This window comes from Niastella yeongjuensis, assembly GCF_900110245.1.
Classification (GTDB): Bacteria; Bacteroidota; Bacteroidia; order Chitinophagales; family Chitinophagaceae; genus Niastella; species Niastella yeongjuensis.
In genome coordinates, this window is the sequence record NZ_FOCZ01000003.1 from 576,714 (window position 1) to 634,384 (window position 57,671).

44 protein-coding genes (1 of these 44 only partly in view) are annotated in these 57,671 nt (G+C 45.4%); 18 read left to right on the forward strand and 26 right to left on the reverse strand.

The features are described from left to right. Nucleotides 1–52 precede the first annotated feature (52 nt). Nucleotides 53–811: a head GIN domain-containing protein gene (locus tag BMX95_RS10820; RefSeq protein ID WP_081204468.1), complete on the forward strand. Its 759-nt coding sequence runs from the start codon at nt 53–55 to the stop codon at nt 809–811. Nucleotides 812–895: 84 nt separating this feature from the next. Here the strand turns inward: BMX95_RS10820 and BMX95_RS10825 are convergent, their stop codons facing one another. Genes BMX95_RS10825 through BMX95_RS10835 form a run of 3 tightly spaced genes read right to left on the reverse strand, consistent with a single transcriptional unit; the run spans nt 896 to nt 2,471 of the window. After that, nucleotides 896–1,279: a hypothetical protein gene (locus BMX95_RS10825; RefSeq protein WP_081204469.1), complete on the reverse strand. Its 384-nt coding sequence runs from the start codon at nt 1,277–1,279 to the stop codon at nt 896–898. Nucleotides 1,280–1,286: 7 nt separating this feature from the next. After that, entirely contained in the window at nt 1,287–2,240 is a 954-nt protein-coding gene (locus BMX95_RS10830) for an RHS repeat domain-containing protein (RefSeq protein ID WP_207631726.1), read from the reverse strand. A gap of 12 nt (nt 2,241–2,252) precedes the next feature. Further along, entirely contained in the window at nt 2,253–2,471 is a 219-nt protein-coding gene (locus tag BMX95_RS10835) for a hypothetical protein (protein ID WP_081204470.1), read from the reverse strand. A 267-nt stretch (nt 2,472–2,738) separates the two neighbouring features. Here BMX95_RS10835 and BMX95_RS10840 point away from each other — a divergent pair, with 267 nt between their 5' ends. From BMX95_RS10840 to BMX95_RS10860, 5 genes are all read left to right on the forward strand, one after another. Next, a complete protein-coding gene (locus BMX95_RS10840; protein WP_133054087.1) occupies nt 2,739–3,023 on the forward strand; it encodes a CehA/McbA family metallohydrolase domain-containing protein in 285 nt (94 codons plus the stop codon). 222 nt (nt 3,024–3,245) lie between these two features. Beyond that, nucleotides 3,246–4,757, forward strand: coding sequence for an alpha-amylase family glycosyl hydrolase (locus tag BMX95_RS10845; RefSeq protein ID WP_081204472.1), 1,512 nt, complete (start codon nt 3,246–3,248; stop codon nt 4,755–4,757). A 67-nt stretch (nt 4,758–4,824) separates the two neighbouring features. After that, on the forward strand, nt 4,825–5,379 hold the full coding sequence (locus tag BMX95_RS10850) for a TetR/AcrR family transcriptional regulator (protein WP_081204473.1): 555 nt from the start codon (nt 4,825–4,827) through the stop codon (nt 5,377–5,379). A 19-nt stretch (nt 5,380–5,398) separates the two neighbouring features. After that, complete coding sequence (locus BMX95_RS10855; protein WP_081204474.1) at nt 5,399–6,247, forward strand: sialate O-acetylesterase; 849 nt, start codon at nt 5,399–5,401, stop codon at nt 6,245–6,247. A 92-nt stretch (nt 6,248–6,339) separates the two neighbouring features. Continuing rightward, nucleotides 6,340–6,732, forward strand: coding sequence for an acyl-CoA thioesterase (locus tag BMX95_RS10860; RefSeq protein ID WP_081204475.1), 393 nt, complete (start codon nt 6,340–6,342; stop codon nt 6,730–6,732). A 12-nt stretch (nt 6,733–6,744) separates the two neighbouring features. On the opposite strand, the gene BMX95_RS10865 is transcribed toward BMX95_RS10860, so the two are convergent. The 3 genes from BMX95_RS10865 to ku form a co-directional block, all read right to left on the reverse strand. Beyond that, entirely contained in the window at nt 6,745–9,144 is a 2,400-nt protein-coding gene (locus BMX95_RS10865; RefSeq protein WP_081204476.1) for an ABC transporter permease, read from the reverse strand. A gap of 150 nt (nt 9,145–9,294) precedes the next feature. Next, nucleotides 9,295–9,756, reverse strand: a complete 462-nt coding sequence (locus BMX95_RS10870; RefSeq protein ID WP_081204477.1) for an HRDC domain-containing protein — start codon at nt 9,754–9,756, stop codon at nt 9,295–9,297. Between the two features lie 480 nt (nt 9,757–10,236). Further along, the gene (ku, locus tag BMX95_RS10875) at nt 10,237–11,013 is read right to left on the reverse strand and encodes a non-homologous end joining protein Ku (protein WP_081204478.1); all 777 of its coding nucleotides are present in this window, start codon (nt 11,011–11,013) and stop codon (nt 10,237–10,239) included. Nucleotides 11,014–11,184: 171 nt separating this feature from the next. Here ku and BMX95_RS10880 point away from each other — a divergent pair, with 171 nt between their 5' ends. Both BMX95_RS10880 and BMX95_RS10885 read left to right on the forward strand, forming a co-directional pair. Continuing rightward, nucleotides 11,185–12,309 carry a metallophosphoesterase family protein gene (locus tag BMX95_RS10880; RefSeq protein WP_081204479.1) on the forward strand — a complete coding sequence of 375 codons (1,125 nt, stop codon included), beginning with the start codon at nt 11,185–11,187 and terminating at the stop codon, nt 12,307–12,309. A gap of 101 nt (nt 12,310–12,410) precedes the next feature. Continuing rightward, nucleotides 12,411–13,196, forward strand: a complete 786-nt coding sequence (locus BMX95_RS10885; protein ID WP_081204480.1) for a hypothetical protein — start codon at nt 12,411–12,413, stop codon at nt 13,194–13,196. A gap of 2 nt (nt 13,197–13,198) precedes the next feature. Here BMX95_RS10885 and BMX95_RS10890 read toward each other — a convergent pair whose 3' ends face one another. Next, the gene (locus tag BMX95_RS10890; RefSeq protein WP_081204481.1) at nt 13,199–13,813 is read right to left on the reverse strand and encodes an alpha-ketoglutarate-dependent dioxygenase AlkB family protein; all 615 of its coding nucleotides are present in this window, start codon (nt 13,811–13,813) and stop codon (nt 13,199–13,201) included. A 388-nt stretch (nt 13,814–14,201) separates the two neighbouring features. Here BMX95_RS10890 and BMX95_RS10895 point away from each other — a divergent pair, with 388 nt between their 5' ends. From BMX95_RS10895 to BMX95_RS10905, 3 genes are all read left to right on the forward strand, one after another. Beyond that, nucleotides 14,202–16,187, forward strand: coding sequence for a DUF8202 domain-containing protein (locus BMX95_RS10895; RefSeq protein ID WP_081204482.1), 1,986 nt, complete (start codon nt 14,202–14,204; stop codon nt 16,185–16,187). Between the two features lie 65 nt (nt 16,188–16,252). Beyond that, nucleotides 16,253–25,912, forward strand: coding sequence for a SpvB/TcaC N-terminal domain-containing protein (locus BMX95_RS10900; protein WP_081204483.1), 9,660 nt, complete (start codon nt 16,253–16,255; stop codon nt 25,910–25,912). A 6-nt stretch (nt 25,913–25,918) separates the two neighbouring features. Continuing rightward, on the forward strand, nt 25,919–26,347 hold the full coding sequence (locus BMX95_RS10905; protein WP_081204484.1) for a hypothetical protein: 429 nt from the start codon (nt 25,919–25,921) through the stop codon (nt 26,345–26,347). Nucleotides 26,348–26,706: 359 nt separating this feature from the next. Here BMX95_RS10905 and BMX95_RS10910 read toward each other — a convergent pair whose 3' ends face one another. From BMX95_RS10910 to BMX95_RS10920, 3 genes are all read right to left on the reverse strand, one after another. After that, nucleotides 26,707–27,675: a hypothetical protein gene (locus BMX95_RS10910; protein WP_081204485.1), complete on the reverse strand. Its 969-nt coding sequence runs from the start codon at nt 27,673–27,675 to the stop codon at nt 26,707–26,709. A gap of 82 nt (nt 27,676–27,757) precedes the next feature. Then, complete coding sequence (locus tag BMX95_RS10915; RefSeq protein WP_242673264.1) at nt 27,758–29,464, reverse strand: RagB/SusD family nutrient uptake outer membrane protein; 1,707 nt, start codon at nt 29,462–29,464, stop codon at nt 27,758–27,760. A 50-nt stretch (nt 29,465–29,514) separates the two neighbouring features. Continuing rightward, complete coding sequence (locus tag BMX95_RS10920) at nt 29,515–32,526, reverse strand: SusC/RagA family TonB-linked outer membrane protein (RefSeq protein WP_081204487.1); 3,012 nt, start codon at nt 32,524–32,526, stop codon at nt 29,515–29,517. 276 nt (nt 32,527–32,802) lie between these two features. Here BMX95_RS10920 and BMX95_RS10925 point away from each other — a divergent pair, with 276 nt between their 5' ends. From BMX95_RS10925 to BMX95_RS10935, 3 genes are all read left to right on the forward strand, one after another. Further along, nucleotides 32,803–34,416, forward strand: coding sequence for a DUF6377 domain-containing protein (locus BMX95_RS10925; protein WP_081204488.1), 1,614 nt, complete (start codon nt 32,803–32,805; stop codon nt 34,414–34,416). A gap of 250 nt (nt 34,417–34,666) precedes the next feature. After that, on the forward strand, nt 34,667–35,452 hold the full coding sequence (locus BMX95_RS10930) for a PI-PLC domain-containing protein (RefSeq protein ID WP_081204489.1): 786 nt from the start codon (nt 34,667–34,669) through the stop codon (nt 35,450–35,452). Nucleotides 35,453–35,599: 147 nt separating this feature from the next. After that, a complete protein-coding gene (locus BMX95_RS10935) occupies nt 35,600–36,760 on the forward strand; it encodes an alpha-hydroxy acid oxidase (RefSeq protein ID WP_081204490.1) in 1,161 nt (386 codons plus the stop codon). A 90-nt stretch (nt 36,761–36,850) separates the two neighbouring features. Here the strand turns inward: BMX95_RS10935 and BMX95_RS10940 are convergent, their stop codons facing one another. The 16 genes from BMX95_RS10940 to BMX95_RS11015 all read right to left on the reverse strand — a co-directional run bounded on the left by BMX95_RS10940 (nt 36,851) and on the right by BMX95_RS11015 (nt 52,713). Further along, complete coding sequence (locus BMX95_RS10940) at nt 36,851–37,471, reverse strand: HAD family hydrolase (RefSeq protein WP_081204491.1); 621 nt, start codon at nt 37,469–37,471, stop codon at nt 36,851–36,853. A gap of 9 nt (nt 37,472–37,480) precedes the next feature. Next, on the reverse strand, nt 37,481–38,416 hold the full coding sequence (locus BMX95_RS10945; protein ID WP_081204492.1) for a phosphatase PAP2 family protein: 936 nt from the start codon (nt 38,414–38,416) through the stop codon (nt 37,481–37,483). 1 nt (nt 38,417) lies between these two features. Next, nucleotides 38,418–39,044 carry a sterol desaturase family protein gene (locus tag BMX95_RS10950; RefSeq protein WP_081204493.1) on the reverse strand — a complete coding sequence of 209 codons (627 nt, stop codon included), beginning with the start codon at nt 39,042–39,044 and terminating at the stop codon, nt 38,418–38,420. 11 nt (nt 39,045–39,055) lie between these two features. Then, nucleotides 39,056–39,613: a DUF4833 domain-containing protein gene (locus tag BMX95_RS10955; RefSeq protein ID WP_081204494.1), complete on the reverse strand. Its 558-nt coding sequence runs from the start codon at nt 39,611–39,613 to the stop codon at nt 39,056–39,058. Next, on the reverse strand, nt 39,610–40,317 hold the full coding sequence (locus BMX95_RS10960; RefSeq protein WP_081204495.1) for a CDP-alcohol phosphatidyltransferase family protein: 708 nt from the start codon (nt 40,315–40,317) through the stop codon (nt 39,610–39,612). The genes BMX95_RS10955 and BMX95_RS10960 overlap by 4 nt, the downstream gene beginning before the upstream one ends. 14 nt (nt 40,318–40,331) lie before the next feature. Continuing rightward, nucleotides 40,332–42,875 carry a DUF5686 and carboxypeptidase-like regulatory domain-containing protein gene (locus tag BMX95_RS10965; protein WP_081204496.1) on the reverse strand — a complete coding sequence of 848 codons (2,544 nt, stop codon included), beginning with the start codon at nt 42,873–42,875 and terminating at the stop codon, nt 40,332–40,334. Nucleotides 42,876–42,878: 3 nt separating this feature from the next. Continuing rightward, nucleotides 42,879–43,259, reverse strand: coding sequence for a GtrA family protein (locus BMX95_RS10970; protein ID WP_081204497.1), 381 nt, complete (start codon nt 43,257–43,259; stop codon nt 42,879–42,881). A gap of 2 nt (nt 43,260–43,261) precedes the next feature. Then, nucleotides 43,262–43,708, reverse strand: coding sequence for a phosphatidylglycerophosphatase A family protein (locus BMX95_RS10975; protein ID WP_081204498.1), 447 nt, complete (start codon nt 43,706–43,708; stop codon nt 43,262–43,264). Next, on the reverse strand, nt 43,705–45,033 hold the full coding sequence (locus BMX95_RS10980; protein WP_081204499.1) for an inositol-3-phosphate synthase: 1,329 nt from the start codon (nt 45,031–45,033) through the stop codon (nt 43,705–43,707). Before BMX95_RS10980 ends, BMX95_RS10975 begins: the two co-directional genes overlap by 4 nt. Nucleotides 45,034–45,058: 25 nt before the next feature. Continuing rightward, nucleotides 45,059–46,054, reverse strand: coding sequence for an NAD-dependent epimerase/dehydratase family protein (locus tag BMX95_RS10985; RefSeq protein WP_081204500.1), 996 nt, complete (start codon nt 46,052–46,054; stop codon nt 45,059–45,061). Further along, nucleotides 46,051–47,172, reverse strand: coding sequence for a GNAT family N-acetyltransferase (locus tag BMX95_RS10990; protein WP_081204501.1), 1,122 nt, complete (start codon nt 47,170–47,172; stop codon nt 46,051–46,053). Before BMX95_RS10990 ends, BMX95_RS10985 begins: the two co-directional genes overlap by 4 nt. After that, complete coding sequence (spt, locus tag BMX95_RS10995) at nt 47,169–48,380, reverse strand: serine palmitoyltransferase (RefSeq protein WP_081204502.1); 1,212 nt, start codon at nt 48,378–48,380, stop codon at nt 47,169–47,171. The genes BMX95_RS10990 and spt overlap by 4 nt, the downstream gene beginning before the upstream one ends. 269 nt (nt 48,381–48,649) lie before the next feature. Further along, nucleotides 48,650–49,549: an AraC family transcriptional regulator gene (locus BMX95_RS11000; protein ID WP_081204503.1), complete on the reverse strand. Its 900-nt coding sequence runs from the start codon at nt 49,547–49,549 to the stop codon at nt 48,650–48,652. 227 nt (nt 49,550–49,776) lie between these two features. Further along, nucleotides 49,777–50,463: a LytR/AlgR family response regulator transcription factor gene (locus BMX95_RS11005; protein WP_081204504.1), complete on the reverse strand. Its 687-nt coding sequence runs from the start codon at nt 50,461–50,463 to the stop codon at nt 49,777–49,779. Then, the gene (locus BMX95_RS11010; RefSeq protein ID WP_081204505.1) at nt 50,453–51,472 is read right to left on the reverse strand and encodes a sensor histidine kinase; all 1,020 of its coding nucleotides are present in this window, start codon (nt 51,470–51,472) and stop codon (nt 50,453–50,455) included. The genes BMX95_RS11005 and BMX95_RS11010 overlap by 11 nt, the downstream gene beginning before the upstream one ends. Then, nucleotides 51,472–52,713 (reverse strand): serine hydrolase domain-containing protein, encoded by a 1,242-nt coding sequence (locus tag BMX95_RS11015; protein WP_081204506.1) that lies wholly within the window; start codon nt 52,711–52,713, stop codon nt 51,472–51,474. The genes BMX95_RS11010 and BMX95_RS11015 overlap by 1 nt, the downstream gene beginning before the upstream one ends. Before the next feature lie 166 nt (nt 52,714–52,879). Here BMX95_RS11015 and BMX95_RS11020 point away from each other — a divergent pair, with 166 nt between their 5' ends. The 4 genes from BMX95_RS11020 to BMX95_RS11035 form a co-directional block, all read left to right on the forward strand. After that, complete coding sequence (locus BMX95_RS11020; protein ID WP_133054088.1) at nt 52,880–54,031, forward strand: Gfo/Idh/MocA family protein; 1,152 nt, start codon at nt 52,880–52,882, stop codon at nt 54,029–54,031. A 90-nt stretch (nt 54,032–54,121) separates the two neighbouring features. Beyond that, nucleotides 54,122–54,712, forward strand: coding sequence for a phage tail protein (locus BMX95_RS11025; RefSeq protein ID WP_081204508.1), 591 nt, complete (start codon nt 54,122–54,124; stop codon nt 54,710–54,712). Nucleotides 54,713–54,745: 33 nt separating this feature from the next. Next, complete coding sequence (locus BMX95_RS11030; RefSeq protein WP_081204509.1) at nt 54,746–55,909, forward strand: ABC transporter substrate-binding protein; 1,164 nt, start codon at nt 54,746–54,748, stop codon at nt 55,907–55,909. A 10-nt stretch (nt 55,910–55,919) separates the two neighbouring features. Then, nucleotides 55,920–57,671: the beginning of an Ig-like domain-containing protein gene (locus BMX95_RS11035; protein ID WP_081204510.1), read on the forward strand. 3,645 nt of this gene lie beyond the right edge of the window; 1,752 of the gene's 5,397 nt are visible here — the first part of the coding sequence; its start codon is at nt 55,920–55,922; its stop codon lies beyond the right edge, outside the window.

Consider the following 57,671-nt stretch of genomic DNA (forward strand, 5'->3'; position numbering starts at 1 on the left):
ACCCGTTGAACCTGATTTTAACCTGAAAGGAAATAAACTTAAAATATAACGTATGAGAATTATATCAACCTTTTTGCTGTTGGGTTCATTATTGGTAGCCGGTGCAGTGTCTGCCCAGCAAACAGAAACAAGAAAAGTTTCTGACGTTACCAAACTTGACATTGGCGGCAGTTTCGACGCCGTGCTTCGACAGGGAAATGAAACATCGGTGAAAATTATTGCGGAGAATATTGATACCAAAAGAATTCTTACCGAAACAAACGGCAACAAGTTAAGGGTCTCACTTGAAAAAGGGTCTTATAAGAACATAAAGATCAAACTGGAGATCACCTATAAAAATCTGGATGCACTTAACAAATCCGGTTCCGGTAACCTCACCTGTGAATCTGATCTCGGTGGCACCGGCGACTTTGATCTTAGCTTAAGTGGCTCCGGAAATATGACCATTGCGGGAACCGTTAAAGGGGCCAGTATCTCTATTGCAAGAAGCGGCAGCGGTAATATGAAATTGGCCCGGCTGCAGTCCGACCGTTCAAAGATGTCTTTCTCGGGTTCCGGCAATTTTGAAGTCCGCGACGGGGCTACAAAAACGCAAACCATCCATCTGAGTGGTTCCGGTAACGTAAGCGCCTTTGGATTGAAAACTGAAACCTGCGACGCTGCCATATCCGGTTCAGGCGATATTGAAGTAAGCGTAAGTAATTCAATTGAAGCTTTCATCTCCGGCTCCGGTAATTTAGAATACCGTGGCAATGCCCAGGTCACTAAATTAGCTGTGCACGGCTCGGGCAAGATCAGCAAAAAAAGTTAACGGGGTTTAAAAAATTTAACACACGTACGTTAGAGTAGGAGGGCAGTAAGGGCATTAATTAATGCCTTTACTGCCCTCCCGATTTTAAAACAGTCGTTTGAAAAATAAGATTAAGAACAGCAGCACACTAATACAGACTTTCAAAACTGCTGATGATTGTGAGCCGTATACCCAGTTACTGATCAAAAATTCAATTGCAAATAGCCCAATAAAAAGCAGATAAAAAACAAATCTGTTACCTGCAGTTGATATTTTTTTAAGCCCGTAAAAAAGGGGAGGGCCTATTACAATCATTTCTATCAGAACAGGAATTCCAAACAGCCAAATAAAATAAAACCAATCTTCGCCACTTCTCAAATCAGAGGACTTTACAAACCTGGCATCTTTATTCGTAGCATAAACTACGGTCAAATAAAGAACGTATCGAAGAAAAATATATCCCGCAACTTTTGTTGTTAAGTTTCTCATGGATTATTTATTTATAGCGTTGATAAAAAGCCGGAGCAGGTCGTAGCCATCTGTAAACAGGGATTAAGCCGTCATTTGCCTTACTTATTGGCTCCCTGTATCCTGTTAATTCTCTGCCATGAGTTGCTTTAAAAGAAGGCTGATTATACTGGAATAACTGAACGTTATTGACAGATAATGTTGCCGATGGGAAAATATCGGTAGCTGCTGTGACCGAAAGGTTAGTGCCATTCAAACCTATTGTTAGTTTTTGAGCAACATTCACTTTTTCAAAGCCCATCATCAGCAATCCCGTTTCTTCAAAGCCATTCACTTTTGCATGCTGTTCAAAGGTGGCAAAACCACTTTTAGCTCCTTTGATATTTAATGCAACATTTTTTTGACCCGGGAAGTAGCCATCGCCCTGGATAATGCCGCCGGTCTTGTGAACGTCAACACTTGACTTAATATCTACTGAAAGCAAATTGTTATTAGCATCAGTGTTTGAAGTAACCGTAATAGTTGAAGTAAGTTTATCTCCTGCAGGAAAACTTCCCAAAGGTCCATCCCACAACTTGGCATCAATATAGCTGTTAAACTTAAACGTAAGGTCTTTACCTAAATAAGTTTCGCCTGCTTTAGTTGTAGCCTGAGACTTTGCATCCTTATCCCAATGTATTTGCCCGGTCTTATTATCCTTTACAAAATCTTCCGGAGCAGCTCCTGTGGGGTCGGCAAATCGTATTGGGTCATCAAAAGCAAAGCTATAAGGAGACCATCCGGGGAACTTGTGACTTAGTGGGTCAACACTCTGCCAGATACTTGTTCTGGGATCATAATACCCTGCTCCATAATAATACAGTCCGGTTTCTTCATCCAGCTCCTTACCATTGAACAGATAAGGCGTACGATTGGTGTTACTATGTTCTTCCACAAAAGTTTCACCAAAATGGGAAGTATTCCAGGTGCTGATACACTTCACCCGAAGCGTCGGTTATATAATTGATGCGTTGTGGCCCTGGCCGGTAACATCTTTCCAGAAGCCATTCAGGGTGCCGGTACTATCGGCCCGTAGCCAAACAACCGGATAATCTGCCTGAGTGAGCGTTTGGCCATATGAGCATATGCCCGCCAAAAGAAATAGGGTAAATAGCGAATGTTTGCAATAACGGTGCAGATGCACAGAAACTACTGCCAGATATCCACTGGTCATTAGGGTACGATTTATGTTAATATTCAGGGGTATGATTAGCAAGCGCGAATGTATGGTTGGAAAACTACATGTGCAAGTCAATTAACAAAATTTAATCATATGGCGCTAACGGCCACTAACGCCGAAAGCGCATAACCCTTTAAGTTTACGTGTGTTAGAATAAATAAAATACGGGCAGGATCAGCAAAAAAAGTTTACCCATTACCGGCATCAATCTATTTTTTTGTTGCTTGCGGCATAGGCAGTTGGCGACATCCCAAATTGTTTTTGAAAGGCACGGCCCAGTCATCCGGCGAATCAATCTCCCTCAACGGCAAACAAACAACAATTTCATTCAAACTTAAATGGACATTCCCCATGAACTATGCGGAGATCATTTCGGGAGATGGCAACAAGGTGTACCGTGAACGAATTTCCTTGCAATATACCCATCCTTTTGGTGAGCAAACCTTCAATGTACCTCTTGATCTCGCCGGCAGAAAATGGGTGCGGCTGGAAGCCTGGGATGTGGCTGCAAACGGTGCATTTACTCAAACCGTGTGGGTGAAGTAAGCTTTCGCCCTGAAAAAACGAGTTAAAGAGCAATCATATTCGGTAGCTACATTAAAGTATAGACGAAGTAAGAGAAATAGAATTCGTCTGCCGAATTTTGTGCAAGCCTGGGCACAAAATCGATTTCCAATGCATTTAAAGTGATCTTCGTCAGCCCAGCCCGATCAGTAACTGGTAGTTTTTTAAATTTAACTACCATTAATCACATCAAACTTGAGGCATATGACTAAGAACATCACACAGGACGATGTTATTTACTTTGTAATAACCGACCGTTTCTTTTCGCAGCACAAGACTTTTCCAGCAGTGGCCGATTCAAAGATCCACGGCGGCACGCTTGATGGGCTAATTGATAAGATCGATTATTTGCTGGAACTTGGTATAACCGCCGTGTGGATCACCCCGGTTTACGAAAACATCCGCAACTTTGGAACATCGGAACCCTATCACTACTACTGGCCTGCCAATTTTAACAAGATGGACCAGCGTCTTTTAGACGGAACGCGTTTACCGAATTCAACCAATATGAGTACCCTCGGCAGCTTCGTTGATGCATGTGAGGCAAAGGGATTGAAAGTGATACTTGATACGGTAGTTAATCATGCAGGGTATGGCGCTAAACCAAATTTTGACAGCAGTTGGTTCAATGTTAACGGGCATGATGAAACTACTGAGGAACTGGCCGATCTGCCCGACTTCAATCACGCAAATCCGGAAGTACTCGACTATTTCATTAACAATATCCGTGACTGGAAAGTGCAGGGTAAAGTGACCAATATTCGAATGGATACCGTAAAACATGTAAACCCCGTGTTCTGGCATTATTTTAAAACGGAACTGCGCGGCGCATTCCCTGATACGTTCTTAGTTGGTGAGGTATTGTTGGAGAGAAAGGAAGATATTCCACAGCTCCTGGAATACCAGAACTACCACGACTTTGATTCTATTTTTGATTTCCCGCTTTGCAATGCTTTACGCTCCACGCTTATATATGACCAAAGCCTGCGATATTCGCTCGCAAAACCCCGGCTTAATGACAACGAGCCAAACGGCGTTCTTGATGCGGACAACCCGCTGAAAGGCGGCTACCGGGACGCAAACCAACTGGTGACCCTGCTCGATAATCATGACCTGCAAAAACGCATCATGAGCCATGCACGCACAAAACATACCGGAGAAGACGAGGGACTGAAGTGGGCTGTCCGCGTAACCAAACTTTGCCTGGGAGCCCTCTTTACCATACGCGGAATACCTCAGTTGTACTATGGAACAGAAGTGGGATTGGAAGGATGGAAAAACGATAGAGATGATGCCGACCTGCGCCGGGATTTCCCCTGGCAATTGATCGGGGCAGACAACCGCCCAACGCAACTACAGCCCACCAGCTTCGAGATCTATCATTGGACGCGTGACCTCATCCGCTTAAGAAAGGGAAACAATGCGCTCAAATACGGCACTACCATTACTCTTTGGTCCGACGATTTCGTGTATGCCTTTCTGCGTGTGGCGCTTGATACAGTTGTTTTCGTAATTATCAACAACGGTTATTTGCAGATGCCGTTCCCGATACAAATTGCGCTGAATAAACTGGTAATTCCGGAAAGGGTGATAAACATGGTAAAAGGGTTGAAGCACTGGAAAACCGGTAGCCCGTTGCAGGTTCAGAACAATACGATCCTTATAACAGTTGATGGAAAATCAATTGATATTTTTTGTAGTTCACAGTTAACGTAAAATAATCTCTTCTATATAATCTTCTATTTATGTCACAATAATGTGACATATTTCCTACCTTTGCGTCATGGATACGAGGCAAAAGATAGTGGATGCTGCCATTACCGTCTTAAATGAGGATTTTTCTGCCCCTTTAGACCGGATAGCAGAAAAAACTGATTTAAGCCGCCGCACCTTACATCGTTACTTTCCAGACCGGACAGAACTGATCGAGGCTTGCCGGCAGGATATGATGCAAACCTGGCAAACAGCCATATTACAAGCCTGTAACAGCACCCAGGACCCATTGATTCAACTGGAGAGAATGCTATACGCCGGTATAGACTGTGGGGTGCGATATATCTTCCTGCATAAGTTATTAAGTCAGCCGGATGTAAACAAGCCAACGGGCGTCCCACAAAATGCTTCCTATGAAGCTGCCCGGGATAACTGGTTCCAGCTGGTCCCTGAACTACAACGCCGGGGACTGATCAGTGAACAGGTAAATGTCACCTGGATAAGGTTGTTATTTACCCAGATGGTCTCGGTTACCATACAGGCGTACCAGTCGGGCAACATTGCGCAGAATGATATAAAAAAGCTTGCCTGGTATTCCTTCCGCAGAAGTATCGGTATGGAGTAAAAACAACAAAGTAATACAAATGATAGCGTCTTTTTTATTGATTGGACAGTCGAATATGGCTGGACGTGGTTATAGTCATGAAGTACCGCCCATTATCAACGAGGGTATAAAAGTGCTTAGGAATGGCCGGTGGCAAATGATGGCAGAACCTTTACATAATGATCGCGCCAGTGCCGGAATAGGGCTGGCAGGTAGTTTTGGCGCTGCCTGGCGTATGCAACATCCGGATGAGGAAATCGGCTTTATACCCTGCGCTGAAGGTGGAACCAGTCTGGATGACTGGGCGATTGGTGGTCCGCTGTTTAATCATGCATTGTTGCAGGCGAAGCTGGCACAACGGAGCAGTACCTTAACAGGTATACTATGGCACCAGGGCGAAAGTGATTGTTTTCCTGAAAAGGTCGGTGAGTATGAAGGCAGGTTGAAGATCCTCATAGATGCTTTCCGAAAGGAATTGAATGCGGCCGATGTTCCGCTCGTTGTTGGCGGAATAGGCGACTTCCTGACCAGTGGTATTTATGGAAAGTATTTTGGTAATTATCCACTTATTAACGAGGCATTGATGCGTTATGCGCAATCGCAGGCGCTTTGTTATTTTGCCACTGCAGAAGGATTAACCAGTAATCCCGATGGCCTGCATTTCAATGCTGCCTCATTACGGACACTGGGTGTAAGGTATTATGAGGCATTCCGCACGCGGCAATTTATTACAAGACCTTTGGCGGAAGAAAGTAAGATCCTGGCTGAAATTTATAACCGGCCTCATACGCAGAAAGAGCTGATCTTTCAACTGGAGCATCGCTTTACAACAGCTAAAATAGGAGTGGAGCAGTTTCAAAGTGAATTAAGTAATATACAACAACGTTAGCATGGTTCTCCTGGTAATTCCCGGCACCAGTGGGGAATTATCAGGCTTTTTGGATAATATATTATCTTTGAGGTTCTTTAAAAGAACAGTGAATGAATTTTTATACGAGAAAATGGGTTAAACCGGAAGACCTGAATGCACATGGTACTTTGTTTGGAGGAAGTTTGTTGGCCTGGATCGATGAAGAAGCCGCTATCTACGCAATAATACAATTAGGCACCAATCACTGCGTAACCAAGTACATGAGTGAAATCAATTTTATTAGCTCCGCCAAACAGGGCGACATCATCGAGTTAGGGATCAAGGCCACGCATTTTGGCCGCACATCTTTAACACTTGAGTGCGAAGTGCGCAATAAGATTACCCGCAAAAGTATTTTAACTATTGAAAAGATCGTATTTGTGAGTGTTGACGAAAATGGCGTACCATGGCCTCATGGCAAAACACACATTACCTACACAGATGAAAGGTTAAGAGAACACTAATCTTTTTTAAAGTTATTCGCTTCTCAGGCTCCTTATAGGATTTGCCACAGCTGCTTTTATTGCATGAGCGCTAATGGTAAGCAATGCAAATGCAACAGCCGTTAAGCCTGCAATAACAAATGCCCAGATGCTAACCTGTATCCTGTAGGTGAATGACATCAGCCAGTTATTCATGAGATACCAGGCTATTGGCGAAGCAATCAGGATGGAAACGATCACCAGCTTAAGAAAATCGCCCGTTAATAATCTCGTGATGCCGGATACGGTGGCTCCCAGCACTTTGCGAATGCCTATTTCTTTTTTTCTTTGTTCAGCGATAAAAGCAGCCAATCCAAACAATCCTAAACAGGCTACGAATATGGCTAACATCGAAAACACGGTAGCGGTTCTTGCTGTATGGTGTTCAGAGATATACAGGTTCTGGATATGACTATCTAAAAATTCATAGTCAAAGCTTGCATTCGGCATATCGGCTTTAACCACATTTTGCATCTGCTCTATAAACCGGGGCAGCCGTTGGGCGTTGTACCGGATCAATAAGGTTCTCTTCGATTCAGGAGCTTTATTCATCTCATAATAAACATAGCCACCTATCTCGCTTTTGAGCGACTGGTAGTTGAAGTTTTTTACCACACCAACGATAATAGCCTTGTCAAGCATTTCTGTATGAATATATCTTCCTACGGCATCCTGTGGAGATTTGTAATCAAGGAATTTCAACACAGCTTCATTGATCAATACGTAACAATTGGTATCGCTCACCGCAAGGGTTGGCGGCAGCGAACTGCCCGCCAATAACTTTAGTTGCAAGGTCTTTACTATTGAACCATCTGTATTGCATGTTTTTACCGGCATGCTCTCTTTATCTGTCGATAGTTTTTTTATGCTTCTGCCGCTTTCCACATCGCCTGGAATGGATTGAACTGCCGAAATACTTTCAACGCCAGTCATTCCAGATAGATCATTCACCAGGGCTGCAACCTGTTGCTTGTTTTGTGCTGCTTTTATGTTAACAGTCACTACGCCATCCGGATTATACCCCAGGTTTTTGTTTCTGATATAATTGATCTGCTGAAGGATGACAATAACCGAGATAATGAGGATAATGGAAGATGCAAACTGAAATACCACCAACAGCCGGCGGACAAAGTCTGCGACACTGTGTTTTAATTTTAGCTTGTTCATTAAAACAAGCGGTGAAATGCGCGACATAGAATACGCCGGGTAGCTTCCTGCCATGATGGTTACAATTAACCATGTTGCCAATAAGCTTAGTATAAGGGGTGTGGTGAATAATGTCGAAGGATTAATTATAATGCCTGTAACGTTTTCGAATATTGGCCGGGCAGCAAAGGCCAGTACATAACCAATAACAATGGCAATAAATGAAAGCAAAGCCGTTTCGGCATATAGAAGTCCGAGTAAACGGCCCTTATCTGCACCTAGAACTTTGTTAACGCCTATCCCCATTGCGCGTTCCTGTGAACGTGCAGTAGCCATGTTCATGTAATTAATGCAGGCAATGATCAACACCAGCAACGATAAAAATAATAATGCTTTTACTGTGCTGATGTTGCCTATTCTGCCGGAATATCCTTCACGTATGTCTGCAGAATAGAGGTGAATATCCGAAAGCGCCTGGAATATGAAATTGCTGAAATACTTATTTTCCTTTTTTACATTTTTATCAATGAGTGCCGTAGCTTGTGCCTGTACCTGCTGTACATCTCCGCCAGGTTGCAACAGACAGTAGGTTTCATAACTGGAATTACTCCAATAGACATCTTTGCCGGCCCATGAATCCATGATGTTATAGATCATGTCGCAATCAATGGTGCTGTTAACCGGCAGGTCGGCATAAACACCCGATACATACAGGGTGTCGTGGTTATTTACGTAAATGATCTTTCCGAACGCCGGTTCTTTACCGTACAGCCTTTCCTTGGCTGATTGTGAAAGAACTATTGACTTAGGTTGTGCAAATGCCGATTGTGCGCTGCCCTCTGTAAATTTGATATCGAACATATTAAAAACCGCAGCGTCGGCCATGTACAATCGTTTTTCGGTGAAATTCCGGTCGTCGGTTTTTATGGAGACCCGGGCACCAAAATCATGCTTGATAAGCCGGGTCATGGATTTTACCTGCGGGATCGTTTGAACAATAGCAGGCCCAACTGAGTTGGGTAACTGTGCCCATACCTGGTAATTGTATTGGGCATCAGTCTGCATGTTTACCCGGTAAATGTTCTTTGAGTTTTTATACATGCGGTCAAAACTCAGTTCGTATGAAATGGAGGCAAACAAAGTAATACATACGCACATACCAATACTAAGCCCGGCAACATTAAGCGAAGTGAAAAGCTTATTGGCTGCCATGTTACGAAAGGCCATTTTCAGATAGTTCTTTATCATAACATCAATTCATTAGTTATTGGTTGCCAGGTAAATTCCAAATACTGTTCCTTTTTGTAAACTTTTGCTATTCAAATTATTATTGATGAATTAAATTCAGGTGTTGTCCGTTTTCGATACATCGGACGTTCATTTTCGTTAAAGTGCAGGTTATAAAACGTTAGTATTGTCTGCATTCAGTAAATAAATTATTTCCTCACCATACTTGCTGATCTTCTTTTCACCCATACCTTTTACTGTCTGAAGCTCTTCTACTGAAGTTGGATTAAGTCTTGCTATTGTGGCAAGTTCAGCGTTTGAGGCTAAGATATAGCCTGGTAATGCCTGTTGCCGTGCTGACTCGCTGCGCCAGGTGCGTAAGGCTTCATACCTTGCTTTTTCATCTTTTGTAAATGAGGAAATGTCAATTGCAGTTTTTTCCTGTTTATGTTTTCCAAACGATGTAACGACATTGTAGAAAACCAAAACTGACCAATACGGTGTTTGTCCCACCATAACAAGTTGTTGTATGGTTTTTTCAACAACAACCGTTTTCAAAAACTCATTTAAGTTGTCTTCATCGGCTTGAAGACAGTCGTTTGCCAGCCTTAGCTGGAAGTGTTTAATTTTCATATTAACGGTTATGATTAGTGTCTGTGAATTTACGAAAAAGTTATTGAAATATTATGAATATATTTTATAAGTTATTAACACTAACAATACTCCCTATGCGTGTGATACTACGGGTCACAATATAATTTGATTGACAGTGACTTATGAGATGTGTGAAGTCTTTATGAAGTAATAATGTATTGAAAATCATATATTTATTAGCTTTCAGGCTCGTTTTTGTTCGGGATTTCTTCGGGTCTTCCCTGGAGAAACACCCTGTTTTCTTCGGGAAAAGCAAAAGAAATCCCGAACATGACCAGGTGGAGACTGGGAGCTGAGTAAAGGACTAAGAAAGCCGGGATTGTGCCGGTATTACGCCGGGTATTGTTCGGACTTTGTTCGGACTCTCCCCGGGGATGTTCGGGCGTACACAGGGAAAACCCGAACAAAGTCCGAACAAAGCAGGGCGCAAACCCGGCTCAATACCAGTAATAACTGCCTTTACGACGCTTTCTTTGAAGATCGTTTGGTATTCAAACTTTCTTTCAGTTTCGCCATTAGATCAGTTGTAGTCGCGTTATGCACCACTTTAAGTGTTTTGGGAGCTTTGCCTTTAGATTTGGCTTCAATTACAGCCATAAGCTTCTCTGAATAGGTATCTTTGTAATCGTCAGGTTTAAATGGGCTGGTGAGTTGACTAATAAGCATGCTGGCCATTTTAAGTTCGTCTTTCTTCACGTCGGTATCAGGAATGGCCAGGCCTTTTTCGCTGCGAATTTCATCAGTAAACCGTAACCGGTGCATTACTAACACCTTTCTCATGGCCTTGATGAGGCACAGCCACTCTTTGTTGTGATAAACGAGCAGCCCCAGGCCAACCTTTCCCTCCAAAAGAAGCGCATCCCGAAGTAATGCATACGCCTTTATGCCCTGCTTTTCAGGTTCCAGGTAATACGGCTTTTCATAATACACCGCATCAATTTCCTTTTCATCCACAAACTGGAGGATTTCCAGATGGTCAATTTTTTCAGGCATCGCCTTCTCCAGGTCGCTGTCCTCTACGATTACTACCTGTCCATCAATTTCGTAACCTCTCACAATATCTTCCTGGTGCAGTTCTTTACCTGTATTTTCGTTTACTTTTTTGTAACGTATCCTGGCGTGATCTTTTGCATCCAGCTGCATAAATGAAATAGTCGATTCTTCTGTTGCCACGTACATTTTGACGGGGATGTTTACAAGGCCAAACCCCAGGCTGCCCTTCCACATTGACCGCATACCAAATAGTTTAAAAGTTTGCGAATAATGGATACGGGAGAATCGAAATCAATGGGTGGAAGTAGGTTTACAAAGGTACATGGAATTTTTATGCCATTAAATGTTGCGCGGTGATTTGAGGCAGGCACCATTAATTAACCTGTTCTTAATGGTTATTGGCTAACTTTGCGGATGCCTTTAGTAAGAAAAGTTACCTACCCGGTTTTCAAAAAGAATCAGCCGGACGATTCCTTCAAATTCAAACCACTGCCTGAACCTACAGGCAAATATCCTTTTCACCTGGATTTGCATTCCGTGATACCTAACATTGGTACTGAAAAAATGGTATTTCACATGGTGGGTGATACGGGCAGCCTATACGGCGGTAATTTTCAACGGATTGTCGCCGGTGAAATGAAGCGGCAATACCTGGAAGCGCCTGCTTTGAAAGATAAACCTCAGTTTTTATACCACCTGGGTGATGTAGTATACACTTATGGGGAAGCTGCGAATTATTATCCGCAGTTTTTTGAACCGTATCGTGATTATCCGGGACCGGTGTTTGCCATTCCCGGCAACCACGATGGTGATATTAATCCAAACGCCAAACCTTATAATAGCCTCGACGCCTTTATGAAGGTCTTTTGCGACGTTGAATCCCGCCCTGTCCCTTTCAGCGTTGATGTAAACAGGAAAAGTATGATACAGCCAAATGTTTACTGGACGTTGGAAACGCCGCTGGCCAACATCATCGGCCTCTATGGAAATACCACAAAGTTTGGAACGATCACAGACCAACAGCGGGACTGGTTTATTCGCGAACTTAAAATTGCCCGCTCGCAGGGACAGGGGAAAGCGTTGATTGTCTGTGTGCACCATGCCCCTTATTCGGCGGATTCCAACCACGGTGCAAGCGCTTACATGATTGAATTTCTGGAAAACGCTTTTATAGAATCAGGCGTGCTTCCTGATATTGTTTTCAGCGGACATGTGCACAATTATCAGCGATTTAGCCGCCAGTATGCCAATGGCTCAATGGTTCGTTATATTGTTGCAGGTGCCGGTGGTTACGATGACTTGCATAGTCTGGTTAAAGAGGGAGATAAAAATTTTGCTGCGGATGACACTTTAACCGATCAGGTTCGTCTGGAGCATTTCTGTGACGACAGACATGGTTTTTTGAAGATCTCGATTGAAAAAACCGATAAAGGCGTGCTGGTAACCGGGGAATACTTTTCCATACCGCATGAAGCCAGACCGGGTCAGGAAACAACATCGATACTGACGGATAAATTCGAAATGTCCTGTTCGGGGTAGGCGGCCGGCAACTGATTTAACATAGATAATTTCTTTCTGGTTTGGGAGTTGCCTAACTTCATAGAGAGATTGTGTTATTTCTGTCAGCCAAAACTACTGTTATGAAAATCATTGCTGCAATCTTCATCGGTTGTTTTTTGAATGTGGATGCTAACAGTCAGTCTTTTAAATTTTTAGGTAATTACAGCCTGGGTTTACCGCAACAACAAATGGCTAAGAACATTCAGGCAATTCATAGTTTTAATATTGGTGGCTTATACTCGTTGCCAAATCATTTAAAAAATCTCTCTGTAGGCCTGGAACTGGGGTGTGGCATCTATGCTTATAAAAAGATCGATCAAACTTTTTACTTCGACGCAAATCCCACCGTGGTACCGGTTAATTACAGCAGCAGCGTGTTTAATGCGAACATTCAGGCCAGGTATCAGTTTTTGGATGAAAACAACCATCTGATTGTGCCTTATATCAATGCAAAAGCAGGGTCCTATAATTTTTATAGTGATATTTCCATCGAGGACCCGAGTGATCCCATGGGTTGTCATCCACTCGAGAAAAAAAAGCTGATCAATGATAACACCTTTTATTGGGGTGCCGGTGTTGGCTTTCAGATCAATCCGTCTATACATTCAAAGCGCCAAAAGAAACTGCCTGTTCTGCTCGATGTCAGCATGAACACCATCCGTGGTGGCAACCTTGATTATATCAATACCAAACACCTGAAAGATGAGCAGGATTTCAATCCGGTAGATGGCAAACCAATGCTGGTGAAATTTATAAATGTAAGTACCCAGGATGTTCATGAGCATAAAGTAGCGCAGGTATATAATTCACCCCTGCGGATCCTGGAGATCAAAGCAGGAGTGATCCTGAAATTTGAGAAGTTGTAGGTTTAATTATTTGATTTTTTAAAATCGGAAATACGAAAGGTAAGATTGATACGTGGGCCTACCGGCCGGGCTGTTTTAGGAACGTGGTGTTCATAAAAGTCCTGCATGGTTTCACCCATTAACAGAAAGGACCCATGAGTAAGCGGAATTTCGAACTGCGTGATATCTTTTCTGAACTTATGTCGCACTTTAAATAAACGGGTATCGCCAAAAGTAACAGAGGCAATATGATGGTGTTTGCCGTCTGCAGGTAATGTATCACTGTGCCAGGATACGGAATCACTGCCATCCCGATAATAATTTAACAACACCCGGTTAAAGATATGACCGCATTCTGCTTCCACCTTTGCTTTAATGGCTAAAAGTTCCGGCGTCCACTCTAAACCATTTGGGCCGCCATAATAAGCCGTTAACCGGGGATCGAGGACGGTTTTATCATACATCTTTCTTTTCCTTTGTTGCCAGGGCGAATTAGCTAACAAATGCCCGAAATAATGGTCAGATTCCTCTTTAGAAAAAAACTGCTGCCACAGACGTAATTCGGTATCCGGTAATTCAAAGTCTTTATATTGCTTCCTGCCCGGATCAAAAAACGCCGCATCTCCAAACAAATTCATGTTGCAAATTTACGAATAAGTGTTAAGAGTTGCTAATTAATTTAGTATTTTTAATATTTGTAACATTACGCTGCTGATAACCGTATGGATGTTGGCAGCAATAGAAAAATAGGGTAGTAACCACTTTATCGTGTTCACTAATACTGGTTATTAGCACTGCTTAATGCTTCCCGGTTTTCTCAGGTACAAATGGTGGCCATTCATCAAAAAGTGACTTACTAAAATTTATAACTAACAAACGTATACTGAAAGGGTTATGCGAATATCTTCCTGTACTCTAACGGCCCATATGATTATTTTTTGTTAATCAACTTGCACATGTAGATTTCACACCATACATTCGCGGCTGGTAATCATACCGTAGAATATTAACCTAAATCGTACCCTGATGACCAGTGAAAACCTGGCAGTGAAATCGGTTTTTCCAAACCGTTATTTCATTCACCTGCTCTTTGCCCTGCTTTTATTGACGAGCATAGGCTCGTTTGGCCAAAACCTCAGTTCCGCAGACTATCCGGTCGTGTGGCTGCGTGCCGATAATACCGGTACCCTCAATGGCTTCTGGAAAGATGCCACCGGCCAGGGCCACAATGCATCGATCTTTGGACAACCGGTGCGTGTGAACAGCTCGCTCAATTACAATCCCGCTTTTCGTTTTAATGGTTTTAGTGATTCCTTAAGTATTCCCTGTAATGTAGATAGTATGGCTGAAGTTACGGTTATAGCCGTGATTCAGCCGGCAGATACCGTTGAAACGGGCGTGTGGGGCGCAGGTAATGCCGCGGCACATAAAATGATGATGACCACCCACCGCGTTATGGGGCCTGATAGCAGCGTAAATGACATCGGTATTAATGGTGGGTTTGCTTTGTTAAGCACCGTTATTCAAAACTGGCCGTCCACTGCCGCCATAAGCGAAAACGCCTACCTGTTGTTTGGTGTAACTCAAAACAATACCCGGCCATTTAAAGGCACTATAGCAGAGCTGTTGGTTTTTGACAGAAGCCTGGATGTTCTTACGCAAATTCAATACGAAACTTATTTGGCGATTAAATATGGTATTCCCCTTGCAAAAGGAAACTATGTAAGCGCCGGTGAAACCGTACTTTGGAATGCCGATAAAAATAAAGATTTCGCTTATCGTACAACGGGGCTTGGGCGGGAAGATTTCTTTTCCCTTCATCAAAAGCAATCGATCAGTGCCATTGACCCCGATGGCTTGCTGGCCATCAGTAATGGCCGGTTTATGGCCACCAACGCCGCCAATACCGACACCCTTGCCAATGGCAATTACCTGGTATGGGGCGATAACAATAAATCATTTGGTAAATCGACTACAGCTGATGGTCAGTTGCAACTGGTGAACAGGCAATGGCTGATGAATGCCAGTGGTCCAGGTGCCCATACTTTGAATACAACCATTCAATTAAACCAGCAATTGCTGGGCACGGGTAAATACTGGCTTGTTGTAAACCCCGGTGCTTACAAAGGTTTTCCGGTTGACAGCCTGAATTATTATTTCCCCGACAGTGTTACTGCCGACGGCCAGGTCATCTATCGCAATGTGAGGTGGGATACTGACCAGTCGGGCAACGATCTGTTTGGTTTTGCCGTGGCCAAAGACCTGTTGGTAAAAATGAACGTGGTAGATACGCCTTCCTGTGTATCTGCAGATGCAGGTAGTGTACGGTTACAGGCAATTGGCGGCCAGGCGCCCTACGTCTACCTGGTAACAAATGCGCAAGGTGATGTGGTATCGAACGGTACCTTCTATAACAAAACCTTGGTAGATGTTAGCAACCTGCGTGTTGGCACCTACCGCGTGGTTGTCAAAGACAGTAAAGGCCATCAGGATATTCGCACCCTGCAAATGCCGGCGCCGGTTGCGCAACGCCTGCAGATGGGCTTGGAACCCAACCAGGCATTGCCGGCAACAGGAGAGTTGTTACTGGATGCGGCACAGCATATAACGCCCGGTGATGCCACCAGTTATCAATGGACATGTCAGAACGGGTTCAATGCAGCTACACCGCAAATAACCGTAAAACAACCAGGCACCTATGTAGTAAAGGCTACCAGCAAAGCGGGTTGTGTGTTCAGCGATACGGTGAATGTGACCGGCAAAGCACTGCAACATGTTTCGGTTTATCCATCACCTTCCATAGACGGTAACTTCACCATCAGTGTGTCATTCCCACAGGCCACCGATGTAAAGGTGGGCATCTATGACATGAAAGGCAATAAGATGCAGGAAATGACTGGTAAGAACAATACAGAATACCGTTTCCCTGGTCATCTTATGACCGCAGGCAACTATACAATTACGGTGGTTACCAAAGATGGCGTTGATTCCCGTAGCCTACAGGTGCTTTAATAGTCTCTGCAACTCAAATTCATAATCCCAATCCGGTAAACCTATCCTTATCTAACCCCTATCTCATGAAATTGAATGCTGTTCGAAATATTTCCTATGCACTGATCGTACTATCCGTTGGTGCATTCAGTTATGGTAAGTTACCTGTTGGTAAAGGCCATTATATACCAACTGAGCGGTACTTCTCCCGCCAGCAGGAAGGAGTCATTGGCCGTTCCACCAATAATGGAGCTGATAATCCTTCCGACAACCTTTTTCACGTATACCTGAAAGCTCCCTTACAGGAGAATGAGCGGGTATACCTTTCTTATGACCTGGACGGTGTACAGGACTTCACAGCAGTTAGCCGGAGTGTCAACGATCAGTTGTCGGCAGGCGGCTACCTGGTAAAGAAGCGGCAGGGCTGGGCCCGACAGAGAGAGCAGCTGAGTGCTGCCTGGCTAAAGCAGGGCGACAATGTGATCCGGTTTTCTGTGCCCGAGGGAGCGGATTATAACTATAAGGTGCGCAACCTGGCCGTTGAAGTGGAAGTGGGTAACACAACAGCTGCGATCGTTATTGACCATCCCTCCCTGACCTATTATGACAATAAAGGGTATATCAAAGGGTTCATCACCGGTGCAGGTAAAGACAAAGCCATTGTTAAGATTGCAGGCAGGCAGGCCCGGTATTGGAAAGGGGCATTCGAAGCGATCGTTGACCGGCCAGCGAGTGCCGGTTCAACCTGGGCTGCCACCATCGAAGTGCTGTACGCCGATGGCAGCAGGCAGCAGCAGACGGTGCAATTTGCCAAAGAACAAAAGGCAGACTATCATTTTGAATTAACCAACAATATTGCACACTCGCAAAAATTAATTCTGCAAAACGAGGCGGCGGCATTGTCCGTGGCTGGAGCGGCCATCACGATCCCCAAAGGGGCATTGCGGTCCACAGCCACCGTGTCAGTGACTGCGTTGCGTTTTATCGATATCCCCGCTCTCGATGCCGGTATGGTGAATGTGACTCGTGGTGTGGGCGGTTACCGCTTCTTACCCCATGGAACTATTTTTAGCAAAGAAGCGCGGCTGGCATTGGATTATGAGGAAGGGAAAATACCTGATGGCTATACGACCAGGGATATCCGTACCTATTATTTTGACGAAAAGAAGGGGCATTGGATTGCCCTGCCGGTAGACAGCGTTTCGACTGCAACAGGTAAATTGTATGCGCGTACCGGACATTTTACCGATATGATCAATGCGGTGCTCAAGGTACCGGAATCTCCGCAGGTGGAAGGTTACAGTTCTACCTCAATGAAAGGCATTAAGGCGGCTGATCCCTCAGCCGGGGTCAACCTGATCAGCGTACCACAGGCAAACAACATGGGCCATGCTTCGCTGGGTTATCCCATCGAACTGCCAGCTGGCCGTGCTGGTATGCAGCCGCAACTGGCGATCAGCTACAAAAGCTCGGGCGGCGATGGCTTGCTCGGGGTGGGCTGGGACCTTTCGATACCTTCCATTGGCATCGATACCCGTTGGGGTGTACCGCGTTTTGACACTCAGAATGAAACAGAAACATATTCCCTGAATGGAGAGCAGCTTAGCCCGGTGGCACACAGGGGCACCCTGCAAACCCGTACTGGTGAAAAACAATTTTTCCCCCGCATCGAAGGGGCTTTCAATAAGATCATCCGCCATGGCAACAGTCCACAGAACTATTGGTGGGAAGTGACCGATAAACAAGGCACGCGGCATTTTTATGGCGGTGATCCATCAACCGGAGCAGACCCCGCGAGCACGCTCAGCGATGGCGCAGGCAATATTGCCCATTGGGCGTTGCGGGAAACGCGCGATCTCCATGGCAACTTCGTTCGTTATTCCTACACCAAAGTGAGCGATGCCGGCGTAGCAGGCAGCACTGTTATGGGCGTGCAGCTGTACATCAGTAAGATCAGCTATACGGGCTTTAACGGAACGGAAGGAAAATATGCGGTCTTGTTTAAACGCGACAGAGACCTCGATGGACATACAGGCCGCAAAGACGTGACCATCACGGCCAGCAACGGCTTTAAAGAAGTAACGGCCGATCTGTTGAAACGCATCGACGTACTATATGCGGGCAATGCGGTACGGCACTATGAACTCACTTATAAAGAAGGCGCCTTTTATAAAACCCTGCTGGCGAAAATCAGTCAGTACGATGCCGCAGGGAAATTTTTCAATCAACACACCTTTGACTATTATAACGACATTGGGTCGGGTAATGCATTGGTGCCACTGGCCACGCCGCTAAACTGGCAGGCCGGATCTGATAATGTGCATGGCAGCATGCTCACCCATCTCAATGGTTTTACTGACGAGGCCTCCGCGCTGAGCGGTACTTCTCATACCGATATCAGTGCCGGGGTGGGCATTGCTGTGGGATTTGATGCGAACGTGATGTCAAAAGAAAATTCTGTGGGCGCTTCCTTTGGGTATTCCCAATCTACCAGTAAAGGCATGCTGGCGATGGTCGATATCAATGGCGATGGTCTTCCCGATAAACTCTTCCTGGATGGGGGCAGCAATAGCCTGTACTACCGGGCCAACCTGTCGGGAACGACAGGCAAAACCGGCTTTGGCGGCAAGATCGCGATCAATGGCATTAATGTTTTCCAGAAGGACAAGACCACCGGTTATACCGTAGGGTTGGAAGCTGATGCGCCCGGTTCCTTCGGACTAATGGCCGGCGCCAATAAGGGCTGGTCCACTACTACTACCACCATTTATTTTACGGAAGCCAATGGCGACCAGTTGCCCGATATCGTCAAGGACGGTCAGATATATTTTAACCACTTCGATTCTGCCAGCGGACAGATCACTTTTACCCCCACCAGTGTGGGGACGCCCAGTGCCATCTTTGCCGGGGTTAAAATCAGCTCAAACCTGGTTGACCAGACACAGCTGGAAGCCGAGCGGCAGCAGGCTATTGACAATAATCCCCTGCAGGATATTGTGCGGATGTGGCAGGCTCCTTATAGCGGAACGATCAATATAACAGGGCCTGTGCAATTATTGCCGAGCAATGACCCGGAGCGGGCTGCCGCACCGGCCGATGGGGTCAGGGTCGCCATTCAGTTGAAAGGAACTGAACGCTGGAGCCAGGTCATTGCTCCCGATGATTATTCCGTGCATCAGCCAACCGGAGTGGCCGGTTTGACAATACAGAAGGGCGACCGGATTTATTTTAGGGTCGGTTCTATCGATAACGGTTCTTATGACTCAGTGAGCTGGGCGCCGGTAATTGAATATACTAACCAGGACCTGCAGGTGACCGATGCCAATAGCAAACCATTGTATCAATTCGACGTAGCAAAAGACTTTAAGCTCGGCTCCACGCAAACACTTACACCACCCATCAACGGAACGGTACATATAGGTGGAGCTTTTGTTAAACCGGTCACCACAGACGATGTAACGTTGATGGTGGTGCATTCGGGGGCAGGCGGCATCAATACCATCTGGCAGCAAACCTATGCCCGTAATCAGGCCGTGAATACCACCATTTCATTGGATGATATTTCGGTGACCAATACCGATCAATATAGTTTTAAGGTGATGTCGCCCACTAATATCGATTGGGCAGCGGTAACCTGGCAGCCGGTGATGACGTTCACCAGTGCTGCAGACCCGAACATCGACCTGGCGAAGACGCAGGTACAGGCTACCGCTGTTCCGCAGTATACGATACTGGCCAATGGTTTGCAGCCGAGCCTTCCATATAAAGTAGTGTTGGGCGATACGGCCTTGCATCAGGTAACGGTTACGCCGCAGGTACCCATCAATCAACTGCAGCTCCTGGGCGGTGGTGGCAACGGTACCATTATGTTTTCAGTAAAGGCGAAAGGGCTTTTGTTGGGTGAGGTGAGCATGCCGGTGTTAAATGGCGTTGTGCAGGGTGGAAACTATGCATTGAATGTGGGTGTACACAATAATGATCAGTTATACGTAGAATACCATGTGACCAATAATACGCTGGCCGCGGCCATCACAACGGCTACGGCCATACTGAGTGGTGCGCTTAACGGGACTGTAACCGCAGGACTGTGGTCTACAGTGCCAAAGAACGGGAAGGAAGAAGATATTATTTTCGGCAGCTTTTACCGGGGCTGGGGCCAGTTTGCCTGGAATGGGAACCGCGACTTTGCTACCCAACCCATTGACGAAACCTGGCTGAAGCCCAGCGACCAGATCGCGGCGAAGTTGAACGTTGATGTAAATTCACTTTCGCAGCAAAACGGGGACCAGCTAACATCTTCGCAAACCTATGATCCTAAAACGGACCGCTTTATCATTCTCATTGCAGATGGCAACCAGCAGCGCTGGGGTGGTTATGATCCCCTGATCTTCGTGAAGGGTATAATAATGAGCAGCAGCAGGATGGGGCAGAAGGACCTGAACCCACTCACCATCAATACGGGTGATGGTACCGGTTCGCCGGGGATCGACAAGGTGAGCAAGGTAACAAGCGTATCCTTTACAGCCGGCGCCGGCATTGGCCCAATAGGGGCCAGCGGCAGTGTTTCCAATTCAACGAGCAAGACACTGACCGATTTTATCGACATGAATGGCGACCGGTATCCGGATGTGGTAAGTCAAAACATTATACAATATACAGATGCCCGCGGTGGCTTGTCTGCAAGGACTACCTCCAATAGCGGACAGGTTGATGAATCGACCGCTAACACAACGGGTGTAAGTCTCACAGGTTCGGGAAGTATACCTACGGCTGTTTTCGGGAAAACGCCCAACGGTGCGCAGCATACCGATGCCGGTAATGCGCAAACCAATGCCGGTTCAGCCAGCATTAGTGTAAGCGGCAACCTGGGAGTAGTGAATGGAAGCAACCAGTCTGGTTTTGCTTACCTCGATATGAATGGCGATGGATTGCCCGACCGTGTAAGCAATAACGGTTTAAAAGTAGCCATGAACCTGGGTTATGGTTTTGGCCCTGAGGAAGACTGGGGTGTTGAGCAGATCCATTCAGGCAGCAGCCATTCCTTCAGTGGGGGTGCGGGCCTGGGCCTGGTAACGGGCCATAAGAGTTTTGCCGTCGGCTTCAGTTTATCGCGTTCTGAGAACAGCAGCGATATTATGCTGCAGGATATGAACGGGGATGGATTGCCCGACCTGGTAATGGTAGCTCCAAGGCCAGGCGGAACTCAGGGAGTACAGGTGCGGCTCAATACCGGTAATGGTTTTAGTACCGAGGTGCTCAACTGGAAAGGAGCATTTGCGCTAAATAGTAATAGCAGTACTACAGAGTCAGGCAACCTGGCTTTTACAGCAGGCTTTCCCATATTTAGTTTAAAATTTATCATCAACGCCAGTGCGGATGTGGGTGATGGCATGAGCCGGGAACTGGTGAAAATGGTAGATATGAACGGCGACGGTTATCCGGATTTTGTAAGTTCTGCCACCGACGATAAACTCACAGTGTCCCTGTCCTCCATTGGCCGCACCAACCTGCTGCAAACGGTACACCGCCCGATGGGAGGCGCGTTCACGTTGGATTATCAACGGCAGGGCAATACCTACAGCATGCCCAATAGTGTGTGGACGCTGGCAAGCGTCAAAGTCTTCGACGGCTTTACTGGCGACGGGCCCGATACCCTGCTGGCGACCTTTGATTACCAGGGCGGGCATTTTGACCGTGATGAACGCGAGTTCTACGGATTCGGCACCGTGCAAACCCACAGCCATGATGCTGCTCATAACAACACCGTTTATACAACGGCCACTGAAACTTACAACAATGATAATTACTATACCAAAGGCCTGGTAATGACACAGCTTACGCAGAGCGGGGATGGTAAGAAATATACCGAGCAGATCAATGCTTATGAACTGAGGGATGTAACCACAGGTGCAGTGCTGCCAGACCTCTATAAAACCAATAATGCCGGAGCAGCCTTTGTGGCCCTGAGCCGCACAGATCACCGGTTTTACGAGGGACAGCCACAACCGGGCAAAACAACCTACATGACCTATGGGTATGATGCCAAAGGAAATATTACCCGGTATACAGATTTTGGCGACGATGGGCCGGCTGATGACATCAGTGCCACCATCACCTACCACAACGTGACGGATAAATATATCTTAAGCGAACCCAGTTCCATTCTCGTAACGGGCGCTGGTAAAACCTATCGCAAACGGGAGAGCAGGATCAACCGGCAAACCGGGGACGTTACTCAAATAAAACAATACCTGGAGAACGGGAATGCAGCAGCTAGTGACATGGGTTATGATGCCTATGGCAATCTGATCAACATCACCGGTGCTTCCAATGCCAAAGGGCAGCGCTTCCGGTTGGACTATACTTTCGATGATCAGGTTCATAGTCATGTTGTAAAAGCGGCCAATAGCTATGGTTATAGTTCTACAGCCACTTTTGACTATCGGTTTAACGAACTGCTCAGCAGCAAAGACCTCAATGGGAACGTCATTACCTACGTGCTGGATGACCTGGGAAGAATAATTCAGATCACGGGCCCTTATGAGCAGATTTCAGGAGCACCCTATACGCTGCGCTTTGCCTACCATCCTGAAGCCCAGGTGCCTTGGGCGCAGACCCTTCATTACGACCCTGCCCATACCGGCAATGACCTGGAAACGGTGACCTTTATGGATGGAATGGGCCGGCTGCTGCAAACCAAAAAAGATGGCTCCCTATACCGCGGCAGTGGAAAAGCAGACCAGGAGCAAATGATTGTTTCGGGACGGATACTCTTTGACGGTCTTGGTCGCCAGGTAGCTGATTATTATCCGACGGTGGAAGACAAAGGGACAGATAGTGTATTTAACAAGGGCTTTGATAAGGTCACTCCCACACGCTCAACCCTTGATGTGCTGAACCGCGTGCTGAGTGAAACCCTACCGGATGGCTCGGTGACCCAGACCGCCTATAGCTTTGGGAACGATCGGCAACAGCAGCAGCAATTCAGCACCAAAACTACGGATGCCAATGGCAGGGTGACGGAACAATTTACCAATGTGCGGGGATTGATGATGGCGCACAAAAGCACCACCGGCAAGGGAGATGTTTGGACAAGCTTCACCTACGACGCCATCAATGAACAGTTGTCGGCCACCGATGATATCGGTGCTACCACCACCTGGACATATGACCTGTTTGGTCGGAAGCTCAGTCGCTCGCATCCTGATGAAGGGCTGAGCCAATACAGTTATGACCTGGTGGGCAATATGACCCGGCTGGTTACGGCCAACCTACAAAAGGATACTATGGCAATTACGTATAACTATGATTTTGGCCGCGTGACCGATATCACTTACCCGCATAACTCAGAGAACAATGTGCATTATACCTACGGCACAGCTGGCGCTGCGTTTAACCGGGCAGGAAAGGTAGTGACACAGGAAGACGCATCGGGTGCACAGGAATTCTTTTATGGCCCATTAGGAGAGACAATAAAAAATGTTCGCACCATTGTGATCCCTAAATTCGGTACACAGACCTATGTAACGCAATGGACTTATGATACCTGGAACCGCCTTACATCAATGATCTATCCGGATAGCGAAGTGATTAAATATACTTACAACCTGGGTGGGCTGCTGAACGCCATGAGCGGCAACCGGCAGGGACAAGATTACTCTTACGTGCAGCAGTTAGGGTACGACCAGTTTGAATCGCGGGTATTTCTGAATTATGGTAATGGAACACAAACCACCTATACCTATGAACCAGATCGTCGCCGACTGCAGAACATGCTGGCTACAACAGGCAAAGGCCGCCGCATTATGGACTATACCTACGGATATGACAAAGAGGATAACATGCTTAGTCTGACAAACAACGCACCCGTTCCGGCAAGCAACCTGATGGGAGGTTCTTCCCAATACAGTTATACCTATGACGACCTTTACCGGCTTACTACCGCAAGCGGTACGTATAAGGGGCCAAATGAGCAGGACCGTTATAGTATGACCATGGAATACAACACGGTGGGGGGTATCACCCGCAAAACGCAGACCAGTGACAAAATCAATGGGCCAGGCGGAAATAAATGGATCCCGCAAAAGAAGCTAACTTATGACCAAACCTATACTTACGGTTCAAGACAACCGCATGCGGCCACACACATTGGTAACCAAACCTATACCTATGACGCAAACGGCAACCAAACCGGCTGGACGAGCGATCTCACCGGGCAACGCCAAAGCTTAGTCTGGGACGAAGAAAACCGGCTCCGCAGTGTGGCGGTGAACGGACAACTCAACAGTTATGTTTATGATGCATCTGGCGAACGGGTATTGAAGGGACAGGGCGCTGGTCAGTCGGTGTTTGTAAACGGAGAACTTAAAGCAGGCTCGGGTGGGGTAGGCAACTTCACTGTCTATGTCAATCCATTCCTGGTGGTACAGAGCGGTCAATACTCGAAACATTACTTTATCGAGAGCCAGCGGATCACTACCCGGCTGGAGCTGGGCTGGCAGCAGCAGGTATCTACCAATGTAGATACAACCGGCTATTCGAAAAAAGAACAGAAAATATTACAGGGAATTGTGAGGGACCAACAGGCCGTGCAGGGAAAAGGTCAGCAACAAGTAAACACGGTTACCGGTACAAACCCGCGGGGTGTTATCAGCAGCAATGGCCAGGCCGGTGGAAATGGGAATGGGAACGGAACCACTGGTGGCAGTGCAGACACTACCAACAACGGGAATCATTATGCCTATGGTCACAACAAAGGGCACAACAGCACTACCAACCAAAGTTTCCTGTATTTTTACCACACAGATCATTTGGGCAGCACGAGTTATGTTACAGATGATGCCGGTGAAGTATATGAGCACATGGAGTACTTTGCCTATGGCGAGATCTTTGTGCAGGAACACAGCAATACCAATCGCGTACCTTATCTGTTCAACGGGAAGGAACTGGACGAAGAAACAGGCCTTTATTATTATGGTGCAAGGTATTTTGATCCCAGAACGAGTGTATGGCAGAGTGTGGACCCGAAAGCGGATGAGATGCCGGCCTGGTCGCCTTATAATTATGCCCTGGGTAATCCGGTTAAAATGGTAGATCCCGATGGTATGAAGCCAACAGGGGATTACTATAATGAGCGTGGGCAGCTTATTGGAAACGATAAAAAACCTGATAATAAGAATTATGTAATAAAGACTACGAAGTCAACAAATACGTTATATGGCAGTGGTAAAAAAAACGAAAAAGGAAATTCTAATCCCATCAGTGCAAAAGATGCAGCGGATACAGAAAAGAAAATAAAAGTAGGTCAATTTGATAATTCAGTTATGGCGAATGTGGTGGAGATAGAACCAATGGCGACACTGAAGCAAATGAAAACGGAGGTATCTAAAGATAATGGCAGAGGTGGAACATCTGCGGCCAATAACACAGAATATGGCGGGCTTGTTTTTAAACATACCGTAATAGCTGCAAAACCGGGTCCGGTGTCTGATCCAACAAAGAAAAAGAATGCAAGTATTTCAAGTACATTTCTTGAATTAACATTTCATAGCCATCCCAGCGGTGCCGTGAAAGTGAATCTGGGCGGGGGAAAAACAGGAACTGCAGCGTGGGTACAGCCTCCTTCACTTACCGACATTTCCAGTGCCAGGGGAACGCAGTATGTATTTGGTATGCAGGATAAAAGGTTGTATATATACAATAAATCAGGGGTCATTGCCACTGTACCTCAATCAATCATCAAATAATTATTTATGAGAGTCAAATCTATCTGGTTAATAATCGCTTTGATCGTAAGTGTCTCCTTTAAAAATAGGGAAAAAGGAGCCGACAGTGTGTATGCAATGGCTATTATGCAACATATGGAGAAATTTCCGACCGAAACACTTTATGTGTGGAAATGTGACGATATTGAACTGCCATCAAAATTGGGTCAGCATAAGATCATAAACATTGAAAATTTTGACGCAGTTATGAAAGGAAGAAAAAGCCTGAGTGTTTTGAAACTATTTCCTATAGAACTAAATAAGGGTAACTTTGATGTAGGCATTATTGATTACCAGGTTGAGAAAAAGTCTACAGGAATTAATTTGCTCAATGGTGGAAGTGAGGTGTTTACTTTTTCTTACAATGCAGATCAGGATAAATATCAAATAATAGATAGAAAAAAATTTAGTATGTAGTTTTCAATGAAGGCACAAAATTAAAGCAGGTCGAAAGGCCTGCTTTTTTATTGGGTTATACTCAATTCCAACTTTATTGTATTCAAACAGAATTAATCAGAAAATGACGATTACCATCCACGTCCAGCACCAGACACCGGCACGTGGATAGCAGATTATTCCATGTCCGGTTAAGATAGTCCTGCGATAGAGGGTGTATTGAGACTGCTCAATCAATGCCTGAGACTTCGTGAACGGCTGTACGCTCCATAAGTATAGCCGTAGATATTGAGCACCATCAAATTTGCACGAAATCAGAAGCGAGATTGGAAAAAGCATATTGATAATCGTTAGAAAATGGGAGTTTCAGGAAGTGTAGTTTATAGCTGCTCCACCCGTTCCCAATTATTTTGATGTAATTTGTCTGCCAACATATACTCAGTCTCAACTTTATTGTATTCAAACAAATTAGAAAATTGTTTCTCACTATATTGGTGAATTGTTTTGGGTAACGCAATTCTGTATTTCAAATAAACCCTGGCAGCTTTCCAGTAATCAATAATTTGCCCGACTTCAATGTATCTGATGGGCCGGGTAGAATTAGCTGCCAGTTGTTTTAAGTCTTTTTGTGTATAAAAGCAAAATAAAATTCCTGTAGTGTCAATTTTGATATTTGCAGGATCTAAAGTTTCAATAAGCGAATTATTATTATACCTGTCCAGGGAAATTCGTAGCGTGTCACCATCGAGTATCAGGTCTTTCGTTTGAAGGAAATTTTTAATTGCTGTTGAAATTAATCCATATTGTCCTTTTGGCTCCACTCTGTAAATACTATTTGAGTCAATGTAAAACAGCTGCCGGGGAGGAAAGCCGTTTTTTAATTTGCCTGTTTCCCTGTTATAATCCACCCCGCCTAATTGTATTCCATTTGCAGATTTGGTTAACTTGTATTTTTCAATTTTTGCAACAGGATACATAAAACCTGTTGCTGAGTCAAATTTAACTTCGTGGCCGCAATAATCGCAATTGTTCATGGTCAGGTTAACAACTGTGCCAGTGTCTGTATGCTGTATTGCTCCGTAATAATAATAAAATGCGCCGTCCGCCGCTGAATAATTTTTTTGGTTGTTAACTATTTTGAGTGGCACCTTGTACATAAAGATACTGTCATTATCTATAAGCAATAAGTTCTCGTGGTACCATTTTCTGGGTGCATCATAATAATGGACCTTACCCGCTTCATCAGTCCAACATATTCTTTCAAGCCCTTTATATAAACCATTTTCAAATTGACAATATAAGTTGGAAGTAAGGGTAAGAAAAAACAGAAGGGTACAGAGTTGTTTCATGGCATTAATTGGCGCACAATATAATAATTTACCAGGACGATAGCTATAGGTTGACCTAAACCATACGGGACGTAATAAATCTTTAATAACCAGGATTCTGCTCAAATTGCGGATTGGCACCCATGATGTCCCGGCCTATAGGGAAGATGGCCGTGTGGTCATCGGCGTCAGGTTGTTTATCCCACCAGGTACCCGTGTTAAATAAGCCCCAGCGGATAAGGTCTGTGCGGCGGCGGTTCTCACCAAAAAATTCACGTCCCCATTCATCCAGCATTTCCTGATCGTTCAACTGGCTGCCATCAGCCGCATACAGGCTGGGCGAGCCCACGGGATAATTGCGCTGGCGAACGGCATTCAACAACACGGCTGCGCCAGCCTTGTCGCCAGCCCGGTATTTACATTCTGCCAGTGAATAATAGATCTCCGACAACCGTACTTCTGCATACGCCGATGTAATACGATTAGGATCGGGAGTAGGGTACAAGGGATACTTGAGAAAGAAAACACCCGAGTTGTGGTCGGCATGGTTCATGTCGGATTCTTTATCAGTGATCCGCTGCCCGGGTTTGGCATCCAGGAACCAGCCTACCTGATCACGAATGAACAATGGATAATTGCCTTTATTACCCCGTACCGTATCCGTAACTGTATTCCCATTTACCACATGCTGGTACGGCAGGTAACCGAACAGGAACATGCCTTCCCGTTTGCTGCCGCCCAGGTTTTTATACAGCTTCAGGCGATAGTCGTCTGGATAATGCTGGAATTTTATAAAGGGCTTACCTAGTTTAAAGGGGTATTCAATGCTATCTACATCCCGGCCGGGCTGAAGGGCATAGCGGGGATTAGCCTGGTTAAAATCTGTAAAGCCACAATACAGCGGCGCGGCGTCGTAGGTCATTGCCCAGAAAAACATCCCGCCGTCGTATTGCCAGTGCGTACGGGAAAGACTACACGGAAAGCCATAGATCGTTTCTGAGTTGATCGTATTATTGGTATAGTCGAACGGCGCATCCCAGCGGTTATCTAATTTATAGTTACCGTATTTGCCGTCTATGATATCCTGGCAAACGACAGCACAATCAGCATAACCGTCTTTGCCGATGTAAGCCTTTGCATTCAAATACAAGCGTGCCAGCAAGGCGGCTGCACCGGCCTGTGTCCACCGGCCAATACCTTTATCACCCAGCGTTTCCCGTTTGGGAAGGTCTGGCAGCGCCGCTTTCAGCTCCGACTCTATGTAGTTGAATGTTTCCTGTGGGGGCGATTGTTTGTTGCCTGTAGTGGTATGTTTTACATCCGTTATAATTTCAATGTTCCGGTAAAAATCAAATGCCCTTAAATAGAACCAGGCCCTGAGTGTTCTGAGTTCGGCTTTAAAATCGGCCAGCTCGGTTACTGAAACATTTAGTTTGCCCGGGTCCGTTATGCTTTCCATATCCTGCAGGGAGTTGGTGGCCAGTACAATGCCCTGGTAAAAGGCGGTCCAGGCGCCACTGGTGAAATTGTCCTGGATAGTCCAGCTATGCTGGTGCATCCGCTGGTAATAGTTTCCATCCTGCCAGTCGCCCTGGCGATTAAAGGTGCCTATTTCATCGGTGCTGTTCTCGCTGGCAGCATAAATATCATTTCCCTGAATGCTCCAGTAGGCATGTTCAAATGGCCGTAAAAAATCCCTGACCACATCGTCGCGCCGGGTGAGGAATTGCGACACTTCCACTTTATCATACACATGCTCGTCCAATTTTGTACAGCCGCCGGCAATCAGTACCAGAATGAATGCGGCCATTACACTATATTTTTTATAATTGTTTTGCATTACTTAAACCGGTTAATTGTTTATAATGTTACCTGCACGCCTGCCAGCACCTGTATGGTAGCGGGATAAAAGTTCAGCCCATAGGTATTGTTACGCGGATTCCCCTGCACGCCGGGTGTTAAGTCGTTAACCGGGTACAGGTCGGGGTCTCCGCCTTTGAATTTGGTAAACGTATGCAGGTTGTTGGCCGCCGCATAAATTCGGACGGCACTCAGGTACCTGGATTTAACCGAACAGTTGTAACCCAGGGTTACATTGTCGATCTTAACAAAGGAGCCCGATTCCAGGAAATAATCGGAAGCAAGCGAGGTGGTAGCTGGGTTGGTGAGCTGTGAATATTTGCTTTTGGGATCATAGGCGGATTTTAGGGTATTCGCATCCGTTTGTGTGGCGGGCGTACCTATGTAAAATGCCTGCATGTTGAATAACTGATAGCCGAAGTTCCCTCTCAAAAAGAGGTTAAGGTCCCAGTTTTTATAGCTGAATACATTGCCCAGCGAACCGGTAAATTTGGGCAGGCCATTGCCGACAAATTGTTTGTCGTCTGCATTCGATTGGTTGGCAGGTACCACGGAACCATCCTTTTTATAAACCTGCAGTGCCCCATTTCTATCCACGCCTGCCGATCGCAACATATAAAACTCACCGATGCGATGCCCTTCCTGCAAACGCTGGATGGGACCGGGGCTGCCGGGTGCAGGCAAACCGGCCATATCCTGGTAAGGCGCGCCCTGGTACAGTTTGTTGGAAAAGGAAACAAATTTATTATTGTTGTAAGCGGTTGTAAACGATACGTTGTAACTAAATGGCCTGCGTTGTATAATGGCTGCGCTCAGTTGCACCTCGATGCCGGAGTTCTTCATGGTGCCCACATTCGTAAACGTTTGTGATTGCGGGTTAGGCGGAAGCGGTACATTATAATTACCCAACAGGTCTTTATTGGTGCGTGAATAATAGTTCAGTGAACCTGATAAACGGTTGTTCAGCAGTTCAAAGTCGATACCCGCATTAAAGTTGATGGCTTTTTCCCAACCCAGGTCGGGATTAATGTTTTGCGATGGGCCATAAACCTGGTAGGTGGTGCCATTGAAAGGAAAATAACCGTAACCTCCGTATAAAAGCAATGATTTGTAGTTGTCAAAATCCTGGTTGCCGGTCACACCGTAATCGGCCCTTAGCTTCAGGTCGTTCAACCAGGGTAGCTTATCTTTCAAAAAGCCTTCATCGGAAATACGCCAGGCAACAGACAGGGCAGGGAAATCGCCCCACTTGTTGTCGGTGCCGAATTTTGAGGAGCCCTCATGGCGCAGACTTGCTGTAAGGATGTATTTATTATCGAAATCATAATTTATTCTGCCGTAGAAAGCTGCCAGGCGCGAATCATTCTGGGTAGATGACACGGCTCCCTGCCCGTTACCCTGGCCACCGCCATTCCAGGTACCGGAGCCCAGGTTGTTCCATGAGAAGGAATTAAACGGAAAATCGTAGTTATTGGCGCTGAACTGCTGATAATTGAAATAACTGTACGAATACCCGCCCAACACTTTGAAGTGGTTTTGCCTCACGGTGAGCGCGTAATTGACTGTCCATTCCAGGTTGCGCTGGTCGTTGTCTATCTGCTCCTGCGAAGCATAGTTGGTTTTAGTGGTTTGCCCGGAATGTACAATAGTGGTTAGGGTAGAAGGGCGGAAGTTCAGGTTTTTGTAGGAGGATTTGATGTTGGAGATGGTGATGGTTGAATACAGATTTTTCAGGAGATTCACCTTTAAGGAACCGCGCATATCCAGCTCCTTTATTTCGGCCTCGCTTTTAATAAGCCGGGCGTTTTCAACCGGGTTGTTGGAGAAAAAGCCGGTATTGAGATAGTGGTACCCTGAGCTGTCGTAAACAGGCTGGGTTGGGTTCAACGTAATGGCGTTGTTAAAGTTCCCCTGGTCCGCGTTGCTTGTATGCATGTACCGGGGCGCCACTTCCAACGACACGGTATACACATTGCTTTTGGAAGTATGGTTCAGGTTCACCCGGCCGCCATATTCTTTTTTATAGGCGCGCAGGTCTATCCCATTTGCATTCCGGTAGTCGGCCGAAGCAAAGTAGTTATCGTTCCCATTTCCCCCGGAGATCTGCAGCGTGTGTTTTTGAGCGTATGATTCGGGGCGGGTAACTGCTTTCACCCAGTCGGTGCCGGCTCCATAGTCAATACCGCGGGCGGGGTTGGCATTCACCCGGTGTTCGCGAAATTCACTGGCGGTAAGCACTTCTGGTACCATCGTTAATTTATCCATGGTAACATAGCCGTTGTACACCATTTTCGATTCGCCGCTGCCTTTTTTGGTGGTGATGAGAATAACGCCATTACTACCACGCGTACCATATATAGCCGATGCCGCACCACCTTTGAGCACGTCGATGGATTCAATATCGTTTTGATTGATGTTATCGATGTTACCACCCGGAACGCCGTTCACCACATACAGGGGCCCTAAACCGGCGCTGCGCGATGATACGCCGCGCAACTGCACACTTGGGGAGGAGTTAGGGTCGGCCGTGGCCGTATTGGAAATGGTTAAACCTGCCACTTTACCCTGTAAGGCCATTAAAGGGTTGTTGCCCGCAACCGTTTTCAATTCTTTGGCGCTCACGTGCGTGATCGCACTCGATACTTCTTTTTTATTCAGGGTGCCGTATCCCACACTTACTACCTCAACCCCTTTCAGTTCCTGGGCCGCCGGCGCCAGCCTGATCAGCAGATTGCTTTCATCGGTTATGGGAACTGTTTGCATTGCATAGTTGACCGAAGAAAAAATAAGTGTACCCCCCGTAGCCGGCAGGCTTACCTTAAAGGAGCCGCTTACATCGGTACTGGTACCGGTTTGGGTACCACTAACCCTTACAGTTACGCCGGGTACCGGGCTGGAAGTGATGGAATCGACTACTTTCCCGGTTATCACCCTGTTTTGCGAGAAAACGGGATGAACCTGGACGAATAACAAAAGGAAACAACTTAATAATGGCAGCAATTTTCTTGACATAAGCAATCAGATTAATGGATATTAATGCAGAAATTTCGTCGCCGGCCGGTATTGGCCAGGAGGTTTTAAGCGGCTATTCAAAGTAAAATACTAATCCCGCGTATTAGGCCGCAAACACGCGTTGCCGGTAAAAAATCAAACCGGTTTAAAAATTATTTCCCTGATTTGCAATTGTTTAATCACCGGTTGGTTGCGAAAAATCTAAATGATAATCGGGCTGTTCCCGGCAGAATTACCTGCTAAACTGCCTACATTTAATAGCGTATGAGGTGCCATATGAATAAAATAGTATTTGTTTTGCTTTTTTTGATGGGATGGTTTACAGGGTATTCGCAAAGCTTACGATCAGATAGTCTTTTACAGGTGTTGAAATCAGCGTTGAAGCAGCAACATTTATATGTTCAGGAAAAAGAAAAAAGGATAGGGGAGCTCCGGTTCGCATTGCGTACTGCCAATAGTGCCGGTTTTAATGCGCAGTTCAACCTTTGCTCAAAGCTCTTCGAGGAGTATCGTTCCTATAAGTTCGACTCGGCTTTTGTATATGTGAGAAAGCTGATCGCGCTTGCTGAACGATTTCAGCAAAAAGACAACCTGATCAGGAGTACCATTAAGCTGGGAAGCATCTTGTTGAATTCCGGCTTGTATAAAGAAGCTTTTGATATTATTCAGAAAATTGATACAGCCAATTTGCCGAACGCCCTTCAATCCGATTTCCTGGTATTACGGGCAAGATTGAATGGCGGTATTGGCGAATATGATAATGATGCTTTTTTTACAGAGAATTACTACAGGCAGGCTGACAAAGATTTTAAACTGGCCGATAGCCTTACACCGCCCAGCGATTTTGAAGACACCATCAATATGGCTTTCATTCCCGATTCAGTAAAGCACAAACAGTTAACGCCTGCTTTCTACTATCAGTTAATCACCCGGCGCCCAATGCCGGCCCATAACCTGGCAATGGTAGCTACGAGGCTAAGTTTTGCTTTTACCGGTGAAGACCGGCTTTTTTTCATTATCCTGGGTGCCATCAATGACATTCGCTCTGCCACCAAAGAAACGCTGGCCATTTTTTTACTGGGGCAGGAGCTGTTTAAAAGAAATCAAACAACCGATGCTTTTGCCTGTATGCAGGAAGCTGACCGCAACGCCGTTTTTTATGGCACCAGGAACCGGGCTTTACAAATTGAATCGATGTTGCCATTGATCTCGGCAAAGCTGATCGATGAAAAGCAGCATCAAAAAGATAAGCTGTTGATAGGGCTGCTGACATTTTTGATCGTTGCTGTTATCTTGTTCTTTTTACTGGTTATTTACCGCAGGCAAATATTGAGGATCAAAACCAGTGAAGGGATGATAAGGGAAAAAAATGCGGAGCTGGAAAGCGTAAATGATAAGTTGTGGGAATCTTCTAAAATAAAGGAAGAGTTGATCGGGTTGTTTTTTAAGACCTGTTCGTTATATATCGAAAAGCTGGATACCCTAAAACGGGAAACCCAGCATTATATAAAGCTGGGGAAAACCAATGAGGTGCACCAGCTTTTAAAGAACATGCATATCGACAAAGAGAAGGGGAATTTGTATAAAATGCTTGACTCCATTTTTTTAACGATGTTCCCTAATTTCATTGCATCTTTCAATGCGCTTTTACAGCAGGAAGATCAGTTCTGGCCAAAATCGGGCGAAACCCTGAATGCTACAGTCAGGATATTCGCCCTGATGCGATTGGGAATAACCGAGAATGAGGCCATCGCCAAAATACTGGACTACAGTGTAAGCACCATTTACACCTACAAAGCGCGCATCAAGTCGCGGGCATTGGTTCCGGCCAATGATTTCGACCGGAAAATAATGGAAATAGAATTTATTGATAAACCGGGGGAGGGGTAGTTGCACTTTTAAATTATTTAATGTACATTAGGGATAAATATTGTTGATTATCAATAATTTAATTTGCAGGACTTTTAGAATTTAAATAGGTCTCCTGATTATAATTGTCAAACAAACCTTTATGTTTGCATTGTAAAATATAATTTATATCTTGTTGGGTATACATTATACTCACCACGATTGCAGGAAGATGATCCGAATTGCCAGATGATAATTTTTAAAACCTGCAAAAAAATTTATCTCTTTCATTATGAAGAACCTGGTATTCGTTTTTCTTTTACTGAGTACTGCCTGTGCAGTGGCCCAAACATCCGTTTACACAACAGCTAATGCGCACGCGCACAATGACTATCAGCACGAGCCGCCGCTGGTATCTGCTTATAATAATAAGTTTGGTTCCATTGAGGCAGATGTATATTTCAGCGAAAATGAATTATATGTAGCTCACACGGAAAGAGATGTTAATAGTCAGAAAAAGTTTGAAGATGTATACGTTAAACCGTTGGTTGATTATATTACCGCCAACAAAGGTTATGTATATGAAGATACCACGCTGCGTCTGATCCTGATGATAGATGTAAAATCTGAAGCCGGCCCTGCTATCACAAAACTGATTAGAATAATTTCAAAGTATCCTGAAATTACCAAGTGCAAATCACTGATGGTACTGGTAAGTGGTAACAAGCCAGATCCCACGTCTTTTGTTAACTACCCTGATTTTATCTGGTTCGACGGGTTGTTGAGCAATAGATACAAAAAAGAGGAGCTCGATCGTATTGCCATCCTGAGCGATAACTTCATTAACTATACCAGCTGGAAAGGTGCCGGCGATCCTCCGGCGAAAGATTGGGCCGATTTACAAAAAGCAGTTGCCAAAGGACATGAATTAGGAAAAAAAGTAAGGTTTTGGAACACGCCTGACAACGAAGAAGGCTGGCAAAAAGTGCTTGGACTGGGGGTTGATTATTTAGACACGTACAGTATTAAAGCCCTGGCTGAGTTTTTGAAAAAGAACCAGATCGCCAAAGCAAAATAGGTATAAACCTGTATATATAATTACAGAGCCCCGACGGTACCGTCGGGGCTCTGTCGTTTTAATCTATTTTCCCGTGACATTGCCTATGGAACAGGATGCCGGCTTCCACAAAAGAACTATTTTTACACATTCGAAATTAAACAGTCAATGAGTAAACCAGTTGCCGTTAAGTATAACACCAGTTATCCTTCGATTGAAGACCTGAGAAACAAAGCCAGGAAAAAGATCCCAAAATTTGCCTTTGAATACCTCGATGGAGGATGTAATGAAGATGTAAACCTGCATAAAAACACGGCCGAGATCAGAGATGTGGAATTAGCTCCTTATTATCTGAGCAAACACAAAGGGTCGAACCTGCAAACCGAATTGTTCGGTCATGTATACGATGCGCCCTTTGGTATTGCACCGGTTGGGTTACAGGGGCTCATCTGGCCCAATTCGCCGCAGATCCTTGCCAAAGCCGCAAAGGAACATAATATCCCCTTTATACTGAGTACGGTTACCACGGCCGATATTGAAACCATCAGCCAGATAACGGAAGGCAAGGCCTGGTACCAGTTGTACCATCCTGCCGAGAACGATGTACGCGACGATATTTTAAAACGGCTCGAAGCCGCCCAATACCCCGTGCTGGTGTTGCTGAGCGATGTACCTTCCTTCGGGTTCAGACCCAGAGACATTCGCAATGGACTGGCCATGCCGCCCCGGATGACCCTGAAAAATATTCTTCAGATCATGACGCGGCCTGAGTGGGCATTAAAGACCTTAGTGCACGGTACGCCTAATTTTGCCACGCTGAAGCCTTATATGCCAAAGGGTTTGAATATGAAACAGCTGGGGCTGTTCATGAATCGTACGTTCGCAGGCAGGCTGAATGCAGATAAAATTGCACCCATCCGCGACAAATGGAAAGGGAAGATCGTAGTTAAAGGCATTGCCACCGAAGCTGATACCGAAATGTGCATCAAGCTGGGTGTAGATGGTATTATCGTTTCCAACCACGGCGGCAGACAGCTGGATGCCGGTCAGTCGGCCATAAAATCCATGAACCCGATCATCGATAACTATAAAGGGAAAATAAAGATCATGATGGACAGTGGGCTGCGCTCAGGCCCGGATGTAGCGCGGGTAATGGCGAGTGGCGCCGATTTTACTTTTATGGGCCGTTCGTTTATGTACAGCGTGGCTGCGCTGGGCAACGAAGGCGGCGATCATGTGATCGCTATGCTGAAAACACAATTACAGCAGGTAATGGACCAGGTTTGTTGCGAACAGATCGCTGACCTGCCGAAGCATCTCATCAAATAAAGCATTTACGCGGATATATATATTCCAAAAAGCCTTCAGAATCATTGATTTTGAAGGCTTTTCCTTTTATTGATCACGATGTTGTCCCGCCTACACCTGGTCTATCCGTATCCACCGCATCCCAGCTGCTACTGCGGCCTGTACACCCGGGTTCCCGTCTTCAAAAACGAGGCACCTGGTTGGGTCAACGCCTAATTGTTCTGCTGCAGATAAAAAAGGATCAGGGTAGGGTTTGCCCCGAACCGTATCACCGGCGCATACCAATACTTCAACAAGCGAAGTAACACCAATTTGTTGAAGTGTTCTGGACACCGAAACCCGGCCGCCGCCCGATACCACACCGATCCGTACTTTGCCGGCATGCGCTTTCAGATGTGCTACCACAAAATCAATGGGTTTTGTTTCCTGGATAAAAGTATCTTCATACAACATGTTCTTTAGCTGCGCAAAAACTTCCGGGTTAAAATTAACGCCATATTGTTTCCTGATCTCATCAGCCACTTGTATAATTGGCCAGCCAGCCAGTTCATCGATAATGGTATCATCCAGTTCAAACCCATACATAAGCGCTGCCGCGCGGTAAGAGGCTTTGTGCCCTTCCATGTTATCGGCAAGCGTACCATCACAATCATATAAGAACGCATCAAAATCACCTTTGCTCAACTCGGTAAGGACCTTTTGTTTATTTCTTACAACAGAAGCACCATTCATACAAATCGCTTAAATAATTTTATAAAGATACGAATCAAAGAACCGGGAGAACCAGCCTGCCCGCGAAACACCCCGCTCCACCAGGGTAATGCCTGTAATGGCACAACAAATGCCCGCCAGTACATCCAGCACATAGTGATGACTGGTATATACAGCCGAACACCAGATGCCGATCATGATCACGGCAAAAATAACAGCCGCATTCCGGTAACGCCCTTTTAAACCATAAAACAATACGATCACCGGATAGGAGGAATGCAACGAAGGCATTGCTGCAAATACATTCGACCCCTTAGCATACAAAGATTGAAAAACCGGAACACCCACCAATTCATCGAACCGTATCAGCCCGCCCGTATTGCCGGGTGTAGCAGCGATAAAATTAAATTGATGTTCCTGTACATACCAAGGCGGGGCAGCCGGGTAAATATAATACACCACAAATCCAATCATATTCACCACAAAGAATGCAAGCGCAAACCGCAGGAATAAAGACCGGTTCCTGAAAAACAAATAAGAAGCAAACAACAAAGGTACCGGTACCCAGCACAAATAAAAAAGGCCGCTTAACAGATCACCGACCATAAAATGATGCTGCCGGAAAAATTCATTGGGCGTAACCACGCCGGTTGAAGTAGTGATGCCGAACAGATGTTTTTCAGCCTGGTACAATTGGCTTATATGCACCTCCCTGAATATATAATTAGGAAAGGCTTTCATGTAATCAAAAATGATCCAATACACGATAAAGATCGAAAACCCGGTTATAAACTTCCGGGTAGTACCGGAGGCATAGTACATTCCGTTAAAAATGGCTATCAATACCAGTTGATCGGTTTTGAAGCCAACCAGCAACCCCGACAATAACAGGTATGCTACGGATATAAGCGTAGTCACCATTACAGTTCTGGGTGCCACGAAAACAACAGGAGCGGATTTAATCATATTACTTTTTCTTCTTTGGAAAACCAGATTGGAAAATAACATCCCACAAAGAGGAACTTACACCATACCCTTTGGTAGGGTCATCATAATGATGAAGCATGTGGTGTTGTTTGATCCGCTTCATCAGGTTGCTTTTGAAATTATAATGGTGCATGGCATAATGCAGCATATCATACACCAGGTAGCCTGCTATAAAACCGGCAAAGAATGGATACAAAAGCGTTTTATTCGTAAATACCAGCGAAAACAAAAAATAGAAAAGGATGGCAATGGGAATGCTGGCCGAAGGCGGCATCACCAATCGTTTGGTATCTTTAGGATAATCGTGGTGTACCCCATGAAATATAAAATGGATCCGTTTGCCCCATTCGGAAGCAGGTTCAAAATGGAAAACAAAACGGTGTAGTATATATTCTGTAACCGTCCATATCAACACGCCGGCTCCCAGTAACAAAAAATAGCTTTCTATTGAAATGTTCCTGTCAAATGCCAGCCAGGTCATGACGGCAATAACGGGAACATAGATAAAAAGCGGTATGGAGAAATGCACCTTCGACAAAGCTTCCATCCAGTTGCTTTTGAACATCCGCACCGAGTCGGTGGAATTTGAAACATACAACTTTTTCATTGCAGAAAAATTTAATGACCATCACTCTCTTTTATTTCATTCGTCAGTACCTTCTTACGCTCGGCCACAGGTTTGCCGCTGGCGGGATCTGTGCCACTCACTTCGAAATATTCAATATCGGGCGACCACATAGAGCCGCCTGTGATCTTTACAAAAATGCGGTTGAGGATCATCTGCCTGCCGTTAATGGGTGCATACAGGTGGTATTTTTTATCTGCCCCTTTTTTCAGGTACATGGAATAGCCGGCATAAGAAACCAATCGTATCCGGTAACTGCTATCGGACAGTAACTTGACTTTTACCCCGTAAGCAAACACGCGCTGGATCCAGCTCAATTCTGCCCTTTGTCCTTTTTCAGCATACCTGATCCAGAAAACATGAACCGGGTTATCCTCGTCCAGGATCCCTTTTTTGTAATTCAGCTCGTATACGATCGTATTGGTATTTGAGGTTCGTTGTAAATAGAACAACTGGCTGGCATTACCTACAGGAACAGGAAATCCTTCCTGTGCTGTCACATACAAAGACACCAGACTACACCATACCACCAGGAAAATGCTTCGTATCATACGTTATTGTCGAGCGCTTTTTTAGCGTCTATCAATCTTTTAATAGCGGTAATATTTGTTAACACAGCCATTACCGTGATCGGAATGGTAAAAACCGACATGGTTTCAAATACATGGAAAGGAATACCCGATATGGTCAGCTTATAATTACCACCGATAATCGAAGCTGTAATGCCGCAGGCTATGGCCGACAAGGCAGTTAACACCACTCTTTCCGGCCGTTGCATCAATCCACCTTTATTTTGAATGCCGAGTCCTTCACTACGGGCGCGGGTGTAACTCACCATCATAGAACCGATGAGCGCAATAAAAGCAAACAGGGAGCTTAAAAAATAATGGTGGGCCACCAGGTAATAACAAATGCCAAGGAACATAAACAACTCACTATAGCGGTCTAATACAGAATCATACAAGGCACCAAAACGAGAGCTCATATTCCCGATCCGCGCCACCTGTCCGTCGAGCATATCGAACAGACCTGCAAAGAGAATGAGGCCGCCCGCCCAGCCAACATAAGAAAGATCGCCGCGGTTGCCTTCTTCAGCACCAATGATGAACACTACGGCTACTCCTATATTCAACACAAGACCGGTGGTGGTAATAAAATTCGGCGTTACGCCTGCTTTTACCAATCCATGTACCACAGGATCTATTACACTGTAAATATTTTTTTGCAAACGGTCACGCATAGCTATCTGACTCATAAAAAATAGTTTAATCAAAATTCAAACCTCGCCCTGGCGCGAATGCCCCAGTTGGGTACATCAGGATTCTCCAGGTAGGTAAGCCGTTTTATCAGGTCTACCCGAAGTATTTTGAAGATATTACTGATGCCAACACTGGCTTCCATATAGGGTTTGCCCGCCAGCGAAAAAGTGGTGGTCTGGCCCTTTTCATCTGTAGGGAATAAAAACGTTTCTTTATTATAGTTGGGATCATTTTCCTGTCGTACCCCGCCATAGACCATTTTGAAGCCGGCCACCTCACGCAGCTTCAGGTTTTTGATGAGGGGCAGTTTATTAAAAATAAATCCGTTGAAATAGTAATCCGTACTTACCGATGCATAATGGTCGCTTACAAATTCCATGAAGTTCATCATGTTGAACGAATTAAGCTGGTAGGCATACGTTTGGTTGGCCCGGTGAATGGTTAACAAAGGGTAGGGGACCTGGCCGAAGATATTGCCGCCTTCAGCCACCACATCCGCATAACCGAATTGCGAGAAATAAAACCGCTTGAAAACATTAAGGGTCAGCTGCTGGTAATTATAATCGCCATTCGCGAGCCCTTTGATACCGGCAATATAACGAAGCCTGAAAATCGGGTATTTGTTAAAGACAGGAATGCGGTATACTTTCCCCTGGTAAAACTGTTCATGGGGCGCCCAGCGCAGTTCAGCCGACAGTTCGGTAGTGGTGATCTCTGGTATGGTAGACGTACCGGTAGCGTCGAATTTTTGATAGATGATGCTGCCGGCAGGTTGTTGTTTCCAGTTTTTGAATCCCAGTGTATAACTGATGTTCTTGCCAAACTCCCGTACGTACTCTGCTGTGAAAATATCGTTGTACAACCACTTGTTGTTGTTACCCCGTTTAAACGAAAGCAGGAAATTATCTTCCTGCACAAACTGCAGTTCCTGTCCCGGTATCTTGGTGTCATGCTGATAGCTAACCTTCAAATAATTCAACGGAAATGAATAGATCGATTTTCCATTGAAGGAGTAAGCCCCGGATAAAAAATATTTCCATTTTTCGTCTTTAAAACCATACGCCGCATATGTTTCAAAGTAGAGCCGCTTACTGAACTTAGGGGTGGTACGACCTCCCAACCGTAATCGGAAACCTTCTACCGGATTGAAACTGTAAAAGGCATTCACTGGTCCCACCTCAAACGGTCCGGCAGATTTATAACCTGCCAGTAAAAAAGTAGCCCAGTCCATCAGCCGCTTGTACGACTTCATGTTCTTAAGGCTGTCCATATTGGTATACGCTTTCTCTTCGGTAGCAGAAAGGGCGGTGTGCCTGTTGGCTGTCCAAAAACTATCGGCGCCGCCTGTTGCATCAACGATCACTTCAGGTTTGCCATCATATACTGAATCGGGTGCACGTTGATTAATGACATAGTTCTTATAAGAAACGGTTCGTTCGCCTACCAGTCCGCCGGTAGCTTTTTTTGACAAGGCAAATTCTGACATTATATTGCTCATCACTACATGGTAGCGGCCATCGGCACCACGTTCAAAATCCTGGTTAATGCGCAGTTCTTTTGTCCAGTTAATGTTGGCATGTTTGGCCAGCCCCATCTGGATCTTTTGAACGGCATAGTTGCTATCGAGTGTTACGTACATGGAACCCCTGAACAAAAGGTCGTTGGGATTACGGGGCGCAAAACTCAGCTTCACCAGTTTGATGCCATCCAGCTCAACGGTATCGCCCAGGTAAAAGCGGTAAAAGGTAGGAGCGAGGTCTGAAATAGGGCTGAGCAACTGGTTCGACAACAACATCAGGTTGGGTTCATAAATATCGATGGGCGTGTACATACTGTTCAGGTAACGCGTAATGCCATCGTTGTCTACAAACTCACCGAGGTTTACCTTCTTCTTTGCCAGCACATATGTTTTTTCTTTTTGCGGGCTTTTTCTGAAAAATTTATTGGAGATGGTTTCCTCGATGTAAACAGGTACCAGGGCTTTCCCTTCAATCTTTGTAGTATCCTGGTTCTCTACCAAAAACCGGTAATTTTTCAACAGCCTGTTGTGCATTAGTTTTTCAGGCTTATTGGTAAGCGACAATTCCATCTTCTCATATTGCTGGTATTGCACATACTCAAAAGCCTTCATCCGGTTGTGTTCCCGGTTATCTACCACTTTTCTTATCAGGTCTACTGCCGGGTTATTCTTGTTGCTGTATTTTGTTCGTCTTCTTGAATTCACTGTTACGGAAGCCATTTCGGCCACTTCCAGATTGGCATCGATGTCCTGTGTGATGCCAACCGTTATTTTTTTTCGCAGCACCTTATATCCATTGAAGGAAAACTCCAGTGTGGTGTTTTTCGGGTTGCTGGTGGATATGGAATAACTGCCGTCTTCACCGCTTACAACACCTTTGCTGCCCTTGAAATATGCGCTTACAAAGGCCAGCGGTGCATGTGTTTGGGCATCTTTTACAAATCCCCTGACTACTGTTTGCGCCTGCGTGCAAACAAAACAGGTAATAAAGAGGAATAAGGTGAAGCCTTTTTTACTATCTATCAAACTAATCATCGTCTACCAATTATTGCTGAACACGAAATTCTTTTGCAGGGGATAATTATACAGGAAAGCAACCAGTACAGATGTCAACACTTTCGATACGGTGTAATGCAGCCCCGCCTGGGAGGTAAATACATATACACCACCTGTATTCAGGAACAAATTGCCGGTCCATACCAATGCATACTTCCACAATTGCCTTACTGCCTTTTCATCACCTGCCTGGAAAACCCAATGCCTGCCTATCAAAAAATTTATAATCCCTCCTGTTACGGTACCTGCTGCCGCAGCTGTTACCACGGCTAGCCGGCACCATTGCACCAGCAGCACCGTCATCAAAAAATCACTTAATGAAGCTGCGAGCGATGCTATATTGGCTTTCAGAAAAGTGATCATCCTTACAAAAATTTACCCATCACTATTGCCCGCAGGATTAACTGGGCATAAACGCCTGCCAACACATCATCGGCCATTACCCCTATACCGCGAGGCAATGATTCTGCCCGTTTAATGCCCAGCGGTTTCACTATGTCAAAAAAGCGGAAGAGCACACAGCCGGTAATTATATACACGCTTTGCTGAGGTAGAAAGAGTAATGTTATCATCATGCCGGCTACCTCATCTATCACGATCCTGTTGCTGTCGTGTTCCCATACGGTTTCCATTTTGGTGGCGCTCCAGGTGCCTACTGCCAGTATCGCCACCAGCAACAAGGCCTGGTAAACAAATCCTATTGGAAAAAAATACCAGGCTATACAAAAAACAACTGCAGCGGCTGTGCCTCCACCCTTAACAAGGAAGCCAATTCCGCCTGCAGTCGCTATAATGGTGGCAATTTTTCTCATACTACCTGCTCAGTTGCTTTGGCACGATTCACGGCCGCCGGCAACTCCTGTGTTTGCCCCTGCATCATATCACGTAATACCTGTTTCAGCGTATTCAGTTGTTTGAAAATATCATTCTCTGCAGGTTCACCCTGTTTTGTCTGGGGCGATTTAAGATAGAACGACAACCAGTCCTGTACACCGTACATGCCTGCACGTTGGGACAGGTCGGCAAAAAGCGCCAGGTCAAGAACAATGGGAGCTGCCAGGATAGAGTCGCGGCAAAGGAAATTGATCTTGATCTGCATAGGATAATTAAGCCAGCCGAAGATGTCGATATTGTCCCAGCTTTCTTTGTTATCGCCATGTGGAGGATAATAATTGATGCGGATCTTATGATACAATTCTCCATACAAATCAGGGTGCAGATCAGGGCGCAGGATATCTTCCAGCACACCCAGTTTTGACACCTCTTTTGTTTTGAAATTCTGCTCATCATCCAGTACCAGCCCATCGCGGTTACCCAGGATGTTGGTAGAGAACCAACCGGTAACACCCAGAGAACGGGCTGCCAGTCCGGGCGCAACGATCGTTTTCATCAGTGTTTGTCCGGTTTTGAAATCCTTACCGCCGATCGGGGTTTTTGTTTTTTGGGCCAGTTGTACAATGGCCGGAATATCGGTGGTGAGGTTAGGGGCGCCATTGATAAATGGTATACCTGAGCTTACTGCTGCGTACGCATACACCATACTGGGGGCAATAGCCGGATCGTTATTCTTCAGTCCTGCTTCAAATGAAGCGATCGTTTCATGTACGGCAGACTGCTCCAGGTATTTTTCGGTAGAACCGGTCCATACGATCACAACGCGGTTTACATTGTTCTCTTTTTTGAACGTTTCAATATCCCTGATCAGTTCCTGGGCTGCATCCCATTTATTTGCGGATTGCTTAATGAATTTGCCATCCAGGTTCTTTACATAATTTCTGTCAAATACAGCTTTCATGGGTTTGATCGCTTCCAGCTCGGGCCTGATGGCATTCAGCAAATGCTGGTCGAGCACACGCGCCTGGCTTGCTGCCTGAAATACGTTATCTTCATAAATGTCCCATCCGCCAAATACTATATCTTCCAGTGAAGCCAGCGGTACAAAATCCCTGATAAGGGGATAATTATCTCCCTTTCCATCTGCCAGCTCAATATGACCGGTTTGTGTATACGATCCGATCGGTTTGGCCAATCCCTTCCTGCTGGCAATAACTCCTGCAATCATAGTAGACGCAACAGCACCCAGACCAGGAAGCAGAATGCCTAATTTTCCTTCTGCCGGCAAAATTTGTTCTTTCATAAAACCTTAATTTTTCTTATATAAATTATAACCACTTGTTTAAACGGTACCATTGCAACGTTTCCCTGAGCCCCTGCTCCAAAGAATATTGCGGATAAAAATTCAGATACTTTTTTGCTTTTTCAATACTGCACTGCCAGTTGATTGCCGTTAGTTCGTTCAGCTTTTCCCTGTTCAGCACCGGCGTTTTTCCCCGCCAGCTACCCCATTTTTCCAGGGCAAAGGCCATCCCTTTTACCATATTGTATGGTAAGTGCAACCGGAATGTTTTTTTGTTCAGTATTTGTTTGGCAAAATCGGCGAGCTCGTATTGATCATAACTGGCCCCATCGGATATATTGAACGTTATATGCGATAAGCCGGTGAATAAAGAATTAATTGTCACCGCGGCCAGGTCCTTTACATATATGAAACTCAGATGTTGATCGGCCACCCGGCCTATATAAGGTTCCATACCGCGATGGATAGAACGCAGCATAATAAAGATATCACGTTCCCGCGGACCATATACTGCTGTGGGCCGCAGCACCACCAACGGCAGCGATGGCAGTGTTTTTAATTGTTGTTCTGCAAGCAGTTTACTTCTTCCGTAAGCTGTTACCGGTGCCGGCGTTGTGTCTTCCGTGATCATCCGAAGCCGGCTGTCGAGCGGACCCACTGCAGCCAGGCTGCTCATAAAAACAAATTTTTTCAGGTTCTCTTCGAGCCCTTTTAAAGCAGCGCTGGCCAGGTTAAGCGCATACGTGGCATTGATCGCATCATACATTTGTTGTGAGGCAGCCCTTGTAGCACCAGCCGCATGAATGATGTAATTAAAGCCTCCGTCCCTTAATTGTTTCGCCAGCAGTTGCTCATTGGTATAGTTCAGTTCAAAAAGACTGATATCGTATTCTTTCAGGTGCCTGATGTCACTGCCTGGTCTTACTGCTGCATATACATGGAGGCCTTTGTCCAGTGCCGCTTCAATGAGGTGAAAACCGATGAAGCCGCTGGCGCCCGTTATCAATACCTTTTCTTTCATAAAGGTTTTTCATATATACGGTAACGTTTGTATACCTTCCCGTTGATACTTTCAATTCCTTTATTCATCATTTCATTGTGCTCCAGTATCCACGATGCTTCCGCGCCCTTCATGTTGCGTTCGCCTGCACGTTTTATAATGGCCGCGTAAAAACAGGCTTCAATGCCCAGTTTTCTGTATTCTTTATTTACGCCCAGCGCCAGTACCCGAATACGGTTAACCTTTTTCATGTTGAACAGCAGTTTGAAGATGCCGGTTGGCAGTAATCTTCCCCGCCGCACTTTGATCAGGATCTGGTTTATATCTGGAATGGCCAGCGCAAATCCGATCTGTTTGCCATCGTGTTCGGCTATCAGACAAAGTTGTTCGTCCAGCACCATCTTCAGGTCATTGGCCAGATAACTGAACTCTTTATCTGTCATAGGTACAAATCCCATGTTCTTGTCCCAGGCGGCATTGTACACTTCACGCACGTTTTTGGCTTCGTTTGCCAGGTCTTTCTTGCTAACCGCCCGGATGGTAATGTTTTTCTGTTGTAGCCTGCTCAGCAAACGTTCCTGTAGCAATAACGGCCGGTCGCCTACCTCATCTGTGTTGATGTTATAAGCCAGCAGGTCTACCTTTTTTTTAAGGGCTACTGCCTCCATTAAAGAAATATAATAAGGTTTATTGTACGTCATCATGGCCAGCGGCGGATCGTTGAAACCATCTACCAGCATACCACAGGGCTCATTGGTTGATGGGTTCACCGGGCCAATAATGGTAGTGGCCCCTTGTTCCCGCAGCCAGTGTTCTGCGGTATCGAATAAAGTTGATGCTACCTGCAGGTCGTTGATGCTCTCGAAAAAACCAAAGAATCCGTCGGTAGTATTGTTGAAACTATTGTGATTATTGTTCAGAATGGCCGCGATCCTTCCACTGATCGCATTATTCTTATAATAAAGGAATAACTGCACCTTTGAATGTTCATGAAAAGGGTGTTTACCCGGCGTTAACAGATCCCGCTGTGCAATAAAAAGTTCTGGTACATAATTGCTATCGCCTTCATACAGGTCATGCGGAAAATCAACGAAAGCCTTTAACTGTTTCTTGGTAATTACGTTTACTATACCGGTCATGCGCTTTCTTTTTTCAGTTTCAGTTCAATACCCAGCATCAGGGCTGTTTCTTTCATTTTCTCCACCGCTTCCTCGATCTGGCTGAAAGAATGCGTAGCCATCAGCGAAAGTCTTATTAAAGATGATTCAGAGGGGACCGCAGGTGATACCACCGGGTTTACAAAAACGCCTTTGTCCTGTAGGGTTTTGGTAAACAGAAAAGTCTTGTGGTTGTCACCAATGTGTACCGGTACAATAGGGCTTTGTGTTTCACCGGTATCGAAGCCATGCTCCTGCAGCAATTCCAACATATGGTTGGTGTTATCCCATAGTTTTTGAATGCGCTGTGGTTCCTCTTCAATAATATCCAGCGCAGCTATTACACTGGCGGTAGAAGCGGGTGTCATGCTGGCGCTGAAAATAAGCGCCCTCGCTTTATGTTTCAGGTAATCGATCACTGCTGCATCACCAGCCACAAAACCACCTAACGAGGCCAGCGATTTGCTGAAGGTGCCCATGATCAGGTCAGTTTCATTGGTGAGGTTGAAGTGTGACCCAGTTCCTGCTCCATTCTGTCCAATAACACCTAACGCATGTGCATCATCGACCATTACGGCGGCGCCGTATTTATCTGCAAGCGCGGTAATGGCCGGCAGATTGGCGATGTCACCTTCCATACTGAAAATACCATCAGTAACGATCAGCTTAAAGGCATTAGGAGGAAGCAACTGTAAGCGATGCTCCAGATCATGCATATTATTATGGCGGTATTTGATCACCCGTGAGAACGAAAGCCTGCTGCCATCAATAATCGACGCATGGTCGTACTCATCCAGTAACAATACATCTGCACGCTCGGCCAGTGCTGAAAGCACGCCCAGGTTGGCCTGGAAGCCGGTGCTGAAAAGAATAGCGTCTTCTTTGCCGGTATAAGCTGCCAGTCTTCTTTCCAGTTCTACATGTAAGTCGAGGGTGCCGTTTAAAAACCGGGACCCTGCACATCCGCTGCCGTATTTTTCAATAGCGCGACTGGCTGCTTCTGCTATCCTCGGGTGGTTAGTAAGTCCAAGGTAAGAGTTGGAGCCAAACATCAAAACTCGTTTGCCGTTTAGTGTTACCTCTGTTTCCTGTCCTGATTCAATCACGCGGAAATAAGGATATAGACCTGTTGCTCTGATTTGATTTGCGTCTTCAAACAGTGCAATCTTTTGCTGTAGTATATTTCGCATTAAATAACTTTCCAAACTTTATATGATCCAATCTTCGGATGCAAAGTTGGAAAGAGAACAACACAAGCACAATGTCAGAAAGTCGCCGGGATATGTCTAAAATTCCTCTATTGGAATTACCGTCTGTTGAATAAAAAAAATGAGTTGTTGACTGAACAATAGCTTGTTCAGGATTGTATTGTACTACTATAATGCATGATAGTATACCGGCATAACCCGGCTTATAAACCGGCATGATCTATGTCAAAAAGGAAAGTATAATAATCTGCCTAAACGCCTTTTCTATAGTCGGAAGGGGTAGTTCCAGTGTAACGTTTAAAGAATTTGCTAAAGAAAAACTGGTCGCTGAAATAAAGGAGGTCTGCCACCTGTGCAATGGTCAGGGAGGGGTCACGCAATAAACTTTTGGCTTCTACAATAACCAGGTCGTCAATGTATTTTCCTGCTGTTTTTCCTGTCAGTTTCTTTACCGTTTGCGTGAGGTATTTGGGCGTTACATACAATCTGTTGGCATAAAACAGTAAACTGCGTTCTGATTTTATATGTTTCGAAAGCAAGCCAAGAAACCGCCAGAGGATCTCCTCTTTGTGGTCATGTACTGCTTTTTTCTGGTTTGAATATTTGTGGTAAAGACCCGCCAGTTCAAACTGGAACACATTAAAAAAATGACGTACCACATCGGCGGAAAACGGATGGTGGTGGTCCCGGGCGAAATTCTTTTCCTGTAACAGGGCGATCATGGTCATGAACCGGGAAGCATCATCAGGATCCAGGTGAAGATGCGTGCTGCGGCTATTTAAAAGGAATTCAAACAGCTCAATATGCCTTTGCGAAAGGCCTGTATCTAACAGGAATTCAGGCGTAAATGCCACGCAGGCCGCTTTACAGTTGTTGGCCGCTCCATCTGACTGCCGCACCATATGCGGTGGAATGATCAGCAGGTCATTTTTTTTTACAACATGCTCTTCTCCATTCAGTTGAATAGTTAAAGAATCATCCATAACCAATAATACCCAATAGGAATCAGTGCGGAAAGGATGGGAAAAAGGAGGCTTGGCATGTTCAGGTTTTTTTATCAAAACCCGCAAGCCTTCCATGTGCCATGAATGACCAGTATTATCATTCATATCCTTAATAGAATGGACGTATACGGGACTAATACTCCTCATACAAAAAATTTAAAGTGTATGAAGAAGGCACGAATAACCAAGGTGTATATAATAATATACTCCTGACAAGTTTAAATGTCATAGCAGTGCAGTATATGTTGTAACATTCCTTTTATATTGGCATGAAAGGAATGTCAGATCAAAATTAACGAGGAAGTAACAGAGGAGATTCGTTGATTGTTCGCCAGGTTTAATAAAAAGGCTGATTTTTTTTATGACCTCAATAATTATTTAATACGTTTATAGAAATCAGCGCGGTACATGTCTGATATAGGAATTACATTATTTTGAATGGTGATTCTATCCTTTTCTACCGATTCTATCTTATTAAGGGAGATCAAAAAAGATTTATGGACCCGGCAAAACTGGCTGCCTGGTAATTTCGATTCCAACATGGTGAAAGTTTCCGAAGTCATGGTTTTCCTGTTGTCACGGCAAATAATTTTTCGGTAATCGCGAACCCCTTCAATAAATAGGAGGTCTTCCAAAAAGATCTTGATATATTGAAACCCTGATCTTACAAAGAGGTACGGCTCTTGTATGGCCGGCCGGGTACTCTTTAATTTATTTTGTACTTTGATCACGGCCTGAAGAAATCGTTCAAAAGGAAAAGGTTTTACCAGGTAATCGGCTACTTCCAGTTCAAAACCCTTTACTGCATATTCATCAAATGCAGTTGTAATGATTACTTCAGGTCTTTGTTTTATGGATTCAAGCAACTGAATACCGGAGAGGCAATCCATTTGAATGTCGAGAAAAATAAGATCTGCCTTTTCGGTTTGCAGAAAGATGATCGCTTCCAGTGCATTGTCAAAAGCCCGCAGCATTTTGAGGAACGGTATTTTTTGCGCATACTGTTGAATGCGCAACATAGCCAATGGCTCGTCTTCGATGATGATGTAGTTAATGTTCATCCAGTTTTATTACAGACGTAACGCAATACAAATTTTCCCGCTGGTTTATTTCTAATTTATAATGGTCCTTATATAACAGGTCCAGTCTTTGTCTTATTAATGCAATTCCTAATCCGCTGTGCTCTTCTATCAATGATTTGGATTTGTCATATAGATTGATGCAGGTAAAATGGATCTGCTTTTCAGCTATTAAAATTTCCAGGGTGATGGCGCCGTTCGTTTTTTTGTTGCTGGCATGTTTAAATGCATTTTCAATGAACGGAATAAATAACATGGGGCCAATCATTAGTTGCCCGGGATTACCTAAGATATTCAAATTTACATATTGTTTATTGGATGTTCTTATTTGTTGCAGTTCTACATATTTTTTGATATAAGCAAGTTCTTTTGTAAGCGGGATCTTTTCCTGTGAGGTTTCATAAACAATAAAGCGTAGTATATCTGACAGCTTTTGCAGATAAGAAGAGGCTGCTTGGGGATCCGTTCCAATCAGCATATCGATGTTGTTTAAGGTATTGAATAAGAAATGCGGATTTAGTTGTGCTTTTAGCAGGGATAGTTCCATCTGCAGATTCTTTTTTTCCAGCTCAGTTTTTTCATGCAGCTCATGGTACCAAATAAAAAAACCTTTAATAATGGTGGCCATTATACTATTTGCCAGTGCAAGGCCCATAAAAACGAGGAAAGCTTTCTGTTCCTGAACCCATTGAATTCCTGTTGTGGCTATTGCAGGTGAATCCCGGTTACTGAGTGGTGTTAGCAGGGTGGAAATAAAGGCTGTCACTATAAGTGCCATTATGCCCCACCCAAAAAAAGGGAGGAACTTATTTTTTGCCAGGAACCCGGGCACCAGCAGTAAATAAAATATAAAAAAGCTAAAACCGCCATTAAGAAAGTATATTAACCAGGTATCTAATGGCTCAATTCCATGGTAGGCATCTCTCCCTGATGCGAACAGGTAAATCAGCCAGTAACCACTGACAAAAAATAATGGGGTTGATTTTTTCATTATTTGGTATCCACTGAATGTAAGAAAAAACCAAGTACCGCCATTGCTTCATTTACATTGAGCGGTGCTTCCATTATATTAGCGGTTATGGCGAAGGTGTAGCCGCTTTCGGGATAAAACAACACAAAGGTTCTGCCGCCTTGTATGGCGCCGCCATGATGGATAAAGGTTAAACCGGTTTTGGTGGTATTGATGCGCCAGGCTATTCCAACATTGGTGTTTTTCCCGTTTTCCAGGTGTTGGGCGGTGAATAATAACTGAAGTGCTTTTTGCTGTAAAACCTTTTGATTTAATAAACCCATTGTCATTTTTACCAAATCATACGGCGTTGATAAAAAACCGCCACCAGCCCATTTATAGCTGTTATTTACCAGGGGTGCATTCACCAGTTTATTACCCGCCTGTTCGTAAAACCTTACCCGGTTGGGTATGATGCTGTCGTTAATATCTGCCGTTGTATGGGTCATTCCGAATGGAACAAAAATGCTGTCCTGCATATAAGATAGAAACGGCATATGTGCGGCTCCTTCAATAACGGCGCTTAATAAGGAATAGCCATATGTTGAATATTCATAGTTGGTGCCCGGTTTGAAAAGCAGGGTGTCGTCTTTAAAAATGGACAGCCCTTCCCAAACACTTTTATATTCCTTTGGAATGGTAAGCGGGTCATCCTTTCTGTAGTGGCGGATGCCGGATATATGTCCTGCCAGTTGTCTGCTGGTAACAGGATACTTCTTAACAGGGAAGTCGGGGACATATTGTTGAACCGGTGCATCCAGGTCCAGCTTTCCCTCCTGGCATAATTTACCTACAGCTAATGACGTGAGTAGTTTGGAAACAGACCCCAGCCGGAATTTTGAATAGATGGATAATGGGGTATTATTCTCAAGATCTGCAAAGCCAAAAGCTTCTGCCCACAGTATTTTTTCTTTATTCCCTACACATACAGATATACCGGGGAGCTTATTTTTTTCGCGTAAGGAGTCGATGAATTTTTCAGCTTTCTTAATCGCTGCGCTGCATGACTTATCCCTGATCGTTTCGCCTGCCTGTTTGTTTTGCGCAAATCCCAGGTTGATCAGGAGCGTTAGCATGATGGTTAGATGTTGTTTCATGTCATAAAACTCCCATCTGCTGTCCAAATGAAAAAATCGCTTCTGCATATGCGCACATCCGGGCTGCAAAATGCCTTTATTGTCCATTAAGTTCAATTTGGCAAAAGTCCGATCGGGGATACCCATTTAAGTGATTTTACGGCCACTGGCAAACAAATTCTATGGCCTCAGACGTTGAGGGTCATTCTATATAATAAAAAAAGCTATATAATAATGACTGTCATATGAGAAATTAATATACAGTAATTAATTATCGTTTATATTTGCGCCTCTTAATAATTAAGCCTGATTTGTGAAAACCCCTCAACCAACAACTACTGCCCGTAGGCAATTCATTAAGCATGCCGCTATGTTGGCCCCTGCTATTACACTATTTCCATCGTGGTTAACTGCATCAACCGGCTCACGCCTGCGTGTCGCATTTATTGGCATGGGGGAGTGGGGGCAGCAATACCTGAGAACGGCCCTGCTGCATAAAGATATTGCTGTGCATGCTGTTTGTGAGCACGATACAGCAGCTCTGCAACAGGCAAAACAAATTTTCAGGAGTGCTGGCATGGCCTTACCTGCATTGTATAACGAAGGGGCAACAGATTATACAAAACTGCTGACGCGCAGAGATATCGATGCCGTGATCATCGCCACCCCCTGGCAAACCCATTACGAAATTGCGAAAGCTGCTTTACTGGCCGGCAAACATGTAGCCTGCGGCGCCATCATGGGCAGCACCGTTGAAGAACATTGGGATATTGTAAATACCAGTAAGCAAACCGGCAAACAATATGTGACGCTCGACGAGCTGAGTTATCGCCCCGAGCTGATGGCCATTACCAGTTTGGTTAAGGAAGGAAAACTGGGGGAACTGCAAACGATACATGCCGGTGCAGATTATGCTGCATTAAACAATACAACAATAAGTGGAACTCAGCCGTACCCTGTTTATCCGGCAGCCGCTACTGCTGATCTCTTAGGTATTTCGGCCACCAATCAATATATTTCGCTGAGTGTACAAGAACGCCAGCAGAGTTATGTGATCAGCAAAGCTGATCCCAAAACAGGCAAACCGCAATTAATTATCACGAACGGACTGGTTAATAGCATTAGTCTGGGTACCAGCAATAACCAATCTGTTTTATTTCAGTCTAATTTCAATACACATAGTTTTTCAACCGGTTTTTGGTTACAGGCTACCGGTGGCCACTGGACAGACCTTTCGAAATCGGTTCAAATAACCGGTGAGCATGCGGCCCACCTTAATTTAAACTCCAATCATCCTCAGGGTAACATCGCATTGGCGCTGCATGATTTTGTAAACAAGGTACGGCAGCCAACTGAACAATTAGCAGTATGCGCAGCGGCAACCAACAGCGTAATTGGTACGCTGGCCGGTTTGTCGGCAGCACAAAATGGGGCTACTATTCAATTTCCTGACTTTTATTCATAACGTTAAACACTTGCTATAGCAGGAGCTTGGCATTCGGTTTAGAATAATTATTGTAAACACGGGTTACTCATACACTAAATTTTTACTTACATGAATCCATTGTTAGCCTTGATCACGATGTTTGGTGGCGACTTTGCGCCACTTGGCTGGGCTTTTTGCCAGGGCCAGCTTTTGGCAATTTCCCAAAATACTGCGCTGTTCTCATTATTGGGAACTTATTATGGCGGTGATGGCCAAACCACTTTCGCATTACCTGATCTGCGCGGGCGGGTTCCTGTTGGTATTGGCCAGGGCCCGGGTTTAACAAGTGTAAGCATTGGCGAGGTGGCCGGGTCGCCAACCATTACCCTTACCATTACCAACATGCCTGCACATACCCATACAGCCAGTGGTAACGGGTTAACGGTAGCGCAATCGGCCAGTACGGCTGCCGCCACTACCAACACGCCCGGCAGCACCCTGGTGCCTGCTGTATTGCCTACTATTGGCAGTGGCCCCACTGCTACTCCTATTAAAGGGTATGCTGCCAAGGATAACAGTACTACATTGGCGTCAAGCAGTATAAGTGGGAACCTGACAACCAACATTACCGGTGGCAGTCAGCCAATTTCAATCATGCAGCCTTATTTGGGTGTGAATTATATCATTGCCATGCAAGGTATTTACCCCAGCAGAAACTAGGATCGTTATTTAATCGCTCTTTCATTATAAGCCATGAACGCCCCCCTTACCGTTGGATTTCTGACACCATATTCGAGCACCTATCCATTTTATGCGCAACACCTGCTCACCGGCTGGTTGCTGGGTATGGAACTTGATCCCGTACGGCAACGCACCATTCAGTTCGTGCAGGAGTACACCAACCTGGGCAGTGCGCATGATACCGAAGCTGCAGCCCGCAAGCTGCTCTTCTTCAACAGGGTTGATGTTATATCGGGATTGATAAGCTATAAAGCCATTCCCGATATAACGCCCCTGATAGAACGAGAAGGAAAACCGGCGTTCTTTTTCGACATGGGCGAACACGTACCCTTCTTCCCCTTATTAAGCCCTGACATCTTTTACGCGTCGCATCAATTATGGCAATCGCAATTTGCATTAGGTTACTGGGCGCAAAAGACCTGGGGCAGCGGCGGGCATCTTATTATGCCTATTTATGAAGCCGGTTACCACTTGAACAGTACGTTTCAACAGGGCGTAGCTGCTGCCGGCGGCACACAGGTGCAGCTTACTGTAATCCCTTACGACACAAACAACCCCAGCCTCATGGAGTTGGGTAGCTTTTACGATCACCTGGCTAAAGAACCACCCCCTTATGTACACGCTATCTTCAGCGGTAACATGGGCATCGAATTCCTTAAAACATGGTTGAACAGCGGCTTTCATAAAAAAATACCACTGCTGGTTCAGGAAACCATGGCCTATGACGATATCATAGGCGATCTGAAACATCTTGACCTGGAAATTTACACGGGCCAGCAATGGATCCGCGAAGCAGAAAGTAAACCCAACCAGGTATTTGTAAAAAGGTTTGAGAATTTAGCCAAACAATCCGCCAATATCTATGCATTACTGGGTTACGAAGCCGGGCTTATCTGGAAAGAAGTATTACCACATGCCCTGAAAAGGGATTGGGATACAGTAAAGGCGCAACTGCGGGAGGGCATCATTGTGAGCCCCCGCGGCGAGAAGAATTTCTTTCCCCGTTCCGGCTTTGCATTGCCCACTACCAATATCCTCAAGTTGACAACATCAAATAACAAAACACATAAACTTATTCTTGACCAGGGAAAAGGGATGCGTTTCGATGCACAGGAATTTGAACTGATCCATCGGGAAAGCGCTTCAGGCTGGCAAAACCCGTTTCTCTGTTATTAACCCCCCGAACATGAACCATTTATTGTTTAAACGCACAGGATTGTTATTGCTCTTCCTGGGCTTTTTTCTTTTTTCCCTGCAAAGCCGCGCGCAATACACGGCAACCGATTTTGAAACCGGTAATTATTATACCGCGTTAGCCAAAGACAACAATGATAATGTGTATGGCACCCGGTATAATACCGCTATCAGCACCTGGGAAGTAGTAAAGTACACGAATGGTACGGGTACCCCGGCTGTTATTTATTCCGGGTTGACGAATCCATCAACCGAAGTTCCCTGGGGGCTTACGGTAAATAGCATTGGCGATGTGTTTGTAACAAACATGGTGGGGCAATGGCAGATCATTAAGCTCGCAGCTCCTACTTATACTGCTTCAGTGATCCAAAGTGGCAATTATTATGCTGCTCTGGGTACGGATAATAGCAATAACCTGCTATCGATGGAATTTAATAGCGGCACCAATAGCTACCAGCTGGTACGGTATCCTTTCGGCGCTGAACAATTAGCAGGATCTGTTGTTTATAACGGGCTTCCGCTTCCCACCATCCCTGATGACTCCTATCCCTGGGGAATAGTGACCGACCAGAATAACAATATTTATCTCCTTGATTTTCTTACCCACAACAATGGTCAGATAATCAAGTTGACTGCACCGGCGTATACGGCTACCACGGTGGCTACCAATAGATATTTTACCGCGTTGGCAAAGGATGCTTCGAATAATTTCTATACCATTGAAGGTGATCCGGGTAATGCGTCACAGGCGCGTATTATGAAATATACCGACCTGGCAGCTGCCGGCACCCAGCTTTATACAGGGTTAAGCACACGGGCCTATGAACGTCCCTGGGGATTGGCGGTAACCAGTAACGGAACTGTGTATGCAGGTGATTATGGAGGACTTCCCAATACAAGACTGATAAAGTTAACCCCGCCCGGAGTTGCCGTCACCAGTGTGAACCGGGTTGGCGCCGCTGCTACCAATACCACCACCACTGTACAATATACGGTTACGTTCGACGGTCCGGCAAGCGGTGTAAACGTCAACTCGTTTAGTTTAACAACTTCCGGCAGTTTAACCGGCGTTGCCATAGGCAGTGTAAGCGGCAGCGGAACTACTTATACGGTAACCGTTAATGTAGGCACTGGTGAAGGTACCATACGGCTCAATGTGAGGGGCACCGGCATAACCCCTACGGTTACCAATGTACCATTTACCGGGCAGGTGTATACCATCGACAGAACAGCACCTGTTACCACACTTGTTAGCGGACCCCCGTCATTAACAAACAGTACCACTGCTAACTTCACCTTTAGTTCGAATGAGGCCGGCGGTACCTTTGAGGTAAGCCTCGATGGCGGCGGCTATACGGCGGCCACAAGTCCTATGAACTTTACCGGGCTTGGGTCTGGCGGCCACACGTTCTCAGTACGCGCCATCGATGCAGCCGGAAATGTAGACGCTACACCGGAACCATATAGCTGGACGGTCGATGCAACAGCGCCCAATACCTCAATAGTAACAAAACCAACCGACCCAAGCAGCAGTACAACGGCCACCTTTACATTTATTGCCAATGAAGCGAATTGTACCTTCAAGGGCAGACTGGATGGTGGTCCCAATAATACGGTTACCACTCCTCTAACTTTTACCGGGTTGAGTCAGGGCCCTCATACCTTCCAGGTACAGGCAGTTGATGCTGCGGGCAATGTCGATGCTTCGCCCGACGGCTATTTGTGGGTGGTGGATATGATACCC

Bases quoted from the DNA above. Each gene is read 5' to 3' on its own strand.
- BMX95_RS10845 (WP_081204472.1), top strand. From the start codon at position 3,246: ATGACTAAGAACATCACACAGGACGATGTTATTTACTTTGTAATAACC.
- BMX95_RS10860 (WP_081204475.1), top strand. From the start codon at position 6,340: ATGAATTTTTATACGAGAAAATGGGTTAAACCGGAAGACCTGAATGCA.
- BMX95_RS10940 (WP_081204491.1), bottom strand. From the start codon at position 37,471: ATGAATGGTGCTTCTGTTGTAAGAAATAAACAAAAGGTCCTTACCGAG.
- BMX95_RS10850 (WP_081204473.1), top strand. From the start codon at position 4,825: ATGGATACGAGGCAAAAGATAGTGGATGCTGCCATTACCGTCTTAAAT.
- BMX95_RS10905 (WP_081204484.1), top strand. From the start codon at position 25,919: ATGAGAGTCAAATCTATCTGGTTAATAATCGCTTTGATCGTAAGTGTC.
- BMX95_RS10950 (WP_081204493.1), bottom strand. From the start codon at position 39,044: ATGAAAAAGTTGTATGTTTCAAATTCCACCGACTCGGTGCGGATGTTC.
- BMX95_RS11030 (WP_081204509.1), top strand. From the start codon at position 54,746: ATGAACGCCCCCCTTACCGTTGGATTTCTGACACCATATTCGAGCACC.
- BMX95_RS10985 (WP_081204500.1), bottom strand. From the start codon at position 46,054: ATGAAAGAAAAGGTATTGATAACGGGCGCCAGCGGCTTCATCGGTTTT.
- BMX95_RS10930 (WP_081204489.1), top strand. From the start codon at position 34,667: ATGAAGAACCTGGTATTCGTTTTTCTTTTACTGAGTACTGCCTGTGCA.
- BMX95_RS10825 (WP_081204469.1), bottom strand. From the start codon at position 1,279: ATGAGAAACTTAACAACAAAAGTTGCGGGATATATTTTTCTTCGATAC.
- BMX95_RS10945 (WP_081204492.1), bottom strand. From the start codon at position 38,416: ATGATTAAATCCGCTCCTGTTGTTTTCGTGGCACCCAGAACTGTAATG.
- BMX95_RS11005 (WP_081204504.1), bottom strand. From the start codon at position 50,463: ATGAACATTAACTACATCATCATCGAAGACGAGCCATTGGCTATGTTG.
- BMX95_RS11025 (WP_081204508.1), top strand. From the start codon at position 54,122: ATGAATCCATTGTTAGCCTTGATCACGATGTTTGGTGGCGACTTTGCG.
- BMX95_RS10865 (WP_081204476.1), bottom strand. From the start codon at position 9,144: ATGATAAAGAACTATCTGAAAATGGCCTTTCGTAACATGGCAGCCAAT.
- BMX95_RS10885 (WP_081204480.1), top strand. From the start codon at position 12,411: ATGAAAATCATTGCTGCAATCTTCATCGGTTGTTTTTTGAATGTGGAT.
- BMX95_RS10835 (WP_081204470.1), bottom strand. From the start codon at position 2,471: ATGACCAGTGGATATCTGGCAGTAGTTTCTGTGCATCTGCACCGTTAT.
- BMX95_RS11000 (WP_081204503.1), bottom strand. From the start codon at position 49,549: ATGAGGAGTATTAGTCCCGTATACGTCCATTCTATTAAGGATATGAAT.
- BMX95_RS10870 (WP_081204477.1), bottom strand. From the start codon at position 9,756: ATGAAAATTAAACACTTCCAGCTAAGGCTGGCAAACGACTGTCTTCAA.
- BMX95_RS10980 (WP_081204499.1), bottom strand. From the start codon at position 45,033: ATGAAAGAACAAATTTTGCCGGCAGAAGGAAAATTAGGCATTCTGCTT.
- BMX95_RS10970 (WP_081204497.1), bottom strand. From the start codon at position 43,259: ATGATCACTTTTCTGAAAGCCAATATAGCATCGCTCGCAGCTTCATTA.
- BMX95_RS10900 (WP_081204483.1), top strand. From the start codon at position 16,253: ATGAAATTGAATGCTGTTCGAAATATTTCCTATGCACTGATCGTACTA.
- BMX95_RS10935 (WP_081204490.1), top strand. From the start codon at position 35,600: ATGAGTAAACCAGTTGCCGTTAAGTATAACACCAGTTATCCTTCGATT.
- spt (WP_081204502.1), bottom strand. From the start codon at position 48,380: ATGCGAAATATACTACAGCAAAAGATTGCACTGTTTGAAGACGCAAAT.
- BMX95_RS10895 (WP_081204482.1), top strand. From the start codon at position 14,202: ATGACCAGTGAAAACCTGGCAGTGAAATCGGTTTTTCCAAACCGTTAT.
- BMX95_RS10975 (WP_081204498.1), bottom strand. From the start codon at position 43,708: ATGAGAAAAATTGCCACCATTATAGCGACTGCAGGCGGAATTGGCTTC.
- BMX95_RS10890 (WP_081204481.1), bottom strand. From the start codon at position 13,813: ATGAATTTGTTTGGAGATGCGGCGTTTTTTGATCCGGGCAGGAAGCAA.
- BMX95_RS10915 (WP_242673264.1), bottom strand. From the start codon at position 29,464: ATGGCCGCATTCATTCTGGTACTGATTGCCGGCGGCTGTACAAAATTG.
- ku (WP_081204478.1), bottom strand. From the start codon at position 11,013: ATGCGGTCAATGTGGAAGGGCAGCCTGGGGTTTGGCCTTGTAAACATC.
- BMX95_RS11015 (WP_081204506.1), bottom strand. From the start codon at position 52,713: ATGGGTATCCCCGATCGGACTTTTGCCAAATTGAACTTAATGGACAAT.
- BMX95_RS11010 (WP_081204505.1), bottom strand. From the start codon at position 51,472: ATGAAAAAATCAACCCCATTATTTTTTGTCAGTGGTTACTGGCTGATT.
- BMX95_RS10880 (WP_081204479.1), top strand. From the start codon at position 11,185: ATGCCTTTAGTAAGAAAAGTTACCTACCCGGTTTTCAAAAAGAATCAG.
- BMX95_RS10990 (WP_081204501.1), bottom strand. From the start codon at position 47,172: ATGACCGGTATAGTAAACGTAATTACCAAGAAACAGTTAAAGGCTTTC.
- BMX95_RS10820 (WP_081204468.1), top strand. From the start codon at position 53: ATGAGAATTATATCAACCTTTTTGCTGTTGGGTTCATTATTGGTAGCC.
- BMX95_RS10965 (WP_081204496.1), bottom strand. From the start codon at position 42,875: ATGATTAGTTTGATAGATAGTAAAAAAGGCTTCACCTTATTCCTCTTT.
- BMX95_RS10855 (WP_081204474.1), top strand. From the start codon at position 5,399: ATGATAGCGTCTTTTTTATTGATTGGACAGTCGAATATGGCTGGACGT.
- BMX95_RS10925 (WP_081204488.1), top strand. From the start codon at position 32,803: ATGAATAAAATAGTATTTGTTTTGCTTTTTTTGATGGGATGGTTTACA.
- BMX95_RS10920 (WP_081204487.1), bottom strand. From the start codon at position 32,526: ATGTCAAGAAAATTGCTGCCATTATTAAGTTGTTTCCTTTTGTTATTC.
- BMX95_RS10910 (WP_081204485.1), bottom strand. From the start codon at position 27,675: ATGAAACAACTCTGTACCCTTCTGTTTTTTCTTACCCTTACTTCCAAC.
- BMX95_RS10960 (WP_081204495.1), bottom strand. From the start codon at position 40,317: ATGAGTCAGATAGCTATGCGTGACCGTTTGCAAAAAAATATTTACAGT.
- BMX95_RS10955 (WP_081204494.1), bottom strand. From the start codon at position 39,613: ATGATACGAAGCATTTTCCTGGTGGTATGGTGTAGTCTGGTGTCTTTG.